At 53.6% G+C, this 57,671-nt stretch carries 53 protein-coding genes (2 of these 53 only partly in view); 28 read left to right on the plus strand and 25 right to left on the minus strand.

The genetic code is table 11. The features are described from left to right. The 3 genes from aroQ to msrP all read right to left on the minus strand — a co-directional run. Window positions 1-262 carry the 5' portion of a type II 3-dehydroquinate dehydratase gene (gene aroQ / locus AC1UKS_RS02405; RefSeq protein WP_013204090.1) on the minus strand. Its footprint begins 191 nt before the window's first position, so the window shows 262 of its 453 coding nt (coding positions 1-262); it begins with the start codon at window positions 260-262; its stop codon lies off the left edge, out of view. Between the two features lie 240 nt (window positions 263-502). Beyond that, window positions 503-1,102 carry a protein-methionine-sulfoxide reductase heme-binding subunit MsrQ gene (gene msrQ / locus AC1UKS_RS02410; RefSeq protein ID WP_482436869.1) on the minus strand — a complete coding sequence of 200 codons (600 nt, stop codon included), beginning with the start codon at window positions 1,100-1,102 and terminating at the stop codon, window positions 503-505. A 2-nt stretch (window positions 1,103-1,104) separates the two neighbouring features. After that, window positions 1,105-2,109 (minus strand): protein-methionine-sulfoxide reductase catalytic subunit MsrP, encoded by a 1,005-nt coding sequence (msrP, locus tag AC1UKS_RS02415; protein WP_482435600.1) that lies wholly within the window; start codon window positions 2,107-2,109, stop codon window positions 1,105-1,107. A 317-nt stretch (window positions 2,110-2,426) separates the two neighbouring features. Between msrP and csrD the strand changes: the two genes are divergently transcribed. The 8 genes from csrD to tldD all read left to right on the plus strand — a co-directional run bounded on the left by csrD (window position 2,427) and on the right by tldD (window position 14,776). Continuing rightward, entirely contained in the window at window positions 2,427-4,376 is a 1,950-nt protein-coding gene (gene csrD, locus AC1UKS_RS02420; protein WP_482435601.1) for an RNase E specificity factor CsrD, read from the plus strand. 315 nt (window positions 4,377-4,691) lie between these two features. Next, the gene (gene mreB / locus AC1UKS_RS02425; protein WP_003855260.1) at window positions 4,692-5,735 is read left to right on the plus strand and encodes a rod shape-determining protein MreB; all 1,044 of its coding nucleotides are present in this window, start codon (window positions 4,692-4,694) and stop codon (window positions 5,733-5,735) included. A 72-nt stretch (window positions 5,736-5,807) separates the two neighbouring features. Then, on the plus strand, window positions 5,808-6,857 hold the full coding sequence (gene mreC, locus AC1UKS_RS02430; protein WP_053145087.1) for a rod shape-determining protein MreC: 1,050 nt from the start codon (window positions 5,808-5,810) through the stop codon (window positions 6,855-6,857). After that, window positions 6,854-7,342, plus strand: a complete 489-nt coding sequence (gene mreD / locus AC1UKS_RS02435) for a rod shape-determining protein MreD (protein ID WP_053145085.1) — start codon at window positions 6,854-6,856, stop codon at window positions 7,340-7,342. Before mreC ends, mreD begins: the two co-directional genes overlap by 4 nt. Before the next feature lie 8 nt (window positions 7,343-7,350). After that, window positions 7,351-7,944, plus strand: a complete 594-nt coding sequence (locus tag AC1UKS_RS02440) for a Maf family protein (protein ID WP_265909774.1) — start codon at window positions 7,351-7,353, stop codon at window positions 7,942-7,944. Continuing rightward, complete coding sequence (gene rng / locus AC1UKS_RS02445) at window positions 7,934-9,403, plus strand: ribonuclease G (RefSeq protein WP_053145081.1); 1,470 nt, start codon at window positions 7,934-7,936, stop codon at window positions 9,401-9,403. Before AC1UKS_RS02440 ends, rng begins: the two co-directional genes overlap by 11 nt. Window positions 9,404-9,422: 19 nt before the next feature. Further along, a complete protein-coding gene (gene yhdP / locus AC1UKS_RS02450) occupies window positions 9,423-13,247 on the plus strand; it encodes an AsmA2 domain-containing protein YhdP (protein ID WP_482435603.1) in 3,825 nt (1,274 codons plus the stop codon). A gap of 83 nt (window positions 13,248-13,330) precedes the next feature. Next, window positions 13,331-14,776, plus strand: coding sequence for a metalloprotease TldD (tldD, locus tag AC1UKS_RS02455; protein WP_013204081.1), 1,446 nt, complete (start codon window positions 13,331-13,333; stop codon window positions 14,774-14,776). Window positions 14,777-14,846: 70 nt separating this feature from the next. Here the strand turns inward: tldD and aaeR are convergent, their stop codons facing one another. Further along, a complete protein-coding gene (aaeR, locus tag AC1UKS_RS02460) occupies window positions 14,847-15,764 on the minus strand; it encodes an HTH-type transcriptional activator AaeR (protein WP_013204080.1) in 918 nt (305 codons plus the stop codon). Between the two features lie 280 nt (window positions 15,765-16,044). On the opposite strand from aaeR, the gene aaeX reads away from it, so the two are divergent. The 5 genes from aaeX (at window position 16,045) to AC1UKS_RS02485 (ending at window position 21,058) form a co-directional block, all read left to right on the plus strand. Continuing rightward, window positions 16,045-16,248, plus strand: coding sequence for a p-hydroxybenzoic acid efflux pump operon protein AaeX (gene aaeX / locus AC1UKS_RS02465; protein WP_013204079.1), 204 nt, complete (start codon window positions 16,045-16,047; stop codon window positions 16,246-16,248). 7 nt (window positions 16,249-16,255) lie between these two features. Further along, window positions 16,256-17,188: a p-hydroxybenzoic acid efflux pump subunit AaeA gene (gene aaeA, locus AC1UKS_RS02470; protein ID WP_013204078.1), complete on the plus strand. Its 933-nt coding sequence runs from the start codon at window positions 16,256-16,258 to the stop codon at window positions 17,186-17,188. 13 nt (window positions 17,189-17,201) lie between these two features. Further along, on the plus strand, window positions 17,202-19,160 hold the full coding sequence (gene aaeB, locus AC1UKS_RS02475) for a p-hydroxybenzoic acid efflux pump subunit AaeB (protein ID WP_482435604.1): 1,959 nt from the start codon (window positions 17,202-17,204) through the stop codon (window positions 19,158-19,160). A 127-nt stretch (window positions 19,161-19,287) separates the two neighbouring features. Next, a complete protein-coding gene (locus tag AC1UKS_RS02480) occupies window positions 19,288-20,742 on the plus strand; it encodes an NAD-dependent succinate-semialdehyde dehydrogenase (protein ID WP_482435605.1) in 1,455 nt (484 codons plus the stop codon). A gap of 52 nt (window positions 20,743-20,794) precedes the next feature. Further along, a complete protein-coding gene (locus tag AC1UKS_RS02485) occupies window positions 20,795-21,058 on the plus strand; it encodes a barstar family protein (RefSeq protein ID WP_482435606.1) in 264 nt (87 codons plus the stop codon). 158 nt (window positions 21,059-21,216) lie between these two features. On the opposite strand, the gene yhcN (AC1UKS_RS02490) is transcribed toward AC1UKS_RS02485, so the two are convergent. The 3 genes from yhcN (AC1UKS_RS02490) to argR form a co-directional block, all read right to left on the minus strand. Then, window positions 21,217-21,486: a peroxide/acid stress response protein YhcN gene (yhcN, locus tag AC1UKS_RS02490; RefSeq protein WP_482435607.1), complete on the minus strand. Its 270-nt coding sequence runs from the start codon at window positions 21,484-21,486 to the stop codon at window positions 21,217-21,219. 115 nt (window positions 21,487-21,601) lie between these two features. Continuing rightward, window positions 21,602-21,865 carry a peroxide/acid stress response protein YhcN gene (gene yhcN / locus AC1UKS_RS02495; protein ID WP_013204073.1) on the minus strand — a complete coding sequence of 88 codons (264 nt, stop codon included), beginning with the start codon at window positions 21,863-21,865 and terminating at the stop codon, window positions 21,602-21,604. A 437-nt stretch (window positions 21,866-22,302) separates the two neighbouring features. After that, window positions 22,303-22,773, minus strand: a complete 471-nt coding sequence (gene argR, locus AC1UKS_RS02500) for a transcriptional regulator ArgR (RefSeq protein ID WP_013204072.1) — start codon at window positions 22,771-22,773, stop codon at window positions 22,303-22,305. 436 nt (window positions 22,774-23,209) lie between these two features. Here argR and mdh point away from each other — a divergent pair, with 436 nt between their 5' ends. Continuing rightward, the gene (gene mdh, locus AC1UKS_RS02505; RefSeq protein ID WP_482435608.1) at window positions 23,210-24,145 is read left to right on the plus strand and encodes a malate dehydrogenase; all 936 of its coding nucleotides are present in this window, start codon (window positions 23,210-23,212) and stop codon (window positions 24,143-24,145) included. A gap of 50 nt (window positions 24,146-24,195) precedes the next feature. Here mdh and degS read toward each other — a convergent pair whose 3' ends face one another. The 3 genes from degS to zapG all read right to left on the minus strand — a co-directional run bounded on the left by degS (window position 24,196) and on the right by zapG (window position 27,225). Further along, entirely contained in the window at window positions 24,196-25,254 is a 1,059-nt protein-coding gene (gene degS, locus AC1UKS_RS02510; RefSeq protein WP_482435609.1) for an outer membrane-stress sensor serine endopeptidase DegS, read from the minus strand. A gap of 77 nt (window positions 25,255-25,331) precedes the next feature. After that, complete coding sequence (gene degQ / locus AC1UKS_RS02515; protein WP_482435611.1) at window positions 25,332-26,705, minus strand: serine endoprotease DegQ; 1,374 nt, start codon at window positions 26,703-26,705, stop codon at window positions 25,332-25,334. 118 nt (window positions 26,706-26,823) lie between these two features. Continuing rightward, the gene (gene zapG, locus AC1UKS_RS02520; protein ID WP_013204068.1) at window positions 26,824-27,225 is read right to left on the minus strand and encodes a Z-ring associated protein ZapG; all 402 of its coding nucleotides are present in this window, start codon (window positions 27,223-27,225) and stop codon (window positions 26,824-26,826) included. Between the two features lie 187 nt (window positions 27,226-27,412). On the opposite strand from zapG, the gene zapE reads away from it, so the two are divergent. The 5 genes from zapE to sspB all read left to right on the plus strand — a co-directional run bounded on the left by zapE (window position 27,413) and on the right by sspB (window position 31,089). Next, the gene (zapE, locus tag AC1UKS_RS02525) at window positions 27,413-28,540 is read left to right on the plus strand and encodes a cell division protein ZapE (protein ID WP_482435612.1); all 1,128 of its coding nucleotides are present in this window, start codon (window positions 27,413-27,415) and stop codon (window positions 28,538-28,540) included. A gap of 245 nt (window positions 28,541-28,785) precedes the next feature. Continuing rightward, window positions 28,786-29,214 (plus strand): 50S ribosomal protein L13, encoded by a 429-nt coding sequence (gene rplM, locus AC1UKS_RS02530; RefSeq protein WP_013204066.1) that lies wholly within the window; start codon window positions 28,786-28,788, stop codon window positions 29,212-29,214. Between the two features lie 15 nt (window positions 29,215-29,229). Beyond that, the gene (rpsI, locus tag AC1UKS_RS02535) at window positions 29,230-29,622 is read left to right on the plus strand and encodes a 30S ribosomal protein S9 (protein WP_013204065.1); all 393 of its coding nucleotides are present in this window, start codon (window positions 29,230-29,232) and stop codon (window positions 29,620-29,622) included. 319 nt (window positions 29,623-29,941) lie between these two features. Then, window positions 29,942-30,583, plus strand: a complete 642-nt coding sequence (gene sspA, locus AC1UKS_RS02540) for a stringent starvation protein SspA (RefSeq protein ID WP_013204064.1) — start codon at window positions 29,942-29,944, stop codon at window positions 30,581-30,583. A gap of 5 nt (window positions 30,584-30,588) precedes the next feature. Then, window positions 30,589-31,089 carry a ClpXP protease specificity-enhancing factor gene (gene sspB / locus AC1UKS_RS02545; RefSeq protein WP_482435614.1) on the plus strand — a complete coding sequence of 167 codons (501 nt, stop codon included), beginning with the start codon at window positions 30,589-30,591 and terminating at the stop codon, window positions 31,087-31,089. Window positions 31,090-31,126: 37 nt separating this feature from the next. Here sspB and AC1UKS_RS02550 read toward each other — a convergent pair whose 3' ends face one another. Both AC1UKS_RS02550 and AC1UKS_RS02555 read right to left on the minus strand, forming a co-directional pair. Beyond that, the gene (locus tag AC1UKS_RS02550) at window positions 31,127-32,884 is read right to left on the minus strand and encodes a sulfite reductase subunit alpha (protein WP_013204062.1); all 1,758 of its coding nucleotides are present in this window, start codon (window positions 32,882-32,884) and stop codon (window positions 31,127-31,129) included. Between the two features lie 66 nt (window positions 32,885-32,950). Further along, the gene (locus tag AC1UKS_RS02555) at window positions 32,951-38,482 is read right to left on the minus strand and encodes a glutamate synthase-related protein (protein WP_482435615.1); all 5,532 of its coding nucleotides are present in this window, start codon (window positions 38,480-38,482) and stop codon (window positions 32,951-32,953) included. Window positions 38,483-39,634: 1,152 nt separating this feature from the next. Here AC1UKS_RS02555 and arcB point away from each other — a divergent pair. Beyond that, entirely contained in the window at window positions 39,635-41,965 is a 2,331-nt protein-coding gene (gene arcB / locus AC1UKS_RS02560) for an aerobic respiration two-component sensor histidine kinase ArcB (protein WP_265909763.1), read from the plus strand. A gap of 876 nt (window positions 41,966-42,841) precedes the next feature. Next, complete coding sequence (gene mtgA / locus AC1UKS_RS02565) at window positions 42,842-43,564, plus strand: monofunctional biosynthetic peptidoglycan transglycosylase (protein WP_265909762.1); 723 nt, start codon at window positions 42,842-42,844, stop codon at window positions 43,562-43,564. Window positions 43,565-43,612: 48 nt separating this feature from the next. Here mtgA and npr read toward each other — a convergent pair whose 3' ends face one another. The 11 genes from npr to AC1UKS_RS02620 form a co-directional block, all read right to left on the minus strand. After that, window positions 43,613-43,885, minus strand: coding sequence for a PTS phosphocarrier protein NPr (npr, locus tag AC1UKS_RS02570; RefSeq protein WP_013204056.1), 273 nt, complete (start codon window positions 43,883-43,885; stop codon window positions 43,613-43,615). Beyond that, on the minus strand, window positions 43,882-44,736 hold the full coding sequence (rapZ, locus tag AC1UKS_RS02575; protein WP_013204055.1) for an RNase adapter RapZ: 855 nt from the start codon (window positions 44,734-44,736) through the stop codon (window positions 43,882-43,884). The genes npr and rapZ overlap by 4 nt, the downstream gene beginning before the upstream one ends. 109 nt (window positions 44,737-44,845) lie before the next feature. Next, a complete protein-coding gene (ptsN, locus tag AC1UKS_RS02580; protein WP_173363019.1) occupies window positions 44,846-45,328 on the minus strand; it encodes a PTS IIA-like nitrogen regulatory protein PtsN in 483 nt (160 codons plus the stop codon). 213 nt (window positions 45,329-45,541) lie between these two features. Continuing rightward, window positions 45,542-45,829 carry a ribosome hibernation promoting factor gene (gene hpf / locus AC1UKS_RS02585; protein ID WP_013204053.1) on the minus strand — a complete coding sequence of 96 codons (288 nt, stop codon included), beginning with the start codon at window positions 45,827-45,829 and terminating at the stop codon, window positions 45,542-45,544. Between the two features lie 22 nt (window positions 45,830-45,851). Further along, complete coding sequence (rpoN, locus tag AC1UKS_RS02590; protein WP_482435616.1) at window positions 45,852-47,285, minus strand: RNA polymerase factor sigma-54; 1,434 nt, start codon at window positions 47,283-47,285, stop codon at window positions 45,852-45,854. Window positions 47,286-47,333: 48 nt separating this feature from the next. Continuing rightward, on the minus strand, window positions 47,334-48,059 hold the full coding sequence (gene lptB / locus AC1UKS_RS02595; RefSeq protein WP_265909760.1) for an LPS export ABC transporter ATP-binding protein: 726 nt from the start codon (window positions 48,057-48,059) through the stop codon (window positions 47,334-47,336). A gap of 6 nt (window positions 48,060-48,065) precedes the next feature. Next, entirely contained in the window at window positions 48,066-48,614 is a 549-nt protein-coding gene (gene lptA / locus AC1UKS_RS02600; protein WP_134822859.1) for a lipopolysaccharide ABC transporter substrate-binding protein LptA, read from the minus strand. Next, window positions 48,586-49,161, minus strand: a complete 576-nt coding sequence (lptC, locus tag AC1UKS_RS02605; protein ID WP_013204049.1) for an LPS export ABC transporter periplasmic protein LptC — start codon at window positions 49,159-49,161, stop codon at window positions 48,586-48,588. Before lptC ends, lptA begins: the two co-directional genes overlap by 29 nt. Continuing rightward, entirely contained in the window at window positions 49,158-49,724 is a 567-nt protein-coding gene (gene kdsC, locus AC1UKS_RS02610; protein ID WP_013204048.1) for a 3-deoxy-manno-octulosonate-8-phosphatase KdsC, read from the minus strand. Before kdsC ends, lptC begins: the two co-directional genes overlap by 4 nt. A 17-nt stretch (window positions 49,725-49,741) precedes the next feature. Continuing rightward, window positions 49,742-50,728 carry an arabinose-5-phosphate isomerase KdsD gene (kdsD, locus tag AC1UKS_RS02615; RefSeq protein ID WP_265909757.1) on the minus strand — a complete coding sequence of 329 codons (987 nt, stop codon included), beginning with the start codon at window positions 50,726-50,728 and terminating at the stop codon, window positions 49,742-49,744. 15 nt (window positions 50,729-50,743) lie between these two features. Beyond that, window positions 50,744-51,724 carry a calcium/sodium antiporter gene (locus tag AC1UKS_RS02620; RefSeq protein ID WP_482435618.1) on the minus strand — a complete coding sequence of 327 codons (981 nt, stop codon included), beginning with the start codon at window positions 51,722-51,724 and terminating at the stop codon, window positions 50,744-50,746. A gap of 223 nt (window positions 51,725-51,947) precedes the next feature. Between AC1UKS_RS02620 and mlaF the strand changes: the two genes are divergently transcribed. From mlaF to murA, 7 genes are all read left to right on the plus strand, one after another. Further along, window positions 51,948-52,760: a phospholipid ABC transporter ATP-binding protein MlaF gene (gene mlaF / locus AC1UKS_RS02625; RefSeq protein ID WP_013204045.1), complete on the plus strand. Its 813-nt coding sequence runs from the start codon at window positions 51,948-51,950 to the stop codon at window positions 52,758-52,760. Window positions 52,761-52,767: 7 nt separating this feature from the next. Further along, window positions 52,768-53,541, plus strand: coding sequence for a lipid asymmetry maintenance ABC transporter permease subunit MlaE (mlaE, locus tag AC1UKS_RS02630; RefSeq protein ID WP_013204044.1), 774 nt, complete (start codon window positions 52,768-52,770; stop codon window positions 53,539-53,541). Between the two features lie 4 nt (window positions 53,542-53,545). Continuing rightward, entirely contained in the window at window positions 53,546-54,094 is a 549-nt protein-coding gene (mlaD, locus tag AC1UKS_RS02635) for an outer membrane lipid asymmetry maintenance protein MlaD (protein WP_106381966.1), read from the plus strand. Window positions 54,095-54,105: 11 nt separating this feature from the next. After that, complete coding sequence (gene mlaC / locus AC1UKS_RS02640; protein WP_013204042.1) at window positions 54,106-54,741, plus strand: phospholipid-binding protein MlaC; 636 nt, start codon at window positions 54,106-54,108, stop codon at window positions 54,739-54,741. Beyond that, window positions 54,741-55,037 (plus strand): lipid asymmetry maintenance protein MlaB, encoded by a 297-nt coding sequence (gene mlaB, locus AC1UKS_RS02645; protein ID WP_013204041.1) that lies wholly within the window; start codon window positions 54,741-54,743, stop codon window positions 55,035-55,037. Before mlaC ends, mlaB begins: the two co-directional genes overlap by 1 nt. 124 nt (window positions 55,038-55,161) lie before the next feature. After that, window positions 55,162-55,416 carry a BolA family iron metabolism protein IbaG gene (gene ibaG / locus AC1UKS_RS02650; protein ID WP_013204040.1) on the plus strand — a complete coding sequence of 85 codons (255 nt, stop codon included), beginning with the start codon at window positions 55,162-55,164 and terminating at the stop codon, window positions 55,414-55,416. A 77-nt stretch (window positions 55,417-55,493) separates the two neighbouring features. Next, the gene (murA, locus tag AC1UKS_RS02655; protein WP_013204039.1) at window positions 55,494-56,756 is read left to right on the plus strand and encodes a UDP-N-acetylglucosamine 1-carboxyvinyltransferase; all 1,263 of its coding nucleotides are present in this window, start codon (window positions 55,494-55,496) and stop codon (window positions 56,754-56,756) included. Between the two features lie 51 nt (window positions 56,757-56,807). Here the strand turns inward: murA and AC1UKS_RS02660 are convergent, their stop codons facing one another. Together AC1UKS_RS02660 and ispB are read right to left on the minus strand one after the other, a co-directional pair. Continuing rightward, window positions 56,808-57,065 carry a helix-turn-helix domain-containing protein gene (locus tag AC1UKS_RS02660; RefSeq protein WP_106381969.1) on the minus strand — a complete coding sequence of 86 codons (258 nt, stop codon included), beginning with the start codon at window positions 57,063-57,065 and terminating at the stop codon, window positions 56,808-56,810. 318 nt (window positions 57,066-57,383) lie between these two features. Then, window positions 57,384-57,671, minus strand: partial view of an octaprenyl diphosphate synthase gene (gene ispB / locus AC1UKS_RS02665; protein WP_482435619.1) — the final stretch only. It continues 684 nt past the right edge of the window; 288 of the gene's 972 nt are visible here — the last part of the coding sequence; its start codon lies beyond the right edge, outside the window; the stop codon is at window positions 57,384-57,386.

Raw genomic sequence — 57,671 nt, forward strand, 5'->3', positions numbered from 1 at the left:
GCGCTACGCTGGTATGGGTGAATGCCGCCGGGTTAATGACGATATAATCGACATTGCCTTTCGCCTCATGAATGCGGTCAATTAACGCGTGTTCCGCATTGGACTGGAGATGGCTCATCTTCACGTTGAGCGCATCAGCTTGCGTGGTAAGGTCACTTACAATCTCTGCCAGGGTCGTTTTACCGTACTTCTCAGGCTCACGTGTGCCGAGAAGGTTCAGGTTGGGACCGTTTAAAAGCAGTATGTGAAACTTATCCGTCATCTTGCTGCTATCTCCTGCGATAATTGAGGCATCGCACAAAATACAACGCGAAACGCCATTTGTCACCTTTCCAGATGAAATTAGGTCGGTTCGCAAGTTTGAAGTCGGGCATTATAACGATTTCGTGGCAATTCGCAGCTAAATACTGGTCGTATCAGCGAAGATTATCAACCACCTGGCAAAAACGGCAGGTGGTTTAATGCCAGATATGCGGAGTGGCACACAGTCTTAAGCGGGTTTTTAACGAAACCACTGGCGAAACTTTTTGTAGCGCCATGCCAGCAAGATCGCTGCAATTAGCGCATAAATCCACGGTTGTGGACTGAAAGTCTTCACCGACCACAAGTAATGGATGGGGGCGAGGATCAGCACCAGGTAAACACCGTTATGCAGGGTTTGCCAGCGTCTGCCCAGCTTGCGCTGCGCTCTCTGAAACGACGTCAGGGCCAAAGATAAGAGGATTAACCAGCTGATAATGCCCAGGGTCAGGTAAGGTCGGGAGATCAGTTCAGAGCCCAGCAGGCCGAGATTGCTGATGCCCAGCTCCAGCACCGAATAGCTTACCAGGTGCAGTGTTGCCCAGGCAAAACACCACAGGCCCAGTAGGCGGCGCACACGGATCAACAGCGGTTGCTTACCGTAGCGCGCTAGCGGGGTGATCAGCAGCGAGCCCAGCAGGAACTTCAACGCCATTCTGCCGGTAAAATGTTGTATGTCTTTCGCCGGGTCGGCGCTGAACCAGCCCTGATCGATGGAGAGAAGCAACCAGATTAAAGGAAGAAAACCCGCAAGGTGCAGGATAACCTTTAAGCCGGTAATTTGCCTGGCGGTGATACGCATCACTAGAAATTCTCCCGCAGATCCAACCCACGGTATAAAGAAGCCACCTGATCCGCATAGCCGTTAAACAGCAAGGTAGGCTGGCGTTTGACATCAAGAATGCCACCTGAACCAATAAAACGCTCTGTCGCCTGCGACCAGCGAGGGTGATCCACATGCGGGTTCACATTGCCGTAAAAACCATACTCGTTTGAGGCGAGCTGATTCCAGGTGGTTGGCGGCATATCTTTGACCAGGGTGATTTTGACAATCGATTTGATGCCTTTAAAGCCGTATTTCCACGGCACGGTCAGTCGAACAGGTGCACCATTTTGCGGGGGCAGCGCTTTACCGTAAACGCCGGTGGTCAGCATCGTCAGAGGATGCATCGCCTCATCAAGGCGCAATCCTTCAACATAGGGATAGTCGATACCGCCGCCAATAAAACGATCTTTCTGGCCCGGCATTTCATCCGGGGCATAGATGGTCTGGAACGCCACATAACGCGCGTTGCTGGTGGGTTCGGCGGCTTTCAGCAGTTTGCCCAATTCAAAACCGATCCAGGGCACGACCATCGACCAGGCTTCAACACAACGCATCCGGTAAATACGCTGTTCAAGCGGGAAGCGTTTGAAAATATCGTCCATGGATAGCGTCAGGGGTTTCGCAACTTCGCCGCCGATTTCAATTTTCCAGTCGTCGGTTTTCAACGTTCCGGCGTTAGCCGCAGGATCGGCCTTATCGAGGCCAAACTCATAATAGTTGTTGTAGCCGGTGACTTTATCTTCCGGCGTCAGGGCTAAATCGGCCTGATACTGAACGGGTTTGCTGAAGTCGAGGGGTTTTCCAGAAGGCGCTTTAGGGCGGTCGTTGCCTTTAAACCAGGATAAGACGTCGGCGTGAGCCGCAGAGGGCAGCGATAACGCCGCCGCGCTAATACCCAGCGTTTTCAGCAACTCGCGGCGACGGGCGTTAAAAATGCTCTCGGGGGTAACATCGCGTTCGGTAAGTTTATCAAAGGGCTTCATCAGGCGGCCTCCACAGGCTCGTTCTTCTCTTCCTGTTAGCATGACCAAAGAGTCGGCTTTGCGCGAATAAACGACGTAAAATGTGAAATTTCCTGGAATGAGAATCACCTGAAAATGAACGGCGAAACGTCAGGCAAATGCGGAGACACGTATACTCGCACGGCGGGTCATTAATCTGACATCCGCCAGGTCAACGCCCGCCAGGATATGGTACTTTCAGTGGCGGTCTGATTTTGGGCAGCGGAGAGTCATACATTTATTCGGCACGGGTTCAGGACGCGAAACGCGTTACTTTATCCGCAGTGATGGGCACAGGGATGCGATTAACCACCAAACTTTCGACGATGATCACCTTACTGAGCGCACTGGCGATGTTACTGATGCTGGTGGGCTGCATTATGAGTTTTTTTTACCTCAGCACGCAAAGAAGCGAACACCGGCTTGAACTGATGGCTGGCGATGTGGATAGCGCGCTGCAAACCGAGTCACCCGAACAGGTTTCACAGTGGCTAAGCAAAGTGATGGGGCCACTGCAAATTGTTCGCACCGAGCTGATGCAAGGTGATCAAACCCGGTTAACCCTCGTGCATCATCAGGATCCGGTTCTGGATGATGAACAAAACCAGTATCGCGACACCGTCCTTCCGCTGCCAAAACATCCTGGTTACCGCCTCCATGTTCAGTGGGTCGATTCAACCGAAACCTGGCTGAAATCCTTTATCGGCGCCTTCATTCTTAGCGTGGTCATTGCGATAGTGGCGATCATGACCACGCTGCTGATCGTGACGCATCGCTGGCTTAACCGGCAGCTTCAGGGCATGGAGCGGCTTGAGGTCAGAGCCGGCAAGGTGATTAAAGGAGAGAGAGGCACGGTAAGGGCGGGGACGGTACATGAGTGGCCACCCAAGGCCAGCAGCGCTATCGATTTACTGCTGGCAGACCTGCAGGAAGCGGGCGAGCAGCGCACGCGCATTGATACCTTAATCCGGACGTTTGCCGCGCAGGACGCGACCACCGGGCTGAACAATCGCCTGTTCTTTGATAACCAACTGGCGACCATGCTGGAGGATACCGAAACCGGCGGCACGCACGGCATGGTAATGATGATCCGCCTGCCGGACTTTGACACACTGCGGGATAACTGGGGACACAACCAGACCAAAGACTATCTGTTTGCGCTGGTGAACCTGTTATCGACCTTTGTGATGCGTTATCCCGGCGCCTTGCTGGCGCGCTATTTCCGCAGTGATTTTGCCGTTCTCCTTCCTCACCGCAGCCTGAAGGATGCCGACAGCATTGCATCCCAGCTTATTCATGCCGTGGATGCGCTGCCGCCGACGCGAATGTTGGATCGCGAGGATATTATCCACATCGGTATCAGCGCCTGGCACAGCGGGCAGGAAACGCAGCAGGTAATGGAAAACGTTGAACTGGCTACCCGACATGCCGCTTTACTGGGTGGCAACAACTGGTCGGTGGGTGAAGCGCCGCAGCAAGAGTTCACCCGCGGCAGCGTTAAATGGCGCACGCTGCTGGAAAATACTCTGCATCGTGGCGGCCCAAGACTGTATCTGAAACCCGCAGTGACCCTTGATGGGACCGTTCATCATCGGGAAATGATGCCGCGTATCTATGATGGCGAGAAGGAGCTGCTCTCAGCCGAGTATCTGCCTTTCGTTCAGCAGTTAGGCATGGCCGAAGGATACGACCGTCAGTTAGTCACCCGGATCCTGTCGCTGTTGCCGATTTGGCCAGAGGAAACCTTCGCCATTCCGCTGACAGTTGATGCCCTTATGCAGCGCCCTTTTCAGATTTGGCTCAGGGATATGCTGCTGCAATGCACTAAATTGCAAAGAAACCACATTTTATTTGAACTTGCAGAAGCAGATGTGTGTCAACACATCAGCCGTTTGGGTTCTGCGTTTCGATTGTTGAAGGGTTTTGGCTGTCGAATTGCGATTAATCAGGCGGGCCTGACGGTGGTCAGTACGGCTTATATCAGGCAGTTTGAGGTGGAGCTGATCAAGCTGCATCCTGCCCTGGTAAGAAACATCGAACGTCGTACAGAGAATCAGCTGTTTGTCAGGAGTCTTCTGGAGAGCTGTACCAGAACTTCTACCCAGGTTTTCGCGGCGGGTGTCCGCACCAGAGGCGAGTGGCAAATCCTTGCGGAGCTAGGTGTGGCGGGTGGTCAGGGCGATTTCATCGCGCCGTCACAGCCGCTAAACACCAGCGTAAAAAAATATTCGCAAAGATATCAAGTTTAATCTGCCGTTGTGCTGGATTTCACGTAGAATACCCGCGCGGCTGTGGTGCCGGCATGGGGGATCTGGTCAGCCCAGTGACCCAAAGAATGTTAAATTTTATGTACGTTATGTCCGTCTGTCAGCCCTGAATTCTGAGCGCATTAGCCTGACATCAGGCTTGTGGTTCGCAACGCGACTTCAGGGTGTGGCCCTTGCGTGAGATAGCGTGATTTTTCACCGAAGTAGACTGTTTTTGCGCCTTGTCGCTGCTTCGTGTGGTTGGTAAAGTAAGCGGATTTTATTTTCCGCCCCCAGCTTGCAGGATTATCCTTTAGTATGTTTAAAAAATTCCGTGGCATGTTTTCCAACGACTTGTCCATCGACTTGGGTACAGCCAATACCCTGATCTACGTGAAAGGGCAGGGTATCGTTCTGAACGAACCTTCCGTCGTTGCCATCCGTCAGGATCGTGCCGGTTCCCCTAAAAGCGTTGCGGCAGTCGGTCATGATGCAAAACAGATGCTGGGTCGTACCCCCGGCAATATCGCTGCTATTCGGCCAATGAAAGACGGCGTCATCGCCGATTTCTTCGTTACCGAAAAAATGCTGCAACACTTTATCAAACAGGTTCACAGCAACAGCTTCATGCGCCCAAGTCCGCGCGTGTTGGTGTGTGTACCTGTCGGCGCGACGCAGGTTGAGCGTCGCGCAATCCGTGAATCCGCCCAGGGCGCAGGAGCACGTGAAGTGTTCCTGATTGAAGAGCCTATGGCTGCGGCAATCGGTGCTGGCCTGCCGGTGTCTGAAGCAACCGGTTCAATGGTTGTGGATATCGGTGGCGGTACAACAGAAGTGGCGGTTATCTCGCTGAACGGCGTGGTTTACTCTTCTTCCGTCCGTATCGGTGGCGATCGCTTTGATGAAGCGATCATTAATTATGTGCGCCGTAACTACGGTTCACTGATTGGTGAAGCGACCGCTGAACGTATCAAGCACGAAATCGGCTCTGCTTATCCGGGCGATGAAGTGCGTGAAATTGAAGTCCGTGGTCGTAACCTGGCAGAAGGTGTGCCGCGTGGCTTCACGCTGAACTCCAACGAAATCCTGGAAGCGCTTCAGGAGCCGCTGACCGGTATCGTTAGCGCGGTGATGGTTGCACTGGAACAGTGTCCGCCAGAACTGGCATCCGACATCTCTGAACGCGGTATGGTTCTGACCGGTGGTGGCGCATTGCTGCGTAACCTCGATCGTCTGCTGATGGAAGAAACCGGTATTCCGGTCGTGGTGGCAGAAGATCCGCTGACCTGCGTTGCTCGCGGTGGCGGTAAAGCGTTGGAAATGATCGACATGCACGGCGGCGATTTGTTCAGCGAAGAATAATTTGCTTTAAGGAGTGTAGGTACGCTCTGTCCTGCACTCCTTTTTTAAGATGTCGAGGAATACGCCGAGTTTATGAAGCCGATCTTCAGCAGGGGACCTTCCCTGCAGTTACGCTTATTTTTAGCGGTTATTGTGGCTATAGGCGTGATTGTCGCCGACAGTCGTATGGGCGCTTTCAGCCAGATACGCACCTATATGGATACGGCGGTCAGCCCATTCTATTTTCTGGCCAACGGGCCACGTCAAATTCTGGACAGTGTTTCTGAAACACTGGCCTCTCGCCAGCAGCTCGAACTGGAAAACAAAGGCTTACAGCGCGAACTGATGCTCAAGAACAGCGAATTGCTGATGCTGGGTCAGTTTAAGCAGGAAAATGCCCGTCTCCGCGAACTGTTGGGTTCCCCTCTGCGTCAGGACGAGCACAAGATGGTCACCCAGGTGATCTCCACCGGTACCGATCCCTACACCGACCAGGTGGTGATTGATAAAGGCAGCGTGAACGGCGTTTACGAAGGCCAGCCGGTGATCAGTGATAAAGGTGTGGTCGGGCAGGTGGTTGCCGTGGGCAAAATCACCAGCCGGGTGATGCTGATCTGTGACTCGTCCCATGCCTTGCCTATTCAGGTACTGCGTAACGATATTCGGGTGATCGCGGCGGGCAACGGCTGTACTGAAGACTTGCAGCTGGAACACCTGCCAGGTAACACCGACATTCGCGTTGGCGATGTGTTGGTGACCTCCGGACTGGGCGGCCGTTTCCCTGAAGGCTATCCTGTTGGCGTGGTCTCTTCCGTCAAGCTTGATACCCAGCGCGCTTACACCGTAATCCAGGCCCGACCTACCGCAGGTCTCCAGCGTCTGCGTTACCTGTTGCTGCTTTGGGGTGCCGATCGTAATGGCACGATGCCAATGGCGCCGAATGAAGTGCACCGGGTGGCCAACGAGCGACTGATGCAGATGATGCCGCAGGTTCTGCCTGCCGCGAATGAACTGATGGGACCGCCCGCACCGGGGCAACCTGCGGGATCCGTTCCTGCTGCTTCCGGTCAAACCGCTGTTCCTGCCGCGCCTTCTTCTGCGGGTCGCCAGGCCGCGCCTGCTGCCCGCGGAGGCCAGCCTTGAGCAGTTATCGCAGCCATGGGCGTTGGGTTATCTGGCTGTCGTTCCTGGTCGCACTGGTATTACAAATTATGCCGTGGCCTGAACAGTTCTTTATGTTCAGGCCGTCATGGCTTCTTCTGATCCTGATTTACTGGGTGTTGGCTCTGCCTCATCGCGTGAATGTCGGCACAGGCTTTGTGATGGGTTCTATACTGGATCTTATCTCTGGCTCGACGCTGGGCGTTCGTGCTCTGGCTTTCAGCATCGTGGCTTATCTGGTGGCGTTCAAATTCCAACTGTTCCGTAACCTCGCGCTCTGGCAGCAGGCGCTGATGGTCATGGTGCTGTCGTTGGCAATGGATGTCATTGTATTTTGGGCTGAATTTTTAGTGATAAACGTCTCATTCCGGCCGGAAATTTTCTGGAGTAGCGTAGTAGACGGTATCCTCTGGCCCTGGCTGTTCTTGTTGATGAGAAAAATACGCCGCCAGTTTGCCGTACAATAAGGACGATTATGGTATCCCTTTATCTGGCCTCTGGTTCTCCCCGTCGTCGCGAGTTGCTCACGCAGCTTGGCCTGCGCTTTGAACGCCTCTCTACTCAAGTCGAAGAACTTAAACGCCCGGACGAGCAGGCTGAAGCCTACGTTCGCCGTCTCGCCTGTGAAAAAGCTCAGGCCGGTGTTGCCGTGGCTGAACGGGATCTGCCGGTGCTTGGCGCTGACACCATTGTAGTGCTGAACGGTGAGGTGCTGGAAAAACCTGAAGATCAGGCTGACGCCGCCAAAATACTGACTAAACTGTCTGGTCAGACGCATCAGGTACTGACCGCCGTTGCGCTTGCAGATAAAGCGAGCATCCTGGACTGTCTGGTGGTCACCGACGTCACTTTTCGCACCTTAACCGCTGAGGATATTGCCGCCTACATTGCCAGCGGTGAACCGATGGATAAAGCCGGAGCCTATGGCATTCAGGGGTTAGGAGGCAATTTTGTTCGCAAAATTAATGGAAGCTATCACGCAGTGGTCGGGTTGCCGTTGGTTGAAACCGCTGAGTTGCTCAGTCACTTTCAGTCACTGCGTGAGGTAAGGGAACAACATGACCGCTGAACTGCTGGTAAATATCACCCCTTCGGAAACGCGTGTAGCCTATATTGATGGCGGCATCCTGCAGGAAATCCATATCGAGCGCGAAGCGCGCCGTGGGATTGTGGGCAATATTTATAAAGGGCGCGTCAGCCGTGTTTTGCCCGGCATGCAGGCCGCTTTTGTCGATATCGGTCTGGAAAAGGCCGCCTTCCTGCACGCCTCGGATATCATGCCGCACACGGAATGCGTCGCCGGAGATGAACAGAAAAACTTCTCAGTGCGCGATATCTCTGAGCTGGTCCGTCAGGGGCAGGACCTGGTGGTTCAGGTGGTGAAAGATCCCCTGGGCACCAAAGGCGCACGCCTGACCACAGACATTACTCTGCCATCACGCTATCTGGTGTTTATGCCTGGCGCCTCACACGTGGGGGTGTCTCAGCGCATTGAAAGTGAAGCCGAGCGCGACCGTCTTAAAAAGGTGGTGTCTGCTTACTGTGACGAGCTGGGCGGTTACATCATCCGCACGGCGGCTGAAGGTGTAGGTGAGGTTGAGCTGGCGTCTGACGCGGCATTTCTGAAACGCCTGTGGACCAAGGTGATTGAGCGCAGAAAACGCAACCAGACGCGCTGCCGCCTGTATGGCGAAGTGGCCTTATCCCAGCGCATCCTGCGTGATTTTGCCGGTGCAGCGCTCGACCGGATCCGCATTGACTCCCGTCTGACCTACGAGCACCTGGTGGAGTTTACCGGCGAATATATCCCGGAAATGACCGCCAAACTGGAACTGTATACCGGCAAGCAACCGATCTTCGATCTGTTTGACGTTGAGAATGAGATCCAACGTTCGCTGGATCGTAAAGTGGAGCTGAAGTCCGGTGGCTATCTGATCATCGACCAAACCGAAGCGATGACCACCATCGACATCAATACCGGTGCGTTCGTCGGCCATCGCAATCTTGATGAGACCATCTTCAATACCAACATTGAAGCGACGCACGCCATTGCCCGGCAGTTACGTCTGCGTAATCTCGGCGGCATTATCATCATCGACTTTATTGATATGACCAATGAAGATCACCGACGCCGGGTGCTGCATTCGCTTGAGCAGGGGCTAAGCAAAGACCGGGTGAAAAGCGGTATCCATGGCTTCTCACAGCTTGGGCTGGTGGAGATGACGCGTAAGCGCACCCGGGAAAGTATTGAACATGTGCTTTGCCAGGATTGCCCGGTCTGTAAGGGACGCGGCACGCTGAAAACGGTGGAGACGGTCTGTTATGAGATCATGCGTGAAATTGTTCGCGTACATCATGCTTATGACTCGGACCGCTTCCTGGTATACGTTTCACCTGCGGTGGGTGAAGCGCTGAAATCCGAAGAATCACACGCGCTGGCCGAAGTAGAAATCTTCGTTGGCAAGCAGGTCAAAGTCCAGGTTGAACCGCTCTATACCCAGGAGCAGTTTGACGTGATCATGATGTGACCAGCACAAGGAGAAGTGTGTGAGGCGATTACCAGGGATCCTGCTACTGACTGGCGCAACCATCGTGGTGATTGTTGCGCTGATGGTCAGTGGGCTGCGTCTGGTGATGCCGCATCTGAACAGCTGGCGCGAACCGCTGCTGGAAAAAATTTCGTCCGTGGCCGGCATGCCGGTGGAAGCCAGTGCGCTGAACGGCACCTGGGAAAACTTCGGCCCGGTGCTGGAAATCCGCGATCTGCACGTCAGCCTGAAAGAAGGTGATGACTTAAAAGCCCAACGCATCACGCTGGCGCTGGATATCTGGCAGTCAATGCTCCACCTGCGCTGGCAGTTCCGCAATCTGACCTTCTACCAATTGAATCTGGCAACCAGTCAGCCGTTAACCTCAGGCAACGGTGAGAAACTGCAGCTGGAGCCGGGTAAGTTCAGCGATCTGTTCCTTCGTCAGTTCGATCACTTCGATCTCCGCGACAGTCATATCAGCTTTGTCACCCTTTCCGGTCAGCGTGCGCGACTGGATGTTCCTCAGCTCACCTGGCTAAACGAGAAAAACCGTCACCGGGCGGAAGGCGTGGTCAGCCTGTCCAGTTTTAACGGTCAGCATGGTGAAATTCAGGTGCGGCTGGATCTGAGCGACAGCAACGGCTATCTGGATACCGGCCGGGTGTGGATGCAGGCGGATGATGTCGACATGAAACCCTGGCTAGGACAGTGGATGCGTGATAATACCAGCCTGGACAGTGCACGATTCAGTCTGGCGGCATGGATGAGCCTGAAAGAGGGTGAAATCTATGATGGCGATATCCAGCTGAAAAAAGGCGGCGCGCGCTGGAAGGGCGACCAACAGCAGCATCATCTGACCGTCGATAACGTTACCGCGCACATTGTCCGCTTCAACAGCGGCTGGAGCATTGAGGTCCCTCAGACCAATCTGGTGACCGACGGCCACCCGTGGCCGAAAGGCCAGCTGTCGGGTATGTGGCAGCCTGAGAATGGCGTATTGCCTGGCCCGGATCACAATGAAGAAGTTCGCGTGCGCGCCACGCAGCTGGATCTGGAACGGCTGGATCCGCTAATACCTCTGTTTGCCAAACTGACCCCAACACTGCTGCAAAACTGGCGTGCGTTGCAACCTAAAGGCCGCATTGAAGCGCTGGCGGTGGATATTCCAGTCCAACAACCGGAACAGAGCCGTTTCCAGGCCAAATGGCGGGATCTCAGCTGGCAACACTGGGAACTGCTGCCCGGTATGAAGCATTTCAGTGGGTCGGTGAGCGGTGCGGTGGCGAACGGGCAGGTCGATTTCAACGTCAACAACGCCACTTTACCTTACGGTTCGATGTTCCGGGCACCGCTTGAAATAGAACATGCCACAGGGGCATTGAGCTGGCAGTACGCCATCGACCACTTCACCCTTGCAGGCCATCAGTTAGATGTGAAGGCGCGTTCCCTGTGGGCGAAAGGCGACTTCACCTACGCCCAGCCGAAGGACAAAGCGCCACGACTGGATATTCTGGCCGGCATCAATGTGACCGATGCCGGCGATGCCTGGCGTTACTTCCCTGAACCGCTGATGGGCAAATCGCTGGTGGACTACCTCAGCGGCGCCATTAAGGGCGGGCATGTGCAGAATGCCTCACTGATTTTCGCCGGTAACCCCCAACTGTTCCCGTTCAAACATAATGACGGGCTGTTTGAGGTCTGGGTGCCGCTGAAACAATCAACTTTCCAGTTCCAGCCAGGCTGGCCGGATCTGCAAAATCTGGATATCAACCTCGACTTCGTTAATGACGGCCTGTTTATGAAAGCCGAACACACCAAACTGGGGCAGGTTGATGGCAGAAATATCTCGGCGGTGATCCCGGATTATCTGAAAGAGAAGCTGATCATTGATGCTGACATCAACGGTGCCGGCAAAGCGATTGGCGACTACTTTAATCAGACGCCATTGAAACCCTCACTGGGTGCCGCGCTTGATGAGCTGCAGATTGGCGGAGATGTGAGTGGTCGCTTACATTTGGATATTCCGCTGGATGGCGAGCTGGTCCGGGCCACCGGCGATGTAAATCTGAAGGACAACACGCTGTACATCAAGCCGCTCGATAGCACCATCAAGCAGCTGACTGGCCACTTTACCTATGATAATGGCGACCTGAAGAGCGACCCGATGACCGCCAACTGGTTCGGGCAGCCGATGGATGTGAGCTTCAACACCCATGAGGGCGACAAGAACTACCAGATTGGCGTTGATCTTAAAGGGGATTGGCAGCCAGGCAAGATGGATGTGGTTCCTGCACAGATCCGTGACAAGCTCACCGGCGATGCCAGCTGGAAGAGCAACGTGCTGATCAATCTGCCGCACGCTGGCAGCGCAAACTATCAAGTTGTTTTGGACGGTGACCTGAAAAATGTGAGTAGTCACTTACCTCCACCGCTTGATAAAGAGCGGAATGTGGCGATGCCGGTTAAAGTCAGCGCCAAAGGTGACCTCAACAGTTTCAACCTCAGCGGTTCCGTCGGCAGTAACCGCCACTTCAACAGTCAGTGGCTATTGGGCAAGCAGCTGAAGATCGATCGTGGAATCTGGGAGAACGACAGCAAAGGTCTGCCTGCCCTTCCCGAGGTGGACGGCATGGTTCTGAATCTGCCTCCGCTGGATGGCGAAGCCTGGCTGGGGCTGTTCAACAGCCAAAGCACGGGCAAAACGGCTGGTGGATCGTCTTCGCAGCAGGCCACTAAAAGCCGGGCGTTTATCCCGGGGAATATCACTCTACGCACGCCAGTGCTGACGCTGGGTGGCCAGCAGTGGCACGATCTTGAAGCCACGCTGAGTGAGACCGTATCGGGAGATACGCAAATTCAGGCTAAGGGCAAAGAGATTAACGGCACGCTGAAGATGAACCAACGTTCACCCTGGGCTGCTCATCTCAACTACCTTTATTACAATCCGGAATGGGCCTCCGCGGAGGGCAGTTCCCCTCTGCCGGGCGACAGCAGCAAGATTGATTTCAGTCGCTGGCCAGCGCTGGCACTGACCTGCGATGAATGCTGGCTACGCGGGCAGAAATTTGGCCGGATGGCGGCAGATGTCAGCCATTCCAGCGACACGCTGACCCTGAAAAATGGCCTGATTGATACCGGAAGCTCGCGGCTTAAAGTCGAGGGCGAGTGGGTTAATCGTCCTGGCGCCCAGCGTACGGCTTTAAAAGGCGTGCTGAGTGGCAAGAAAATCAATGATGCCACCAACTGGTTTGGGGTGAACACGCCACTGCGGAATTCGCCGTTCAATATCGATTACGATCTTCACTGGCAGTCCGCTCCGTGGCAGCCTTCAGAAGCGACCTTAAGCGGCGTGCTGAAGTCGCATTTCGGTGCCGGTGAAATTGCCGATGTGAATACTGGCAGAGCCGGACAGCTCTTGCGGCTGGTGAGTTTTGATGCGCTGCTGCGCAAAATGCGGCTGGATTTCAGTGATACCTTCAGTCAGGGCTTCTATTACGACTCGATCAGCGGAACGGCGTGGATTGAAAAGGGCGTGATGCACACCGACAATTTGCTGGTGGACGGGTTGGAAGCTGACATTGCGATGAAGGGCAAAATGGACCTGGTGAAACGCCAGATCGATATGGAAGCGGTTGTGGCGCCGGAGATCTCCGCGACCGTCGGTGTGGCAGCAGCGTTTGCGGTCAATCCGATTGTCGGTGCGGCGGTGTTTGCCGCCAGCAAAGTACTCGGTCCGCTGTGGAACAAAATTTCGGTGCTTCGCTACCATATTTCCGGCTCGATAGATAAGCCGCAGATTGACGAAGTGCTGCGTAAGCCCGTTGAAAAGAGCGCGAAGTGAATTTGACGTGACCTGCGAATTGCCTCAGGCTATAGATATGCGATGCCAGCGGTTACTGGCTCATCCAAACAGAGCGAGAATTCATGAGTCTGAATCTGGTAAGTGAGCAGTTACTAACTGCTAACAACATTAATCAACAGGATCTCTTTTCCCTTCTCGGTCAGCTGTCTGAACGTAAACTGGATTATGCCGACCTCTATTTCCAGTCCAGCTTTCACGAATCCTGGGTGCTGGAAGACCGCATCATTAAAGATGGTTCATGGAATATCGATCAGGGTGTCGGCGTCCGTGCCGTCAGCGGCGAAAAGACCGGTTTTGCCTATGCAGACCAGATCACGCTGAATGCCCTGACGCAGAGCGCCACCGCTGCGCGCAGCATTGTCCGTGAGCAGGGGAATGGAAAATCCCATACGCTTGGCGCGGTGATGCATCGTTCGTTGTACCCAACGGTGGATCCGCTGCAGAGCCTGACCCGTGAAGAAAAAATTGCGTTATTGCACCGCGTCGATAGCGCCGCACGCGCTGCGGACAAACGCGTTCAGGAAGTCAGCGCCAGCCTGAGCGGCGTGTATGAAATGATTCTGGTTGCCGCCACTGACGGCACGCTGGCCACCGATATACGCCCGCTGGTTCGCCTTTCTGTCAGCGTACAGGTGGAGGAGAACGGCAAGCGTGAGCGTGGTTCAAGCGGCGGCGGCGGGCGCTTCGGCTATGAATTCTTTCTGGCTGATGAGTCTGGCGAAATGCGCGCCGAAGCCTGGGCGCGTGAAGCGGTGCGAATGGCACTGGTTAATTTGAATGCGGTTGCTGCCCCGGCAGGCACCATTCCGGTTGTGCTGGGTGCCGGCTGGCCGGGCGTGCTGTTGCATGAAGCGGTCGGTCATGGTCTGGAAGGTGACTTTAACCGCCGTGGAACCTCGGTCTTTAGTGGCCAGATGGGCCAGCTGGTGGCTTCTGAGCTCTGTACCGTGGTCGACGATGGCACCATCGAAGGCCTGCGTGGTTCGCTGGCTGTCGATGATGAAGGCGTACCGGGTCAGTACAACGTGCTGATTGAAAACGGCATTCTGAAAGGTTACATGCAGGATAAGCTCAATGCGCGCCTGATGGGGGTTAACCCGACGGGCAATGGCCGCCGTGAGTCCTATGCTCATCTGCCAATGCCGCGTATGACCAATACCTATATGCTGGCCGGTAAATCCACGCCGCAGGACATCATCGAAAGCGTGGAGTACGGCCTGTATGCACCGAACTTCGGCGGCGGTCAGGTTGATATCACCTCAGGTAAGTTTGTGTTCTCGACTTCAGAGGCGTATCTGATTGAGAACGGCAAGGTCACCAAACCGGTAAAAGGCGCGACCTTGATTGGCTCGGGCATCGAAGCGATGCAGCAAATCTCGATGGTTGGAAACGACCTTGCGCTGGATAAAGGCGTGGGCGTTTGCGGTAAAGAAGGCCAGAGTCTGCCGGTCGGTGTGGGTCAGCCCACGCTGAAGCTTGATAAGCTGACGGTTGGCGGCACCGCGTAATCCGTTTAGCTGCAGGCTGAAAAGCGACACCCAAAGGGACGAGAAATCGTCCCTTTTGCTTTTCTGGCCTCTACTCCTGCCGCGATTCCTGATAAACGTCCGCCACCTTATCGAAATACTCGGTGAGATAGTTAATACACACCTGCACCTTCAACGGCAGCTTGTCCTTTTGCGTATAAACCGCATAAACCGGCCTTGGTGCGGATTGGTAATGGGCAAACAGGATCTCCACCTGTCCGGCGTTAATCTCATCGATCACCCACATTAACGGCACATGGGCGATGCCGGTTCCTGAAACCAGCCAGCGGATCAGGGTTTGTGAATCATTGGTGGCAAAACGCCCCTGAAGAGAAAGGCGGATAGAGACTCCTTCAGGCGACGTCAGCTCGAAATCGTTATCCGGGCGGACGCTGTACTCCAGCCACGAAAAGTTACCTAAATCTGACGGTTTCTCCGGTGTGCCATGTTGCGTCAGATAGCTTTTTGCAGCGCAAACCACCATCGGCATTGACCCCAACCGCCGTGAAAACAAGCTGGAGTCCTGCAGCGCGCCGACGCGGATCACTAAATCCAGCCCGTCAGCGATAAGATCGGGAGCCGGGCTGCCGGTGACCAGATTTACGGTCAGGCCGGGATATTCCCGCAGCATCTCTGCCGTCATGTTGGCCAGCACGTTTTGCGCCATGGTGGAAGAACTGCCAATGCGCAAGGTTCCCACTGGGGTATTGTTAAACGCGTACAGCTGTTCATGAACCTGCTGCGCTTCGGACATCATTCGTCGACAGCCCTGGAAGTAGATCTTCCCGGCTTCGGTCAGTCCCAGGCTGCGGGTACTGCGATTCAACAATTTGACCTGGAGTTCATCTTCCAGTTTGGCTACAGTCTGGCTGACGGCCGAGACGCTCATTTGCATCCGGTTAGCCGCTGCGGTAAAGGATCCCAGTTCTACCACCCGTGCAAACACGGACATGCCCTTAAGTCTTTCCATTGTTAACCCTGGCTTAAAAGTGATTTAGATCACATTAGGTAGAAAACACATAGTCAGGCGCGTTATTATAGCGGCGCCGGGTTACCTTTCCGTAACTCCACTCACCACAATGCTGGCTCCTGAATACGCTATTATTCATTGAGCGCCGGTTATGATTATCTGACAGCTTGTCTGTTACTCTATCATCATCAACCTGTAAAGCAGCAGCCCCCCTGAACCGGGAGGTGGCTTGAGTCTGCCAGAAGGCGTGTGCCCGGTGAGGTACTGACAAGGATAAAAGATGAGTATGCTTCCGGTTATTGTGATATTTGGGCTCTCTTTTCCGCCCATTTTCTTCGAAATTATTGTGTCATTGATGCTGTTCTGGCTGGTGCGTCGTTTGCTGACACCAACGGGGATCTATGACCTGGTCTGGCATCCTGCACTGTTTAATACAGCACTCTACTGCTGCCTGTTCTACCTGGTTTCCCGATTGTTTGTCTGAGGTCATAGTGAAAGCGCTAACAACAAAAATTGCCCGATACGCCATAACCCTGATTCTGGTCGTCATCGCCGTTATCCTGATTTTCCGCGCATGGGTGTTCTACACAGAATCCCCGTGGACACGTGATGCTAAATTTACTGCGGATGTCGTGGCGATTGCCCCGGACGTTAGCGGCCTGATAACGGATGTTAAGGTACGCGATAACCAGCTGGTGAAGAAAGACCAGGTGCTGTTCGTGGTCGATCAGCCGCGCTATCAACAGGCGCTGGATGAAGCTGAAGCCGATGTGGCTTACTACCAGGCGCTGGTGAACGAGAAACGTCGTGAAGCGGCCCGCCGTAATCAGTTGGGTGTTTCTGCCATGTCCCGAGAGGCCATTGAGCAATCCAATAACGATTATCAGACCTCCGAACACCAGTTGGCGAAATCCATCGCGACGCGCGATACCGCAAAACTGGATCTGACGCGTACCGTGGTGAAAGCGCCAGCAGATGGTTGGGTGACTAACCTGAACGTTTACCGCGGTGAATTCATTACCCGTGGCTCAACCGCCGTGGCGTTGGTGCAGCAGCATACTTTCTATGTGCTGGCCTATATGGAAGAAACCAAGCTGGAAGGCGTTCGTCCGGGTTACCGTGTCGAGATTACGCCGCTGGGCAGCAACCGCGTATTGCATGGTACGGTGGACAGCGTTGCGGCGGGTGTTACCAACAGCAGCAGCACCATCGACAGCAAAGGGATGGCGACCATTGACTCCAACCTTGAGTGGGTGCGTCTGGCGCAGCGTGTGCCGGTGCGTATTCACCTGGACGAGCAGCAGGGCAATCTTTATCCATCCGGCACTACAGCGACAGTGGTGGTAACGGGCGCAGCCGATCGCAAGCCGGAACAGATGTCACCGATGTCGAAGTTGATGCATCGCCTGCGTGAGTTCGGCTAAGCAGGAGAGCATTATGCAGTGGCACCGTTTGCGGTTCCCGATCAAGCTGACATTTGCCATTGTGCTGTCTTTGCTAATCGGTTTTCACTTCAATCTTGAGACGCCTCGCTGGGCGGTAATGACCGCCTGCATTGTGGCAGGTGGAACGGCGTTTGCTGCCGGTGGCGATCCGTTCTCCGGCGCGCTTCGCCACCGCGGTATGTTGCGTATTATCGGTACCTTCCTCGGGTGCATTGCGGCACTGACCATCATGATCGCCACCATCCGGGCACCGGCGCTAATGATGCTGCTTTGCTGCATGTGGGCCGGACTCTGCGTCTGGCTCTCTTCCCTGATCAAAATTGAAAACTCCTATGCGCTGGGCCTGGCGGGTTACACCGCGCTGATCATTGTGGTCAGTGTGGATGCGAACGGTTCAGTGCTGCTGGCTCCGCAGTTTGCGGTGGAACGCTGCAGCGAAATCATCATCGGGATTGTCTGCGCCATCCTCGCCGATATGCTGTTTTCGCCGCGCTCGGTGAAGCAGGACATTGACCGGGAAATTGATGCCCTGCTGGTGGATCAGTACAAGCTGATGCAGCTTTGTGTCGCGCACGGCGACAAGGAAGAAGTCGACAGGTTGTGGACCAACCTGGTTCGCCGCACCACGGCGCTGAACGGCATGCGGGGCAACCTGATGATGGAGTCCAGCCGCTGGCAGAAAATCGATGAGCGCATGCGTGCGCTGAATACTCTTTCGCTGACGCTGATTACTCAGGCCGCCGAAACCTATCTTATCCAGGACAGCCGAAAAGAGTATGTCCCGCCGCAGTTCCATATCTTCTTTGATAAATCGGTAGAAAACATCGGTGACATCCACAAGCGGATGAAAATTATGCGCCGGGTTATCACCACCAGTGGCAGCAAAAACACACCGGTTACGTTGCAGAACTGGGTGGTCGCCGCCACGCGCTACCTGTTGTTGTTAAAAGGGATCCATACCAATAGCAGCATCAGCCGTATTGAGCGGGAAGTGCTGAAGGATGAGCCGGTGGTGAAGATGCGTTCGGCCGAATCACGGCATGCGATGATCAACGGTATCAGGACGTTTGTCGCCACCGCGGTCGGCTCTCTTTTCTGGCTGTGGACCGGCTGGGCTTCCGGAAGCGGTGCGATGGTGATGCTGGCGGTGATCACCGCGCTGGCGATGCGGATGCCGAATCCCCTGATGATGGCCAAGGATTTCCTCTATGGCATGATCGTGGCGATCCCACTCGGATCGCTCTATTACATGGTGATCATGCCGTCAACCCAGCAAAGTATGCTGCTGTTGTGCATCTCGCTGGGGGTGATGGCATTTATCGGTGGAATACTGATCCAGCGGCGGCAGATTGGTACTTTGGGTGGCCTGGTTGGCACCATCAACATTATTACCCTGGATAACCCGATGACCTTTAACGTCACCGCGTTTCTGGATAACGCGTTGGGGCAGGCTATCGGCTGCTTCCTCGCGCTGCTGGTGATCCTGTTGATCCGGGACACGTCGAAAGCCCGCACCGGCCGCATCCTGCTGAATCGCTTTATGTATGCCGCGGTGGCCGCCATGAGCACCAATCAGGCTCGCCGTCGTGAGAATCATCTGCCGGCGCTGTATCATCAGCTCTTTATGTTGCTGAATATTTTCCCTGGTGATATCGATAAATTCCGCATTGCCCTGACGTTGATCATCGGACACCAGCGTTTGCGGGATGCAGATATCCCGGTTAATGAGGATTTATCGGCTTACCATAAACAGCTGCGGCATACCGCCGATCAGGTCATTGCCGCGAGAACCGATGCAAAACGTCATCGTTACTTCGAGCAGCTGCTGGCCGAGCTGGACACTTATCAGGGCAAGCTGGTGCATTATGACGCGCCGCTGAACGTAACCGAGCCGGTCAAAAGGCTGGCGAATACGCTGAAAAAGTACCAGAACACCCTCATCCAAATCTGACTTTACGCTGATACCGTTCGGTATCAGCGCTTTCCCATTCACGTTTCTCTCCGACGGGTTCATACAGGGATAAAGTGTGCCATCTATACTTATTCCATCAGGATGGCAAACCCCTCAGGAGAACACGATGAGCACCTCATTACTTCAGGATCACGAACTGTTCCAGACCGGCTATTTTTGTGATGGCAAATGGCTGCGTACCGCTGCCACCTTCGATGTACTGAATCCGGCAACCGGTGAAGTGGTCGCCCAGGTCGCCAAAGCCGGTAAAAGCGAAACAGAGCAGGCGATCGCCGCTGCAGAGAAGGCTTTCCCCGCCTGGCGTGCTAAAACGGCCAAAGAGCGCAGCGAAATCCTCAACCGCTGGTATCAGCTGATGATCGACAACAAAGCCTGGCTCGGGGCGTTAATGACCGCAGAACAGGGCAAACCGGTGAAGGAAGCAGAAGGCGAAGTGGAGTATGCCGCCAGCTTCATTCAATGGTTTGCTGAACAGGCCAAGCGCGCTAATGGCGAGATCATTCCTCCTGCCAAAGCCGGCTCGCGGATCCTGGCAACGCGGGAACCGATTGGTGTGGTGGCCGCGATCACGCCGTGGAATTTCCCAATGGCAATGTTGACCCGCAAACTTGGTCCGGCACTGGCCGCAGGCTGCACCGGAATTATCAAACCCGCCAACAACACCCCACTTTCAGCCTTTGCGCTGCTGGCACTGGCGAAGAAAGCCGGTGTACCCGATGGTGTCCTCAATGCTGTCGCGGGCGACACCCATGCAATCAGCGATGCCATTATGGCCAGCAAGGCGGTTCGGAAGATCTCGTTTACCGGCTCGACCGCCGTCGGCAAGCTGTTGATGCGAAATGCCGCAGAGACGATGAAAAAGGTCTCAATGGAGCTGGGCGGCAACGCACCCTATATCGTGTTTGATGATGCCGATATTGATGCCGCGGTGAAAGGCGCCATCGCCAATAAATTCCGTAATGCTGGCCAGGTTTGCGTCAGCGTGAACCGCTTCTATATCCACAACCGCGTTTATGACCGCTTCGTCAGCCAGCTGGCTGATGAGGTCAAGAAACTGAAGGTCGGAAATGGCATGGAAGAAGGGGTGATTGTCGGGCCGCTGATAGAGGCTTCAGCGCTGGAGAAAGTGGAAGAACACGTCAACGATGCGGTCGCTCACGGAGGCAAGATTGTTACTGGCGGTGCCCGCCATGAGCTGGGTGGCAATTTCTGGCAGCCCACGGTGATAGCCGAAGCCAACGAGAAGATGAAGCTGGCTAAAGAAGAGACCTTCGGCCCCGTCGCAGCCTGCTTCCGCTTTGATGAGGAAGACGAGGTTATTCGTCGGGCAAATGATACCGAATTCGGGCTGGCTGCGTATTTCTATACGCAAAACCTTCAGCGTGTATTCCGCGTGTCGGCGGCACTGGAAAGTGGCATGGTCGGCATTAACGAGTGTGCCGTCTCGACGGAACTGGCACCTTTCGGCGGCGTAAAAGAATCCGGCCTTGGACGTGAAGGTTCGGTACTGGGACTGGAAGAGTTTTTAGAAGTGAAAGCCCTGCATATTGGGGGACTTTAACTCACCGGGGGGCAGTATGCCGCCCAACCGTGTGCCTCGTGGAGCGGCTAGCATGAGAACAGAGATTTTTGATTTTGATGAAATTGTCGATCAGGCACACTTCTACCGCCAGTTCAGCGAACGATTTGCGCTGGCCGATCTGAATGTGAAGGATTTGGACAGCTTATGGGACGCGGTGACGCTGTTGCCATTACCCCTGGAAATTGAATTCATACATTTGGGGAGCGGACAGAAGCGGCGTTATGGCGCGTTAATCCTGCTGTTTGATGAAGCAGAAGAGGAGCTGGAAGGGCAGCTCCGTTTTAACGTTCGCTAGTTACCAGAGACAAAAAGGGCCCCGACAAGCGGGGCCAAAGGGTTCGTCATACTGACGAGGAATGTCTTACAGTAGCAGTGACAAGCCAGCTAGAGGGATTTGCGCGTTCGACAACACGCAGGTGCTGGCACCTTCTAATTTTTTGTACTTATCAAAATTTATTTATACAGCTCTGCGGTGGCGTGGTAGCTGCCATCGTTACGCGCTTCGATCACACGATAAGAGCTGGCACCTTGCTGATCCGCTTTCTGAGAAAGCTCATGACGGATATCGGTTGGCGCGCCATCAACACCACTGACACTAATGGTGCCCATTGACTGCAGATTCTGCTCGCTTGCCTGCTGGTCAGTTATCAGGTGAGCGGCGCTGGCGCCGAAAGAAAGAACTGAGGACAGGCCGAGTACTGCGATTGCTAATTTGGTTTTCATGATAGATGCTCCAGATAGGGTTGAGCGGTAACCGAAAGGGCTAAAAAGCGTTTATTATTCTTGGGGTTACCGTTTTTATTAAAGCGTTAATACCGTATTGCCGGGTAAACTTTGCTTATTTATACAGCTCTGCAGTCGCGTGGTAGTTGCCGTTGTTGTACGCCTCAATAACACGGTAAGCACTTGCGCCCTGAGCGTCAGCCTTCGCATTCAGCTGCTGGCGGATGTCCATCGGTGAACCGGCAACGCCGCTTACGGAGATGGTGCCAACTGATTGCAGATTTTGCGCCTGATCCGCGTTAACAGATTCAGCTGCAAAAGCACCAAAAGAGAGAGCAGAAAGAACGGTTACAGCCGCAACAGTAGTTTTAATGTTCATGATTATTTCCTCGTAGTATGTTTTTATCTTTTTGTTTAGTGTGATTGGCATCACGAAAACAAGTATAGATCTAATAACGTAAAAAATTAATAGCCTGCTAATAATGTTTTGTTGGGATACTTTAACCGAAAACTGCATTTTAATAACCAGACGTTATAAAAAACGCTTATAAGTTGCCCTGTTCATGTTAAATACATGTAAAAACATAGGGATATGTGACTTTAGCCATTCGTGCGCTTATTTGTGGTGGATCACACCATGAGACGAGAGTATCTGGTTTTTCTGCCTGACATGTCGCCCGCGAGGCAGTGCATCATGCTGATTAGCGGTGCGTGGAAGGGTAGAAAAGCAAAAGCCGGCAGGCGCCGGCTCTGAGATAAGATGATGATACGGGGGGGTTAGCCTTAGGTTAATAATCAGGCATTAATTGCTGCTGCTTATAATTCTTGCTCGAAGAGGATCAGGATCGCTTCAAACAGCTGCTTTACCGTAAAGGCACGGGCAGGGGTAATAAAGATGGTGTCATCGCCGGCAATGGTGCCAAGGATCCCTTCAGCTTTGCCGAGGGAATCCAGCAGGCGAGCGATAAGCTGCGCGGCACCCGGACTGGTATGGATTACCACCAACGCGTCATTGTAGTCGATATCTAACACGAGGTTTTTAAGCGGGCTGGTGGTGGTCGGCACGCCCAGTTCTGCAGGCAGGCAATAGACCATTTCCATTTTGGCGTTGCGTGTGCGCACGGCACCAAACTTGGTCAACATACGGGAGACTTTAGACTGATTGATATTGTCGAAGCCATCTTCCTGTAAAGCGGCGACGATCTCGCCCTGCGAGCTGAACTTCTCTTCCTTCAATAAAGCCTTAAAGGCTTTGATCAGGTCTTCCTGTTTTGATGGGTTACGCATAGGCTTCCGCTAAAGAGTCAGAAATAAAGGGGATTCCCTGACGGGACTGGCGGTGATTATGCAATTAAATGAATGATTATGCAATAAGGTAGGGTGTTTTATGCGGGGGGATCGCTGAAGGGGCGACAGTATGCCAAACTTTTGATGGAAAAAAAATGCCCGCTCAGTCAAGGATGTAGCGCAAAAAGTAAACGATTTGTTATTAAATTGATGTTGTTCTGCTTAGCGCTAAGGGTGTAATGTAAGGCCGAATCGTGCTGTCTGTCGCTGGTTATGAACGGCCTTGCAACATAAGCGGTTAATCACCTGCTTCAGCGGTTTTGGGCGTGAGCGCTCAGATCGCTATGAACGCAATCGCAAAGCGCTGAAGGCTCGACTATGTTGATAACCAGATGGATTCACCGCACTTTACGCTCACTATAATAAGGAGTTCAGGATGAAAGTTGCAGTTCTCGGCGCAGCTGGTGGTATTGGCCAGGCTCTCGCACTTCTGCTAAAAACCCAGCTTCCGGCGGGTTCAGACCTCTCTCTGTACGACATCGCTCCCGTTACGCCTGGCGTAGCTGTTGATTTGAGCCATATCCCTACCGCAGTCAATATCAAAGGTTTCTGTGGCGAAGACGCAACGCCGGCGCTGAAAGGCGCTGACGTGGTTCTGATCTCCGCTGGCGTGGCGCGTAAGCCCGGCATGGATCGCTCCGATCTGTTCAATGTTAACGCCGGTATTGTTCGTAATCTGATTGAACAGGTTGCCAGCACCTGCCCTAAAGCGTTGATTGGTATCATCACTAACCCGGTTAACACCACGGTCGCGATTGCCGCGGAAGTGCTGAAAAAAGCCGGCGTTTACGATAAGAACAAGCTTTTTGGCGTTACCACGCTGGATATCATCCGTTCCAACGCCTTCGTCGCTGAGCTGAAAGGCAAAAATCCTGCCGAGCTGAACATTCCGGTAGTGGGTGGACACTCAGGCGTGACTATCCTGCCTCTGCTCTCTCAGATCCCAGGCGTCAGCTTCTCAGAACAAGAAGTGGCCGATTTGACGAAACGTATCCAGAATGCGGGTACCGAAGTAGTTGAGGCGAAAGCAGGTGGCGGATCCGCGACGCTGTCGATGGGCCACGCTGCGGCCAAATTCGGTCTGTCGCTGGTACGCGCTCTGAACGGTGAAAGCAACGTTGTGGAATGTGCTTACGTTGAGGGTGATGGCACACATGCTCGCTTCTTCTCACAACCGCTGCTGCTGGGTAAAAACGGCATCGTTGAGCGCAAGCCAATCGGCACGCTGAGCGCTTTTGAGCAGAAGTCGTTAGACGGCATGTTGGATACGCTGAAGAAAGACATTACGTTGGGCGAAGAATTCGTTAAATAAGCCTGATGCAGGGCCAGCGTTGTCTGGCCCTACCTTCCATCACTTCCCGCTTAATTCCCCGGATATTCCAGCACGGTAATCGGCAGCGTCATTTTTTGATCGTTGCGAATAATATCCACGTCAATGACGGTTCCCGGTCGAATCTCTGCAACCTGATCCATTGTTTCCACCGCCGAAATAGCCGGTTTATGGTTCACGTTGGTGATCACATCATTGATTTGCAGACCCGCTTTCGCTGCCGGGCCGCCTTGAGAAACATTGGTCACCACAATGCCCTGAATATGATCCAGGCTGCTGTTTTGCCCGTGCATTTGCGGCACTTCACGACCACTGATGCCGATGAACCCACGGATCACGCGACCATCGCGGATAAGCTTATCCATGATTTTCGCGGCCAGTGCCGTAGGGATGGCAAAGCCAATGCCTTCCGGCGTTTCACCGTCGTTACTCTTATCAAACGACAGCGTATTGATTCCCATCAGTTCACCGAGAGAGTTAATCAAGGCGCCGCCCGAGTTCCCTTTGTTGATGGAAGCATCTGTCTGTAAGAAGTTCTGGTAGCGGGAAGGGCTGAGACCTACGCGGCCAGTGGCGCTGATAATCCCCTGGGTCACCGTCTGCCCAATATTGTACGGATTGCCAATAGCCATCACTAAATCGCCGATATGGGCAATGCGCGCGGGATTAATTGGGATAACGGGCAGGCTGGAAGCGGTGATCTTCAACACCGCAAGGTCGGTCAGGCTGTCCGAACCCACTAACATGGCCTCAAAGATGCGGCCATCTTGCAGCGCAACAATAATCTGCTCGGCATCGTTGATGACGTGTTTATTGGTGAGGATATAGCCACGCCCATCCATGATCACGCCGGATCCCAGCGTGCGGATTTCGAGGTTGTCAGCAGAGGCATTGGCACTGCGATTGTAGACATTCACTACCGCCGGGGCAGCCCGACGCACGGCAGAGTTGTAGCTGACAGGCGTTTCATTAGCGCTGTTATCTTTGTGCGAGAAAAAGTCACTGCCGATCCGCAATGCTGGCATGCCGGCCAGCAGCAAACCCGCAACTACAAGGCCAAGAAGCACTGAACGCAATAGTTTAGGAAACATGGCTTTAAATGGTGAGTGAATGAACGTTTGGCAGGATAGCATGAGTTAAGCGGACACGCAGGTGTCCGCTTCATGATTTAACGTAAAAGCAGATAGATACTCGCATCACCACGGATCACGTTCAGCGCCAGCAGCGGTGGCTTGGCTTCCAGCAGCTTGCGCAGCTCGGCCAGATTAGCCACCTTGGTGCGGTTGAGGCCAATAATCACATCGCCTTTTTTCAGGCCATATTGCTCAGCCGGTGAGGCTTTGGTCACGTCATCCACTACCACGCCTTTGGTCCCGTCTTTCGCGGCGCCATCGATGAAGGTAGCACCTTGCAGAGCCGGAGTGGTCTGATCGGCCGTGGTAGAGGTTTGCGTACTGGCATCCAGTTTAACGGTCACGTTAACCGGCTTACCTTCACGGATCAGGCCGACCTTGACGTCTTTACCCGGTGCGGTGGTCCCAATTTTCACCCGCAGGGCAGCGAAGCTGTCGATCGGCTTATCATCCAGACTGGTGATGATATCCCCGGCCTTGATGCCCGCTTTCGCCGCCGCAGATCCCGGCAGTACTTCATTGACGAACGCGCCACGCTGGGCATCCACATTGAAGGCTTTGGCCATATCCGCCGTCATCTCAGTGCCTTTAATACCCAACTGACCGCGGTTCACTTTGCCGAAATCAATCAGCTGCTGAGCCAGGTTCATCGCCATATTGCTTGGGATAGCAAAGCCAATGCCGATATTGCCCCCGGCGGAGGAGAGAATGGCGGTATTCAGGCCAATCAGTTCGCCATTCAGGTTCACCAGCGCGCCGCCGGAGTTGCCACGGTTGATGGCGGCATCCGTCTGAATAAAGTTTTCCAGGCCTTCAAGATTCAAGCCGCTACGCCCCAGCGCAGAGACAATCCCTGAAGTGGCGGTCTGGCCAAGGCCAAATGGATTACCAATGGCGACGGCAAAATCACCGACTTTCAGCCGATCGGAGTCCGCCACTTTAATCTGCGTCAGGCCTTTTGCGCCGCTGATCTGGATCAGCGCGATGTCGGTTTGTTCATCGTGACCAATCAGTTTGGCATCAAATTCACGACCATCACTCAGCTGGACGCTGATTTTACTGGCGCCATTGACCACATGATTGTTGGTGAGCACATAGCCCTTATCGGCGTTGATCACCACGCCTGAAGCCAGGCCTTCGAATGGCTGCGGCTGGGAATCACCGTCCTGGCCCTGACCAAAGAATTTTTTCAGCGGCTCAGGGATCTCCTGGGATTGTGCAGCCGTCTGGGTGCCTTCCACATGGACGCTGACAACCGCAGGGAGCACTTTTTCCAGCATGGGCGCCAGGCTTGGCAGCGGTTGCCCCTCAATTTGCGCAGGGAGCGTAGCCATCGCCTGGGGAGAGATGGTCAGATTCATGCCAATACTCAATGCCAATGCACTTAACAGTAAGGATTTGTTCTTCATCGCTAAGACGCTCTCGCTACAGAAGGTGGGGGGACTCAGGTATCAACCTAAAACTCAGCGTGCAGATGTTACTGCTGCAAAAGAAAAAAGGGCGCTGGGCGCCCTTCATTCATTCTGCTTATTTCTGTGCTGCACGGTCACCGCGAAGCAGGCCTGAAGCGCTGTCCGGGTAGTCACGTGGCATCTGAACCGGGACCTGATCGTTATCCGCTTCCGATTCAGTCAGCTGATAAGCAAACGGGTTTTTCTCACCCGGCAGGTTTGGCAGCAGGTCATTAGAGCCTTTCGCCATATGCTGATACAGCTGGCGGTAATCGCGGGCCATGTTATCCAGTAGTTCAGCACTTTGCGCAAAGTGGCTGGTCAACTCTTCACGATAGTCGGCCAGCTCTGCTTTCGTTTTTTCCAGTTCGTACTGCTGGCTCCGCTGCTCGCGAAGCTTTTTGTTGCCAAAACGCATGGCCGCCGCGCCGATGATTAATCCAACTACCAAGCCAATAAGCGCGTATTCCCAGGTCATAATAACTCCCGTGTTGTCTTCGTTGTTCCGTAAGGGCTACTGGCCAACGCCAGTTCACTACCTGCCACTATAACCGCTAATCTGATGGAAGTGGAATCCTGCGGCTGCATCGCTTAGTGTATAGCGGCCTTTTTTTCGACAATCAACCACCTGACGCACCTAATTTTTCAGGGAATGTGAATAAATTATGCAAACGATGTCTCCTCTGGCGCGATACCAGCAGGCGCTGGAAAAAGGCGAATTCCAGCCTGACGCAGTACAACTCGACGCCATGACGCGCCTTGACGGAATTTATCAGGCGCTGACTCGGGTTCAGCCGGTTTCTGCCCAGCCTGCGAAAGGACTTTTTGGCAAGTTAAACAAGCTGATGGGCAAAGGAAAAACCGAGGCGCCGGCGGCGGCCCGGGGCTTATATATGTGGGGCGGTGTCGGCCGGGGAAAAACCTGGCTGATGGATATGTTTTTTCAGGCAATTCCTGGAGAGCGTAAGCAGCGTCTGCACTTTCACCGTTTTATGTTACGCGTCCATCAGGAGCTGACTGAGCTTCAGGGACAAAGCGATCCGCTGCAAATTGTCGCCGATCGTTTCAAAAGCGAAACCGACCTGCTGTGCTTCGACGAATTCTTTGTGTCAGACATTACTGACGCGATGCTGTTGGGCACGCTGATGGAAGCGCTGTTCGCCAGAGGGATTACGCTGGTTGCGACCTCGAACATTCCGCCTGACGATCTCTATCGCAATGGCCTGCAGCGTGCGCGTTTTCTGCCCGCCATTGAAATGATTAAGCAGCATTGCGAAATCATGAACGTGGATGCCGGCATTGATTACCGCTTGCGCACGCTGACCTCTGCCCATCTGTGGATGACGCCATTAAATGACGACACCAGCAAAGAGATGGAGCGGATGTTCGTGGCGCTGGCTGGCGTCGCCCGCAGCGACAAACCTGTGCTGGAGATTAATCACCGTTCTCTGCCGACCCAGGGCACGGCGGAAGGCGTGGTGGCGATGGACTTTCAAACGCTGTGCGGTGAAGGGCGCAGTCAACACGACTACATCGAGCTGTCGCGCCGTTTTCACAGCGTACTGCTGTATAACGTGCCGGTGATGATCTACAAAACGGAAGACCAGGCGCGACGTTTTCTGGCATTGGTGGATGAGTTCTACGAGCGGCATGTTAAGCTAGTGGTCTCCGCCGAAGCCTCGCTATTTGAGATATACCAAGGCGCGCGGCTGAAGTTCGAATACCAACGCTGTGTCTCCCGCTTGCAGGAGATGCAAAGCGAAGAGTACCTCCGGCTGGCGCATTTGCCCTGAGGCAAGCCAGGGCGGGGCAACGGGGTGCAATTATTGTAAGAAAAGGGTCGCGCTTTGTGGTCGACTTCTCTATAATCTTGCGACCCCACGTTACAACAAAGGTTTTTTTCCCAAAACTCTTTGTGTTCCAGTAACTCTATCCGAAGGGGTGGGCTTGCTGGTCAAGATGGTCGTGTGAGCCTCAACCGTTTATTCAAGCGTTTGGGATTTCACCAACGTGTAACTTAATTTGGGTAAGCTTTTAAATGAAAACTTTTACAGCTAAGCCAGAATCGGTCCAACGTGACTGGTTTGTTGTTGACGCAACTGGCAAAACTTTAGGTCGTTTAGCGACCGAACTGGCTCGTCGCCTGCGCGGTAAGCATAAAGCGGAATATACTCCGCACGTTGATACCGGTGATTATATTATCGTTCTTAACGCTGAGAAAGTTGCCGTAACCGGTAACAAGCGTACCGATAAGATTTATTACCATCACACCGGCTTTGTCGGTGGTATCAAGCAAGCGACCTTCGAAGAGATGATTGCTCGCCGTCCTGAGCGTGTGATTGAAATCGCGGTTAAGGGCATGCTGCCAAAGGGCCCGCTGGGTCGTGCTATGTACCGTAAACTGAAAGTTTACGCGGGCAACGAGCACAACCATGCGGCACAGCAACCGCAAGTTCTTGACATTTAATCGGGATTACAGGCAATGGCTGAGAATCAAAACTACGGCACTGGTCGCCGCAAAAGCTCTTCCGCACGCGTCTTTATTAAGCCGGGTAGCGGTAACATCGTTATTAACCAGCGTTCATTAGAACAGTACTTCGGTCGCGAAACTGCCCGCATGGTAGTTCGTCAGCCGCTGGAACTGTTGGACATGGTTGGTAAATTCGATTTGTACATCACTGTTAAAGGTGGTGGTATCTCTGGTCAGGCTGGTGCGATCCGTCACGGTATCACACGCGCTCTGATGGAGTTTGACGAATCACTGCGTGGCGAACTGCGTAAAGCAGGTTTCGTGACTCGTGATGCTCGTCAGGTAGAACGTAAGAAAGTCGGCCTGCGTAAAGCACGTCGTCGTCCTCAGTTCTCCAAGCGTTAATTTATTCTGCTTCGGCAGAGTCGATTATCGAAAAACCCGGTGCTTGCACCGGGTTTTTTCTTTTCCGCCATCGGCATAATGATGGAAATCGCGACGGGGTTTACCCTTTTCCCGTCAAATCCGCGTTCCCGCCCCCACAAGCTGTCTAAAATCTGGTAAACTGTGTGTCACTTTGCGCGCATTAGCAGAGCATTGATGCATGAAATCCTCAGTGGATGCTGGTTCGGCTTCACATCATGCTAATGGCACTCTATTAAGCAGGTTAGTCGCCACCTGGCGGGCTTGCGCAGTAATTTTCTGGATAAACTTGGAGGTTTACATGGCTGTCGCTGCCAACAAACGTTCGGTAATGACGCTGTTTTCTGGTCCTACTGACATTTTTAGCCACCAGGTTCGTATCGTGCTGGCGGAGAAGGGTGTTAGCGTAGAGATCGAGCAGGTAGAAATGGATAGCCTGCCCCAGGATCTGATTGACCTCAATCCGTACCGTACCGTTCCAACGCTGGTTGATCGTGAACTGACGTTGTACGAATCCCGTATCATCATGGAATACCTTGATGAGCGCTTCCCGCATCCACCATTGATGCCGGTTTACCCGGTTGCCCGTGGTGAAAGCCGTCTGATGATGCACCGCGTGGAGCAGGACTGGTACAGCCTGATGCGTAAGGTCGAGAGCGGCACGGCGCAGGAAGCAGAAGCCGCGCGTAAGCAGCTGCGTGAAGAGCTGCTGGCTATCGCCCCTCTGTTTGCCCGTACCCCGTTCTTTATGAGCGAAGAGTTCAGCCTGGTTGATTGCTACCTGGCACCGCTGCTGTGGCGTTTGCCGCAGATGGGCATTGAGCTGGTCGGCGCAGGTTCTAAAGAGCTGAAAGGCTATATGACGCGTGTCTTCGAGCGTGATTCCTTCCTGGCTTCCCTGACGGAAGCGGAACGTGAAATGCGCCTGCAAACACGGGGCTGATTACGATGGAAATGTCGCAACTTACCGCTCGTCGCCCGTATCTTCTGCGGGCGTTCTATGACTGGCTGCTGGACAACCAGCTAACCCCGCACCTGGTCGTGGATATCAATCTGCCAGGTGTGATGGTGCCTCTTGAGTATGCGCGTGATGGTCAGATCGTTCTGAACATTGCTCCGCGTGCGGTCGGCAACCTGGAGCTGGGTAATGATGAGGTGACTTTCAACGCCCGCTTTGGCGGCGTGCCTCGTCAGGTTACGGTTCCTCTGGCGGCAGTGATGGCTATTTATGCACGTGAAAACGGTGCAGGTACGATGTTTGAGCCTGAGCCGGTTTACGAAGAAGCCGGGGAATATAACCCGGATTCAGAGCAGAACGACACGCCAGAAACGGTGATGTCTGTTATCGACGGCGATCGCCCGGATGACAGCATCCAGAACGATGATGACAATCCGGACAATGACCCGCCACCGCGCGGTGGTCGACCGGCGTTACGCGTCGTGAAATAAAAAAACGGGCCTGTCGGCCCGTTTTTTATTGCTGAGATCAGTAAACATCTCGCAGGTAACGTTTTTCTTTTTTGAGCTGGTCAACATAGTCGGCCGCGCGCTCTACAGACATCCCACCGAACTGAGTAATCACCTCATACAAGGCTTTATCCACGTCCTTCGCCATGCGTGATGCATCACCACAGACGTAGAAGTAGGCGCCTTGTTCCAGCCAGGCAAACAGCTCTGCACCTTGCTCAAGCATGCGACTCTGTACGTAGATTTTCTTCGACTGGTCGCGGGAGAATGCCAAATCCAGACGCGTCAGTAAGCCGCTTTCCTGCCAGCCCAGCAATTCGTCTTTATAGATAAAATCGTGTTCCTGATGCTGGTCACCAAAGAACAGCCAGTTTTTGCCTTTCGCGCTGGCAGCCTGACGTTCCTGCAGGAAGGCGCGGAATGGCGCAATACCGGTCCCCGGGCCAATCATAATCAATGGCGCATCGTTATTCGCCGGCACGCGGAACGCTTTGTTCGGCGAGATAAAGATGGCTGGTTTCTCACCACGGCCGACACGCTCCGCCAGGTAAGCAGAGCATACACCGCTACGTGGACGGCCAGTGCTGTGGTAACGCAGCGTGGCGATAGTCAGGTGAACCTGATTTGGGTACGCCTTCGAGCTCGATGAGATGGAGTAAGCACGGTGCTGTAATGGACGCAGCAGCGCAACGAACTCTGGAATGCTCAGTGAGCGGGTCAGCTCAAGTTGCAGCAGGTCCAGCGTGTCTTTACCCCACAGCCAGACGCCAAGCGCGTCCTTGTCGTCATGCTGCAGAACGTGGCGCAGTTCCTGGTTAGTGGTGTTCTGGCCTACCCATTCAATCAGCTTACGCGAAGGTTCAGAGATCTCGAACTGATAGGTCAGCAGATCGCCCAGCGTTCTGTCGAAGCCTGAAACCGGCGTATCGTAATCCGAGTTCAGCTGAGTCAGCAGCAGTTTCACCAGCGAAGGGTCGTTGACCGGGATCACGCCCAGCGCATCGCCGGCTTCGTACTTCAGCCCGCTGTCGGTCAAATCGAATTCGAAGTGACGGATATCTTTGCCTGATTCATCACCAGAAAGACGCTTGTTGGTGATCAGTGCCGCGGCATAAGGATTCTGCTTGTTGCTGCCTGGGATCACCGGGGCTTCCGGTAGATTCTCCAGCGCGGTACCGCTACTGCCGGCACTGGCAGCAAACTGTGGCATAGAGGTAGAGATCCACTGATTAGAAGGCTCTTCGTAATCAATGTCGCAATCAATACGGTCGCTGACGCGTTTCGCGCCGAGCTGCTCAAGGCGCATATCGATGAATTTACCGGCCTGGCAGAAGCCATCATAGCCCGTATCACCGATAGCCAGTACGGCAAAGTGCATCTGCTCCAGACGCGGGGCGGTGCTGGCAGAGATGGCCTGCCAGAACAGCTGGGCGTTGTCAGGCATTTCGCCTTCGCCGTAGGTTGAGGTGATCACCAGCACGTGACGCATGGTCGCGAACACGTCGATATCCACTTCACCCAGGCCCTGCACCACAGGCACCAGACCCTGAGCACGGGCAGCTTTCGCTGCGCTCTGTGCCAGCGCTTCGGCATTACCGGTCTGCGAGCCAAACAGGATATGCAACTGCGTGGTTGCCGCAGAACTGGTTCCGCTGGCAACCTGCTTGCTGTCTTCCAGTACCAGCAGGCGTGAGTGTAGCCCGGCGAGAAAGCCCGCCAGCCAGTATTTCTGGTCGCCATTGAATGGCGCGTCTTCAGGAATGTAAGGAATTTTCATGGGTTATCTGTACTCAATCCCGTTTCGTCGTGTTCAATAGATAGTCACATTCAGTCCGGTAAACCGTCAGGATAATTTCCCGACGGCTGCAGCGATTTCAGGCAGTGCGGCGCGAGCAAACAGCTCTTCGAAGTCAGGCAGTCCGCCCAGCACTTCTCTGTTACGCGCATCCTGATAAATGATCCAACCATAAGTCGCCAGGCTGTCCATCGAGCGGATGTTACGTTGCGTCAGGGCAGCCTTGTAGTCCGCCATACGTTTGGCTGCAATCAGGCAGGCCAGTTCATCATCACTGTAATTCTCAATCGCTGAACGTGCGTGACGCTGCAGCTTACTGATCAGTGAGAAGTCCTCTGTCATTAACAGGTTACGTACGGCTTTTTCTACCGCGGCATCTTCTACCGGTGTACCTTTCGGCAGGCGGGACAGCGCCAGCTGCTGCGCGAAGCTGAGCACGGTATAGTTGTTCAGCAGCACAAACATATCTTGCGTGTCAGTTGCACCGTATTCAGGTACCACCCCATTGGCAATGGTTTTCTTGCTGCGCCAGGCCGCTTTGAACTTGGCGACCTGATGGCTCGCCAGCGCGGTTGAAAGCTCTTCCAGCAGGTCCTTACGGGTCTTGGCCTTCAGGATCTCGGTGCTTTCCTGGTACAACAGCAGGGAGCGCGGCATCACAAAGACAAAGTGCTGGCACTCGGTTTCCCAGTGCTCAAGCAGCCAGGCCGCACGAGGTGAATGGGTCGCTTCCAGATGCCAGTTCAGCATCGTCAGCACCGCGTCCTTGTGTACGCGCGCCATTTCATTGTCGTCAGCGATGCAGCCAAACAGCACGGAGTCTCCGGCTGCTGAACCTGCCAGCGTGCCGTACGGGTCGTACTGGTAAGCAAAGCCACCGCTCATGCCGTTACCGAAACCGGTGCCGTAAGTGCCCAGGTTCAGGATCGCGCCATTGGTCATATATTCACAGCAAAAATCGCCAACGCCTTCAACCACGGCCGTTGCACCGGAGTTACGGACTGCGAAGCGGTCACCCGCCTGGCCCTGCACAAACAGGCGTCCACCGGTAGCGCCAAACAGCGCGAAGTTACCGATCAACACGTTGCCTTCAGCATCCTGCGAGCCGCCGCCAGGCGACATCACCACAATTTCGCCACCGCACTGGCCTTTACCCACGCCATCGTTACAGGTGCCGTAATGCTTCAGCTGCATACCGTCGTTGCAGAACACGCCGAAGGACTGACCGGCCGATCCTGAGGTAGAGATATTGACGGTATTGGGTGCCAGATAACGGCGCCCGCGATCGTCCAGCAATGCTGCAGGGATTTTGCTCAGCTGAGCGGCATCCAGCGTGTGGTTCAGCAGGCGCTCGATATCGATGGCCAGCTGTCCGCCAACGCTCTTGTTGCGGTTGTTCAGCGTGATGCCATTGCCGAACTGAATATCGGTTTGGCCCTGATCGACCAGCTCCAGTTTCAGCTGTTCGACCCAGCCGTTGTCCAGCTCGAAATCTTTTTCCAGATAGACCGGACGGGCGATTTTCAGTTCGGGTACCACGGTCAGCATGGCACGGAAGTCCAGCTTGCCGACTTCCAGCGGATGATCCATCAGGTGCAGCAGGTCAGAGCGACCGCGCGCTTCACGCAGCGAACGCAGGCCAAGGCGCGCCAGAATCTCACGCACTTCATGCGCGACATTCATAAAGTACTGCGCCAGCTGACGGGGATCGCCATCAAAGGCTTCGGCATTAGTGGTCAGGCCAGCCGGGCATTTCACGTTACAGTTCTTTGCCATCACGCATTTCAGCATCATCAGCGCGGTGGTGCCGAATTCGAAGCTGTCGCCACCCAACAGGGCTGATTTCACCACGTCGCTGCCCGTTTGCTGCGCGCCGGAGCAGCGAAGCAGAACTTTTTCGCGCAGACCGTTAGCGCACAGCGCCTGATGCACTTCGGCAATGCCGATTTCCGCCACGCGTCCGGTGTATTTCAGGCTGGTAACCGAAGCCGCACCGGTACCACCGGTGTTGCCCGCAACGTTGATAACGTCCGCACCGGCTTTTGCCACGCCGACGGCGATGGTGCCAATGCCTTCTGAGGAAACCAGTTTAACAATGACGCGCACGCGAGCGGCTTTGCAGTCGTGGATCAACTGCGCCAAATCCTCAATCGAATAGGTGTCGTGGTGAGGAGGAGGGGAAACCAGCTCCACGCCAGGCGTGCCGCCACGGGCCGCAGCAATTTCAACCGTGACTTTCGCCGCAGGCAGCTGACCGCCCTCGCCAGGTTTCGCGCCCTGACCGATTTTAATCTCCAGCTCTTCCAGCATGGGGTCCGCAAGGTACGCAGCCCATACGCCAAAGCGACCGGAAGCCAGCTGCTTAATGCGTGATGCACGGATAGTGCCATGACGGGAATAGTGCTCGCCACCTTCACCACAGTTGCTCATGCCGCCAACCATGTTGGTGCCGTGTGCCACCGCTTCGTGAGCCGGCGCAACCAGCGCACCGTGGCTCATCGCGCCGGAAGCAAAGGTACGGGTGATTTCGCTGGCAGGCTGAATTTCGTTCAGCGGCAGAGAAGGGGCCGAGGTGAAGATGCGTGACAGGTACTCAGCCGCTTTGCCGGTTGCGGCAAGCTGCAGGCCACCGGCCACAATCTCACTTTCGCCGATCTCATCGGTGAAACGGGTTTTCAGTGCGCTGAACAGTGCCGCAAGGCGCTCGTTTTCTGGCTTCAGACCAACGATGCTGTCGGTCAGGCGCAGCGTGAAGTGACCTTCACGACCTTCGGTGGCTTCACATGCCAGACCACGGGTAGCAAAACCATTGTTGGTTAGCGAGTAGCGACCCAGTTTACGGGCAAACTCTGCCTGGCTGTCGACGTGGGTCAGATCCGCCGGGAAGGTCAGAATGTCACGCAGCGCCGCCGGGCGACGTTTACGTTCCTGCAGCATCAGGCTGGAGAATTCGCGATAGTCCGGCGTGATGGTGAAGTTATCAATGACGTCATTTGGGATGCGCTCAAAGCTGGTATCCGCAAAAGCGCTGGGTTTGATATTGAAGGCATTATCCAGTTTCGCCAGCGTCAGCAAACGGATGAACTGATCTTCATCGCGTGGCTTGTCAGCAAAACGGATCGGCTGCTCTGTCATATCAATAAAGGTACGCACAGCAATGGTGCCGTAGGAGTGACCGGCACCTTCCGCACGCTCTTTAAACAGACCTAACAGCGGCACTTCTGACTCACCCTGAATTTTCAGGGCGCTCTGGTGCCAGTCTACGGCCATCTGCGCGATAGTGGCAAAGCCAGCGCCGCCAACCGGGGTTTTAATATTCGGGAAGTACTTTCTCAGTACCGGATCGTCGGTATTAAGGAAGTTTGGCTCGAAGAACTCACCGCAGCTGTAGCTTTCAACGGTACAAAGGCCGACTTTACCCATGGTTTTCATCAGAGCTTTTTCAGCGGCTTTGGCATAACGTTTGAATGCCTTATTGCCTTCTTCGCCTTCGCCGTACTTCTCTTCTGCGCGCATCTGCACGCCGAGAGGGTAAACGGCCGACGCGCCGAAACCGAGGGTTGCCGCAATATGGTGCGAGGAGATGCTCTGGCCGCTTTCAACTACCAGAGAAACGTCCAGACGTAAGCCTTCCTGAACCAGGCGCTGGTTAATGGCAGACACCATTAACAGCATCGGGATACCGGCACGGGTAGAAGAGATATGACGGTCAGTCAGAACCGCGATACCGCCTTGCTCACGGGCAAAATCGACAACCTGCTGAGCAAGGTCATCAATGGCTTTTTCCAGGGCGTTGGCATTGTCGATACGGTTCTGTGGCTCAGTGCCCACCACCGGAATGTAAAGCATATCGAAACGCGCATACGGGGCGACATTCTGCTCACGCAGCTGCAGCATATCCAGATGCGTCAGGATCGGGGTCGGCACGATAATCTGACGACCTTTGCTGCGGCCCAGATGCGGCTTAGCACCCAGCGCAACGCGCAGGGTCATGCCGTCAACTTCACGGATGGAGTCTAACGGTGGGTTAGTTACCTGAGCAAAACGCTGAGAGAAGTAGTGCGCCATCCCGCCTTCATGATCGGACAAACCGTTGATCGCGTTGCCGTAACCCATGGCAGAAATTTTCTCTGCGCCGGTGTTCAGCATTGGGTCCATCATGAATTTGAAGCTTTCCTGGTTGTAGTAGTAGGCCACAAACCGTTGATAGGTTTTCAGGTCACCACTGTAGCGCAGCGGTGAACCTTGCTCTTCAGCAGGAACCACAGGCAATTCTTCCAGCATGACACGGGCCTGTTCAACCAGTGCCGGGTAATCTTTTTCAGCAGCCAGTTTTTCCAGCGCTTCCAGCGTGGTGTAGCTGCGCTTTTCGCTGTGATCGTAATACAGCATGCCGCCCGCTTCGATACGGCCACGGCGTAATACGCTTTCCGGTGGGAAGGCGATCTGACCGGCTTCTGACATCGCACCGATATACTCGGCGGTTTCCACCGAGCGCAGTGGGCGCAGGCCCAGACGGTCCAGACGCGCGCCAATCACTTCACCGTTACCAAAAATCAGCGCGGCCGGCCCATCGTTTTTCTCTTCATATAAAGAGAAGTACTCCAGCATCGCGCGGACTTCGGTCGACAGGGTGAGATCGTTTTCCCACGCCGGCGGCATCATCGACACCACGGCATTGATCAGGTCGAGGTTATCTTCCATCAGGCGGCTCTGGATGCTCTGATCCAGACGCGAGCTGTCAGACTGTCCTTTCGGGCGAACAATTTTCTTGCCGCGAGCCAGCGCCAGCGCAGACTCAGCAATACGGTTTTTACGGTCGGTGTTCAGCTCGCCATTGTGGGCCATCAGCCGGAAAGGCTGCGCCATCGTGGTGTGCGGATCGGTGTTGGTGGAGAAGCGGGTATGGAAGAACAACCCACGCACCTGATGATCCGGATCGGTCAGATCCTTGAAGTAAGGGATCACTTCATTGGAGTTCAGACGGGCCTTCAGAACTTGAGTGCGCGAAGAAAGCGACAGCGGATAGAGCCCGCCAAACTGGCTTTCGGTAAAGGCGCGCGCCTCAATGTCCAGCAGGGCACGGTAGATGCATTTTTCGAATTCGTTTTGCGTCTCGACATCCTGCGGGGCAGTGAACACCCACTGGACGATAGGCAACTGGAAAGAGAGCGCAGCAGGACGCAGCACGCTACCATCGAGTGGCAGGTCGCGTTTCAGCAGGACAGGCAGGCCATAGGCTGCAAGCGTATCTTCAACCAGACGTTCCGCATTCGCGCGCAGTTCAACGTCTTTAGGCACGAAAAAGTTGCCGACGCCAAAGCGACCCGCTTCAAGCTGTTGGCCGGTAATTTTGCGGAAGAAGTGCAAAGAGATGTCCACGTTGACGCCAGCACCGTCACCGACGCCTTCCGCCGACATACCCCCGCGATGAGGTACCGTGCACAAGGCGCTATGGGCCATCTGCAGGATCTCATGAGTTTGCTCGCCGTCCTTACGCGTCAGAAAACCTACGCCACAGCTATCGCTGTCTCTTGAAGGATCGTACAAGCCATAGGGAAAAGGTTTTGTGTTGGACATCGGAGGCCTCCTCAACTTCTTTGTGACATTACCTATAGTGTTTCAAGCACAGAGTGCATCTGAGGAGTCTCTCTCAGGCTCTGTCTCATTTTTCCTGACCGCTTAATGCGGACGCCGTTACCCCGAGCGTTACCTCTCCAGACTTTTTTCCTGACGTCCTTGAAGGGGGCTGCTCTCAAATTTCCGAATCTCTTAAAGGGAGACAACTTGCATCACGAGGGAGTCTTCTTGCTGCATAGATATGCCGAGACACTGGCCCGTCGGGAAAGCTTCCAGCGGATTTCCAACTTATCGGGAAAGCGTACTCAGGTCAAATAGCGTTCTTACTGAGGCTTTTGCGACCTTATGACAACTCAGGATATTGATGTGTAAGGATTTGTCGGCGTTTTTTCTACTAAACCCGGCAAGGCAAAGACCGCAATAAGTGTGAGCTGTCTCACTGTAGTGCAGGCGCCATATCTCTGCACCATGCTGGTGCTGGGGTTATTGGTAGGAGAATGTTCTGACAATTATACGCTATTTACTGAAAAATACTGTTTTTATCCCGCACGCTTATTTGAATTAAACAGCCGCCCATCATTAGTAAAATTAATCATCATCGCAATGAGTAAGTTCTCACTTAATGTGAATTGTTATTCTGTAGGGCAAAGGGTTAAGAGTGCAAAGATCCCCCTATCACTATGAATTAGGCAGTTCAGTGAGGAAAAGCAGTAGAAGGACCGACCAGCAGATTATGCAGTTCAATAAAGCGTCCAACATCTAAGTGACAGAAAGATGACAAAAGATTCGGGCGACGACATGTTCATTTTCAGGATGGCGGTTTTTATGCTGTGGATCCAGCACAGACGCTGCTTGCAGGCAGATAAGCGATCGCTATTCTATGCCAGACGTGACGGTGAAAGTCCTCCTCAACAATTCGCCACAACCGCTCTCAACCAGGGCGAAGTAAGGCGATCGTGCCGGGCATGTTCAACCGCGTGGCTTAGTAAAAATCCGTCACGGGTCGTTTCTTTCTTTGAATAAGTGAGTGCGTAAGCAGTCATTCAGCGCGGGTGCTGCACCAGACTGGTGCGCTGATGCTTTGTACAGGTTACGTGGGTCTTTTAAGCTTTTACGGTATGATTGGGGCTATTGGCACGGAAGGAATCTTTTATGAAACAAATTCGTCTCTTAGCACAATATTATGTCGACCTGATGGTCAAGCTGGGACTGGTCCGCTTCTCATTGTTGCTGGCTTCAGCGCTGGTGGTCCTGGCGATGATCGTCCAGATGGCGGTCACCATGGTATTGCGCGGTCATGTCGAAAGTATCGATATGGTTCGATCGGTGTTTTTTGGCCTGTTGATTACGCCGTGGGCGGTCTATTTTCTCTCAGTCGTCGTTGAGCAGCTTGAAGAGTCGAGGCAGCGCCTGTCGCGGCTGGTCGATAAGCTGGAAGAGATGCGTCACCGCGATCTTGAGCTGAATCAGCAGATGAAAGAAAACATCACCCAGCTTAATCACGAAATTGCTGACCGTATCAAAGCTGAAGAGGCGCGTTTGCAGGTGATGGCCAAGCTGAAGGAAGAGATGGCCAGGCGCGAGGAAGCGCAGATCGAACTTGAGCAACAATCCTCCTTCCTGCGCTCATTTCTGGATGCATCACCCGACCTGGTCTTCTATCGCAACATTGATCAGCAGTTCTCCGGCTGTAACCGCGCGATGGAATTGCTGACGGGAAAAAGCGAAAAGCAACTGATTGGGCTGACGCCGCGCGATGTTTACGACGAAGATGCCGCCACTAAGGTCCTGGAAACGGATGATAAAGTCTTCCGTCACAACGTGTCGTTAACTTACGAGCAGTGGTTGCAGTATCCGGATGGGCGCAAAGCCTGCTTCGAAATTCGTAAAGTGCCTTATTACGACCGCATTGGTAAACGCAGTGGGCTGATGGGCTTCGGACGCGATATAACGGAACGTAAGCGCTACCAGGACGCTTTAGAGAATGCCAGCAGGGAAAAGACCACATTTATCTCCACAATCAGCCACGAGCTTCGTACGCCGCTTAATGGCATCGTCGGCCTGAGCCGTATTTTGCTGGATACCGATTTAAATCAGGAGCAGCTCAAATACCTGAAAACCATCCACGTCTCGGCAATCACCCTCGGCAATATCTTTAACGACGTGATCGAGATGGACAAAATCGAGCGACGTAAGGTCCAGCTGGATATTCAGCCGATGGATTTTACCGGCTTCCTAGCCGATCTTGAAAACCTCTCCGGGCTGCTGGCCCAGCCAAAAGAACTGAAGTTTGTGCTCGACCCGCAACTGCCGCTGCCTCACAAAATCATGACCGATGGCACGCGCCTGCGGCAGATCCTGTGGAACCTGATCGGCAATGCGGTGAAGTTCACCCAGAAGGGCAGCATTATTGTTCGCGTGGCGTATCTGGGCGAAGACTGCCTGCGCTTCGAAGTTGAAGACTCCGGTATGGGGATCCCGCAGGACGAGCAGGACAAGATTTTTGCCATGTATTACCAGGTGAAAGATCAGCATGGGGGCAAGCCTGCCACCGGGACCGGGATTGGTCTGGCCGTTTCGCGTCGGCTGGCACAAAGCATGGGCGGTGATATTACGGTTCACAGCGCGCCTGGCACAGGTTCCTGCTTTACCCTGACCGTGAATGCCCCCCGTATCGCTGAACAGCCGGAAGATCAGCAGCCAGCGGATGATATGCCGCTTCCTGCGCTTCACGTGCTGCTGGTTGAAGACATCGAGCTTAACGTGGTGGTTGCCCGCTCGGTGCTGGAAAAGCTCGGTAACAGCGTTGAGGTAGCGATGACGGGTGAAGAAGCACTCGCCATGTTCGACCCTGAAGAGTTTGATTTAGTGTTGCTCGATATTCAGCTGCCGGATATGACGGGCCTGGATGTCGCCCGTGAGATCCATCAGCGTCATGGCAAGCAACATTTGCCGCCGCTGGTCGCGTTGACCGCCAACGTGCTCAAGGACAAAAAAGAGTATCTGGATGCCGGGATGGATGATGTGCTGAGCAAACCGCTGGCCGTGCCGGCGCTGACCGCCATCATCAAAAAATACTGGGACTTTCAGCAAGACGAAGCCGAGGAACGCAAAGTGGACGAAAAGAAACTGGGATTACTGGACGTCACCATGCTTGAGCAATATATCGAGCTGGTGGGCCCGCAGTTGATTTACCAGAGCATGGAGATGTTCGAGCAGATGATGCCGGGCTATCTGGACGTGCTGGACTCAAACATGATGGCGCGCGATCAGAAAGGGATAGCGGAAGAGGGACACAAGATTAAAGGCGCGGCAGGTTCTGTAGGGTTGGTGCATTTACAGCAGTTGGCGAAACAAATTCAAAGTCCGGAGTTGCCAGCCTGGTGGGACAACGTTCAGGAATGGATTGACGAGTTGAAGCAAGAGTGGCGGAACGACGTGGACGTGTTACGGGAATGGGTTTCGGACGCTGGAAAAAAATGACCCCGACCGAGGCCGGGGTGCGCGAATACTGCGCCAACACCAGGGAAATGGGTAACCTGCGCTATTCTTAAAAGAAGAGTTTAAAAGCACAGGCGCGGTATTGGGTAAAACGCTCAGGAACTACCTTAGCAAATCTTACATCACATGTTACCAGATTCATTAAAATGTGTGATGTTGAGCAGCGATTTAAGACAGAAAACATTAATTTGATAACACAGTCAAGCTGGAAATGATTTTTTGCTCTGAATTGGTGGTTTTTTGAACGAATGTGGCTATTTTTTCGGGAATCCGATTGACGTGGTAGTGTAGCCAATACGTCGGCGCGCTAGCAACGCTGCTAATCAAAAATGGTCAGACTGCTTAAAAGTTTAACTCTCTGTATAACATATTCTTTTTGTGAGATTACGGTCTCGGTAATGAAACCGTTTACAGGGCGAATGATAAAAGCGCAATTGGAAGTTTTTACCGATTAATGAAGGCGTATCTAATAACTTTTGCGATCTGGATGAAGCGCTTATCTCGTTAGCCCAGTAAAAGCCCCTATTCAGAATCTTCTCAGGGTTTTGGGGTGCTTCCGACCTATTTTGCAAATGCTTAGGTAAGAAATTTATAAGCTATGCGAATCTTTTTTTATCAACTGATTCGGACCGCTTAACTGATGTTCCTGAGGATATTTTACGTTCGTTTGTTCAATGGAACCGATTCCTGAAGTGCGGAAGTGGTTGAAGCGGCTAGGACATTTTAATTATGGCCGGGCTTTATCCCTTAAAAGCGCCTTTTATTGGCAATGTTAGCGTCAGGTTCTTGTTTAAGATGAAAAGTGTCGTACAGCTATCCTCTTACAGGAATTGATAAGATAGTCATGGATATTATGGTATGAAAAAACGAAACAAAAAGGGTTTTCAACTGCTCAAAACGTGGGTTTTACGCGCGTTTTTGACCGTGATTGGCGCGTGGGTTGCGGGAATTTTACTGTTTTCATTTCTGCCGGTACCTTTCTCCGCTGTTATGGTAGAACGACAGCTAGGTGCCTGGTTTAGCGGCAATTTTAGTTATGTCGCGCACTCTGACTGGACCAGCATGGATGACATTTCCCCCTGGATGCCGCTGGCGGTAATGGCCTCTGAAGATCAGAAATTCCCGACGCATTGGGGTTTTGATGTGCAGGCCATTCAATCAGTGCTGGATAACGAAGAGGGAGGGCGGATCCGCGGCGCGTCGACCCTGTCTCAGCAGACCGCCAAGAACGTCTTTTTATGGGATGGCAGAAGCTGGGTACGCAAAGGCTTAGAAGCGGGACTGACGGTGGGAATTGAAACCGTCTGGACCAAAAGACGTATTCTGACTGTTTACCTGAATGTGGCCGAGTTTGGTGACGGCGTTTTCGGCGTTGAGGAAGCCTCTCAGCGCTACTTCCATAAGCCAGCGAGTCGTCTGACAATGTCTGAAGCCGCACTGCTAGCGGCCGTATTACCGAATCCAATTCGTTTTAAAGCCGATGCACCGTCAGGCTATATCCGGCAGCGTCAGCAGTGGATTTTGCGTCAGATGAGGCAGCTTGGGGGAGAGGGATTTTTACGCGAACATAAGCTGATGTGAGAACGTTTTCCCAGGCATAATCGGTGATTATACCTGGGATAAAAACGGTTAATCTTCGTCGAAACCGGCGTTAAAAAGCTCAATTACCGCACTCAGCGCCTTCTCTTCTTCCGGGCCTGATGCCTCAATTTCAATATGACCGCCCTTGGCTGAATCCAGCATCAACAGGGCTATCACGCTGCTGGCCTCCGCTTCAGTGCCACTCTCATTACGCAGTAATACTTCCGCATCAAAACTCTGCACCAGTTCGAAAAGTTTCATGGCCGGGCGCGCGTGCATTCCCAGCTTATTTTTGATCTCAACGGTTTGCCTGACAGTCATGATTTACGTTTTTCCAGCGTGCGATGACGGGACTGGACATTTTTACCGCGTGAGCGGAAATAGTCAGCCAGCTGTTCAGCGATATAGACGGAACGGTGTTTACCCCCGGTGCAACCGATGGCAACAGTAAGATAGCTACGGTTGTTAGTTTCCAGCATCGGCAACCACAATTCCAGATAGCTTCGGGTCTGATAAATGAAGTTATGCACTTCCGTATGGCGGTCGAGAAACGCCGCTACCGGGCGATCCAGGCCGGTCATCGGACGCAGTTTTGGATCCCAATGGGGATTCGGCAAAAAGCGCACATCGAAGACGTAGTCTGCATCGATGGGAATACCGTGCTTGTAGCCGAAGGATTCGAAAACCATCGTCAGCTCGCGCTCGCGTTTACCCAGTAAGCGCGTCCGCAGCATCTCGGCCAACTCGTGCACCGACATCTCGGAGGTATCAACAATCAGGTCAGCGCGAGAGCGCAGCGGTTCCAGCAGCTCATTCTCTTCGTCAATGGCGCTCTCCAGCGATAAATTCTTGCTGGAAAGAGGGTGCAGGCGGCGAGTATCGCTATAGCGACGGATCAGCGTGTTGCGATCGGCATCGAGAAACAGCAGTTGAGGTGAAAAGCTGTCCGGCAGGCTGGTCAGGGCTTTTTCGAACACTTCTGGTGACTCAGGCATATTGCGCACGTCGATGCTGACCGCAGCAGACATGTTGCGGTCGGCCAGAGAATTAGCCAATTCAGGCAGTAAAACCACGGGTAAGTTATCCACGCAGTAAAAGCCCATATCCTCCAGTGCTCTCAAGGCGACAGACTTACCCGATCCCGATCGACCGCTGACAATCATCAGCACCATGACTTCTTCTCCTGAATTTGCCTGTTTGAGGGTATTCAGCCCTGGTTGCTAAGGCCGCCAGAATAACCCACATGCTTAAAATGAGCCGGGGCTTCCACGCCCGGTATGATCAGTGGCTCTCCTCAGGAGTCTCAGCCATGATCTCGTATAGCTCTTCATCAGTCTGCGCAGCGCGCAGGCGGCGACACACGGTTTTATCCGCCAGACGTTTGGCAACCAGCGATAGCGTATGCAAATGCGTTTTGCACTGATCGGCAGGCACCAGTAAGGCGAAAAGCAGATCTACCGGTTGATTATCAATGGCATCAAAAGCGATCGGCTGATCGAGGCGGATAAAAACGCCCACCGCACGCAGGGTATCTTCTACCAGTTTGCCATGCGGGATCGCGATACCATTACCAATTCCGGTACTGCCCATACGTTCACGGGTCAGAATCGCTTCGAAGATGGTCTGGTGCGGAAGGTTAAGCTGTTTAGCCGCCAGCTCGCTGATGATTTCCAGCGCCCGCTTCTTACTCTGGCAATGGACGCCGCTGCGGGTGCAGGACACATTCAGTACCGAGCTCAGTTCCAGTGTTAATTCATTGTTCATCATAGTTTCACTTACGTGTTCACTTCTGCCTGGCAAAATTACGGGACACATCTTCACCTGAAAAGAGGGGAGAGGGTCATCGGTCGACTGCTCAGCCTGCCTGATTGATTAACGGCCCGGCTCCCCGATTAAAGGGAGCCGAGCCGGTTATCTTACGTCATGCCTGATCCTAAGATTAGGGTGGCGAAGAAATAATCAATGCTTGAGTGAAATTTAGTGCTGCTTCAGCTTGTCTTTATGTTTATTGAGCTGGCGCGTCAGCTTGTCTATCAAGCCGTCAACCGCCGCGTACATATCTTTCCCTTCCGAGGTGGCATGCAACTCACCGCCATTCACATGCAAAGTCGCATCCGCTACCTGAGTGACCTTTTCGACCTTCAGTACAATATAGACCTGATTAATTCGATCAAAGTACTGTTCCAGTTTGGCAAATTTGGTCGTCACGAAATCACGCAATGGTTCAGTGATTTCCACGTTCTGCCCGGTAATGTTGAGTTGCATACATTCTTCCTTATCTGTTCGATCAGACCAGCTGTTTACGCTGGTTTGAGGGCGGGATGGATAAAGACTCTCGGTACTTTGCAACAGTGCGCCGCGCTACCATGATCCCTTGATTAGAGAGCAAAGTCGTGAGCTTGCTGTCGCTCAGTGGTTTGGCGGGATTCTCCGCCGAGATTAATTTTTTCACCAGTGCGCGTATCGCCGTGGAGGAAGCTTCGCCACCACTCTCGGTGTTGACGTGACTGGAGAAAAAATACTTCAATTCAAAAATTCCGCGCGGACTGTGCAGATACTTCTGCGTGGTCACGCGGGAAATGGTGGATTCATGCATATCCACGGCACTGGCGATATCCGCCAACACCATGGGGCGCATAAATTCTTCGCCCTGTTCGAAAAACGCCTGCTGCTGATCGACGATGCAGCGCGTCACTTTCAGCAGCGTGTCATTACGGCTTTCCAGACTTTTTATCAGCCACTTCGCTTCCTGCAAATTGCTGCGGATAAACTGGCTGTCACTGTCGTTACGCGTCGAACCGCCGAGTGAAGCATAATGCTGATTAATCTTCAGCCTGGGTACGCTGTCTGAATTCAGTTCCACCGTCCAGCGATTGCTGGCTTTGCGTACCAGCACATCCGGGATGACATATTCCGGCTCGGTAGTATTAATCGACTGACCCGGACGCGGATCGAGCGACTGAATTACCTGCATGGCGTTTTTAAGCACGTCTTCCTTCAGCCGCGTCACGCGCATCAGGCTACGGAAGTCATGATTAGCCAGTAAGTCCAGATGTTCGCTGACAATCAGCCTTGCTTCTTTCAGGCACAATGCGTCAGGCGGGAACTGGGAAAGCTGGACCAGCAGGCAATCCCGTAGATCGCGGGCACAGACGCCAACGGGATCGAAGCGCTGAACGCGTTTCAATACCGCTTCCACTTCATCCATGGTCAATTCATCGTTGCCAATGCTGTCGAGGATCTCATCCAGCGAGGCGGTCAGATAACCGGTGTCGTCCACGGCATCGACAATCGAGGTCGCGATCGCCCGGTCAGTTTCGGTAAACGGGGTTAACTCCACCTGCCACATCAGGTAATCCTGAAGGGTCTGCGTGGTTTCACCTTGATAGACCGGCAGCTCGTCGTCGTGATAATCGGTTCCGGTGCCTGACGGCGTTCCGGCGGTATAAATTTCGTCCCAGGTCGCATCCAGAGGCAGCTCTTCGGGCATGTCCTTCTGTTCCAGCGCTTCCCTGGTATCCAGAGCCTCTTTCTCCTGATATTCGCGTACGTCCACTTCCTCATGAATGTCGGTTTGTTCAAGCAACGGATTACTTTCCAGCGCCAGCTGAATTTCCTGCTGTAGTTCAAGCGTAGAGAGCTGCAGCAAACGGATCGCCTGTTGCAGTTGTGGCGTCATGGCAAGCTGTTGGCTAAGCCTGAGTTGCAAACCTTGCTTCATATTCAGGATACTAATTCCTCGAAAATCTTACCTGGTTTTAACACCTTATCAGAGTCTGAACTCTTCGCCCAAATAGACTCTTTTAACTTGTTCATCCTCCAGAATTTCTGCCGGAGTTCCATGAGCAATTAAGTGCCCCTGGCTGACGATGTAAGCGCGCTCACATACCGCCAGCGTTTCACGCACGTTATGGTCGGTGATCAGCACGCCAAGGCCGCTGTCACGCAGGTGTTCGATAATCTTTTTGATATCAATAACTGAAATCGGGTCAACACCGGCAAAGGGCTCATCAAGCAAGATGAACTTTGGATTGGCGGCCAGCGCGCGGGCAATCTCAACACGACGACGTTCGCCACCGGATAATGCCTGACCCATGCTGTTGCGCAGATGCTCGATGTGGAATTCGCTCATCAGTTCATTGGCGCGGTCTTCGCGTTGTTCTGTGGTCAGATCGTCGCGGATCTGCAGTACGGCCATCAGGTTGTCATAGACGCTCAGGCGGCGGAAGATCGACGCTTCCTGCGGCAGATAGCCAATCCCACGGCGAGCGCGGGCGTGCAACGGTAAGATACTGATGTCTTCATCATCAATGACGATACGACCCGCATCACGCGGCACAATGCCAACCACCATGTAAAAGGTGGTGGTTTTGCCGGCGCCATTTGGACCTAACAGGCCAACAATCTCACCGGATTTGACCTGCAAACTGACATCTTCGACCACGCGACGGCCTTTGTAAGCCTTCGCCAGGTTTTCCGCAATTAACGTAGCCATAGCTGATTAGTTACTCTTTTTTGGGCCGGTAGACTGGGTGCCTTTGTCCTGCAACTGGGAAGGAACCAGGATGGTCGTCACGCGTTTGCCGCTGCTGCCATAAGCCTGCATTTTCTGCTCTTTCACCAGATAGGTAATCCGGTCACCCTTCACGTTGCTGTCGAGCTGCTCCAGATAAGCATTACCGGTCAACTCGACAAAATCTTTCGCCAGCTCATAATGCATTTTTTGCGCATGGCCTTTCACCGGCTTACCGTTGTCCTGCATCTGGTAGAAGGTGGCAGGATTACCATAAGCATCGACGATGGTTTTCTTGCTGTCGCCATCCGGGCGAGTGACCACGACTTTATCCGCGGTGATTTTGATCGAGCCCTGGGTCACGATGACGTTGCCGGTAAAGGTGGCAACGTTACCCTGCATATCAAGGGCCTGATTTTCGGAATCGACGTTCACCGGTTTATCGGAGTCGCCGGTCAGCGCCAGAGCCGGCAGGCTGGTAGCCAGCAGCAAGCTGAGCGCCAGGAACTTAAGGTTGTTTTGCATTTTGGATTTCATAAGAGGTTTTGACCTTTTCAATCAGCTCGGCTGTTTTCTTCCGTAAATTTCCACGCATCTTCATCCCGGTAGAGTTGAAGCTACTGCCATAAAGCGTGACCTGATCATCCGACGTTACATCCTGGGTGACGAGGTTCACTATGGCATTATCGGTCTTAATCCGCTCAAGTTGAGCATCCTGAGTCAGGCTGTTGACCTCTACGTGGCCGTAAAGATACAGCATACGGTCATTGGTCAGCTTGGCTTTGTCTGCCCGGATAGACCAGGTCGGAATTTTGTTTTCGTCGTACGTGGTCATCACCGGGTTTTCGAACCAGCTGACGGCCTCAGTGGAAAAATAGGTCACTTTGTCCGACACCAGCTTGTAGTTCAGACCACCCTGAGGGTTGTAGACCACAGTATTTGAGCTCTGGCTGGTGTAGGTGGGATTCTGGTCGCTGTTGGCAACAGGTTGTGCGCTGTCATCCGGACCGGCCAGATTCCAGCCAATCAGCACAATGGCCACCAAAGCCAGTAACAGCGTGATCCAACGTCTGGTTTTACTCATACAGACTGCCCTTTGGCCTCATCAAACTTATCCTGTGCTATCAAAATCAGATCGCAAATTTCACGCACCGCTCCCCGACCACCGGCAATACGGGTTACGTAGTTTGCGCGAGGAAGCAGGACCGGGTGGGCATCAGCCACGGTAACGCTGAGACCGACTTCGGCCATCACCGGCCAGTCAATCAGGTCGTCACCGATGTAAGCCACCTGCTCGGGGCGAAGTGCTAGTGTATCCAGAAGTTCACGGAAGGCCAAAAGCTTATCAGATTGTCCCTGGTAAAGATGCGTAATCCCGAGCGTGGCACAGCGATCTTCCAGCAATTTTGCCTTCCGGCCGGTAATAATGGCCACTTCCACGTCGGATGTCAGCAGGCAACGAATACCATAGCCGTCGCGGACGTTGAAAGCTTTCAGCTCTTCTCCGCTGTTGCCCTGATAGATCACGCCATCGGACATGACGCCATCAACATCACAAATTAACAGTCTGACCTCGCGCGCGCGGGTCATGACATCAAGGCTGACCTCGCCATAGCAAGTTTCAACCCACTCTGCAGCAGTACTCATTTGTCTTCTGTTCCTTGTTAAACCACGCCAGCGCGCAGCATGTCATGCATATGCACCACGCCCAGCAGCGTGTCACCGTCAGCCACCATCACGACGGTAATATTCCTGCTTTGCATCAGGTTGAGCGCATCCACCGCCAGCAGATTTGGGCGGACCCGAATGCCGCCTGAGGTCATCACGCTGGCAATGTCGGCCGTCTGGAAATCAATGCCCATATCAAACACCCTGCGCAGGTCACCATCGGTAAAGATGCCTTCGATCTTCATCAGATCGTTGCAAATTACCGTCATGCCCATGTTTTTGCGGGTAATTTCAAGCAGCGCATCCCGCAAAGAAGCCTCGCGGCTGACATGCGGGATCTCATCACCGGTGTGCATAATATCATTGACGGTTAACAACAGCTTACGGCCAAGTGCGCCGCCCGGATGGGACAGGGCAAAGTCTTCGGCAGTGAAGCCACGCGCTTTCAACAGCGCAACCGCCAAGGCATCACCCATCACCAGTGTCGCGGTGGTGCTGGTGGTCGGCGCCAGGCCCAGAGGGCAGGCTTCATGCGGTACTTTAACACACAGATGAATATCAGCGGCACGACCCATTGCGCTCTCGGGTTTGCTGGTCATGCAAATCAGTGAGACGTGCAGCCGCTTTAACACCGGGATAAGGGCCAGAATTTCAGAGGATTCGCCGGAATTGGAGATGGCGATGACAATATCGCCCGCGCTTACCATGCCTAAATCGCCGTGGCTGGCTTCAGCAGGATGAACAAAGAAAGCGGGTGTACCGGTGCTGGCAAAGGTCGCGGCCATCTTTTTGCCGATGTGACCCGACTTGCCCATGCCCATTACCACGACTTTCCCTGAACAGCTGAAGATGCGCTGACATGCCTGGGTGAAATCGTCGTTGATGTATTGATCAAGCTGCTCCAGACCCTGACGTTCGATATTCAGGACATCTTTCCCGGCTTGCTGAAAGTCAAAGCCGGGTTCGAGGTTGCCAGGTGCCATAATTTCCATTCCTTTTTACCAGAGGGTAGCCGAAGGCAGCCAGTAGAGCAGTGCAACCCAGGCAACAAAGCCAGAGAGCAGTAGCGCACCGGCCACGCGGCCGATACAGCGGCTGCGCTGTAAACAGATTAAGGTAAATAGCGCGCTGACGCCCAGCATGACCCAATAGTCACGAGCGAACGCGTGCATATCCATATCCCCTGGGTGAATCAGTGCCGGAACGCCCAGGACAATCGCAATATTGTAGATGTTGGAACCAATAAGGTTGCCAATAGCGATATCATCTTCGCCTTTGAGTGCGCCCGCGATCACCGTCGCCAGTTCAGGCAGGCTGGTGCCAACGGAAATCACCGTCAGGCCAATAATCAGTTCGCTGATGCCGAAGAAGTCCGCAATCACCGTGGCGTTATCGATGACCATCCGCGTAGACATCGGCAGTATAATCAACGCCACCGCCAGCCATAAAAAGGCGACGGTATTACCGGTATCGTCGCGCGGCAGCTCAGCCAGCTGCTCCCGTGTCAGCGAGTCGTTGTTTTCGCGTTCGGCTTTACGGGCAATTTTGATAATAAAGAGTAAATAAGCCGCCGCAATGGCGATCAAGGCCACGCCATCATTGCGGCTGAGGTTATTATCAAACAGCATTACGCCACATAATAATGTGACCAGCAGCATCAGTGGCAGTTCACGACGAACCAGATTTGAATGCACCGTAAGGGGATGAAGCAGGGCAGCGCCACCGAGGATCAGCAAAATATTGGTAATGTTCGATCCCATGGCCGTGCCCACGGCGATATCCATCTGTCCATGGGTTGCTGCGGAGAAAGAGACAATCAGCTCAGGTAGCGAGGTGCCTATTCCGACCACCGTCATACCAATAATCAGCGGGGGAATACCCAGCGCGCGGCTCAGAATAGCGGCACTGAAGACCAGACGATCGGCACCATATACCAGCAGAACTAAACCGATAACCAACAGTGCTATAGCTACGAGCATGAAATGTCCTTTGATCGGGTATAATCGTCGGCTGGCCTTGCGCGACGAGTAAAGCAAGGGTGTTAAGTTATTGTGCTGATTTTGACGGTCTGGGAGCGAAAAGTAAAACTTATGCCAACTTTAGCCACGTCTTCGAGGTAAGTTTCTGTAAAAGTGTCCTGTCCGATGGGTTATACGTTACCATCGGAGATAAATTTAATGCCTGAAATGTGGAGAGGTAACTATGAGCCAGACGGAGACGAATTTGGTGGATGTCCGGGGCGTGAGCTTTGCCCGTGGAGATCGCCCAGTATTCGATAACATCTCGCTGACTGTGCCAAAAGGGAAAGTGACCGCTATTATGGGGCCATCAGGCATTGGTAAAACCACCTTATTACGTCTGATTGGTGGCCAGTTACGCCCTGACAGCGGAGAAATCTGGTTTAACGGCGAAAATATTCCCAGCCTGACTCGCTCTCGCTTATATGAAGCCAGAAAAAAAATGAGCATGCTGTTCCAGTCCGGTGCGCTATTCACGGATCTTACCGTCTTTGATAATGTCGCCTGGCCGCTGCGTGAACACACTCAGCTTCCCCCGCAGTTGCTGCACAGCACGGTGATGATGAAACTGGAAGCGGTAGGATTACGCGGAGCGGCACAGCTGAAACCTTCCGAACTTTCAGGCGGCATGGCACGACGTGCGGCGCTGGCCCGTGCGATTGCCTTAGAGCCTGACCTGATCATGTTCGATGAGCCTTTCGTCGGCCAGGATCCCATTACCATGGGCGTGCTGGTCAAACTGATTGATGAACTCAACCATTCGCTGGGGATGACCTGCATTGTGGTTTCTCACGATGTTCCGGAAGTGCTCAGTATCGCTGACTACGCTTATATTATTGCCGGGCAGAAGGTGATTGCTCAGGGAACGGCTAAATCCCTGCATGAAAATGAAGATGCGCGTGTCCGCCAGTTTATTGATGGTATCGCCGATGGTCCGGTACCGTTTCGTTTTCCTGCAGGCGATTATCTGCAAGACTTAACCGGTTCAGGGAGTTAACTAACTGATGTTTTTACGTGCGCTTGGACGACAGGGGATCAATACCTGTGCTTCCTTTGGTCGTGCCGGATTAATGCTCTTTCACGCGCTGGTGGGTATTCCCCGCTTTCGCAAGCACGCGCCACTGCTGATAAAACAGCTTTACAGTATTGGTGTACTGTCACTGCTGATCGTGGTGGTATCGGGCTTATTTATTGGCATGGTACTGGGATTGCAGGGCTATCTGGTTTTAAACACCTACGGTGCCGACAGCAGTCTTGGCATGTTAGTGGCGCTTTCGCTGCTGCGCGAGCTGGGGCCGGTTGTGACTGCGCTGCTGTTTGCGGGCCGGGCAGGCTCTGCCTTAACGGCGGAAATTGGCCTGATGAAAGCCACTGAACAGCTCTCCAGTATGGAGATGATGGCGGTCGATCCCCTGCGTCGGATTATTTCACCCCGGTTTTGGGCGGGCTTTATCAGCATGCCCTTGCTGACGCTGATTTTTGTGGCGGTTGGTATCATGGGCGGCGCCATTGTTGGCGTCAGCTGGAAAGGCATCGACAGTGGGTTCTTCTGGTCGGCGATGCAAAATGCTGTTGATGTGCGCACGGACATTCTTAACTGCGTAATCAAAAGTGCGGTCTTCGCCTTCACGGTGACCTGGATTGCTCTGTTCAATGGCTATGATGCTATCCCGACTTCGGAAGGGATCAGCCGGGCAACCACTCGCACTGTGGTACATGCTTCTCTGGCGGTACTCGGTTTAGATTTTGTGCTGACTGCACTGATGTTTGGGAACTGATTCAATGCAAACGAAAAAAAGCGAAATTTGGGTAGGTGTGTTTTTATTACTGGCGCTGTTTGCGGCACTGTTTCTTTGCCTGCGCGTGGCAGATTTGCAATCGCTGGGCAGCACGCCAACCTGGAAACTCTATGCGACTTTCGACAATATTGGCGGTCTGAAAAGCGGGTCACCGGTCAAAGTGGGCGGTGTGGTGATTGGTCGGGTATCCGACATTGAACTTGATCCAAAAACTTACTCGCCGCGCGTTACGATGGATATCGAAGACCAATATAATCAACTGCCTGACACCAGCTCGCTGGCGATCAGAACCTCCGGTCTGTTGGGGGAGCAATTCCTGGCGCTGAATGTCGGTTTTGACGATCCCGATATGGGAACCGCTATGCTTAAAGATGGCAGCACCATTCAGGACACCAAATCGGCGATGGTGCTGGAAGACCTGATTGGCCAGTTCTTGTATAAGAGCGGCAATGGTAATGACAAGAAAGATGATTCGTCGGCGGCACCGGAAGCTAACGGGCAACCCGCGCCGGCGGCTACGACTACACCATAAGAGGACAAGCCATGTTTAAACGTTTCCTGATGATGGCAATGCTGGTTATTGCCCCGGTTGCAGCCAATGCGGCAGCAGATCAAACCAATCCTTATCAGCTGATGAACGAAGCAGCAGGGAAAACCTTCACCCGGCTGAAGACCGAACAGCCTAAAATCAAACAGGATCCTGACTATCTGCGTCAGATCGTGCGTGAAGAGCTGTTGCCGTATGTGCAAATCAAATACGCCGGCGCGTTGGTGTTAGGTCGTTATTACAAAGATGCGACGCCTGCGCAGCGCGATGCGTACTTCAAAGCCTTTGGTGATTATCTGGCACAGGCCTATGGTCAGGCGCTGGCGCTGTATAACGGGCAGACTTACCAGATTGCTCCTGAGCAATCCTATGCAGACAAAACCATTATCGCAATTCGCGTCACCATTGTTGATCCGAACGGTCGTCCCCCTGTGCGTCTGGACTTCCAGTGGCGCAAAAACAGCCGCAGCGGCGACTGGCAGGCGTATGACATGATTGCTGAAGGGGTAAGCATGATTACCACTAAGCAAAATGAGTGGAGCGACACGCTGCGTCAGAAGGGCATCGATGGCCTGACCGAGCAGCTGAAGTCTTACGCTAAGCAGCCCATCACGTTGGATAAACAGCAGTAATGAGCGATCAACTGAGCTGGCGTCTTGAGGCGAACCAGTTACATTTGTCCGGCGAACTGCAGCGCGAAACCCTGTTAGCGCTCTGGAAGCAGCGCGAGACGGTAATGAAACAGATCGATACAATCGACGTTTCTGAACTGGATCGGGTTGATTCGGCTGGGCTGGCGCTGCTGGTTCATCTGCGGCAGATAGCATTACAACAGGGCAAAGCGCCCCAATTTACGGGCATCAACGATAAACTTCATTCGTTGATTACCCTGTATAACTTGCAGCAGATCATTGTTTCCCGCGGATAAAATGCCTGGCGGAAACTGAACAGAAAGAGCCCCTGCACCGTCAGGGGCTTTTTGCTTGTTTAAGATAGCGGCACTTTCCACTAATATGTGTGCCTGTTTATCATCTATTAAATTTAGAAGCCTCATGGAAACTAGTGAAATTCAATCCGTGCTGATGGGCGCGTTACCGTTGCAGGAAGTCCACGTTACTGGCGATGGCAGCCATTTTCAGGTTATCGCGGTAGGCGAACTGTTTGCCGATCTCAGCCGGGTCAAAAAACAGCAGACTGTCTATGCACCGCTGATGGCGTATATCGCTGACAACCGCATGCATGCCGTTTCAATCAAAACATTTACCCCTGAAGAGTGGGCGCGCGACCGTAAGTTAAACGGTTTTTAAGCTGCTTCGCTGTGGTCACCGCGCAAGATCGTGGTGAGGCGAACAGACCTTTATTTTTTTAAAAGAGAGCTGGTGCAATGGATAAATTTCGTGTGCAGGGTCCGACCCGTTTAAGCGGGGAAGTCACTATTTCCGGCGCAAAAAACGCTGCGCTGCCGATCCTGTTCGCCGCTCTGCTGGCGGAAGAGCCTGTAGAGATTCAGAATGTCCCGAAACTGAAGGACATCGATACCACCATGAAGCTGTTAAGCCAGCTGGGTGTTAAGGCTGAGCGTAACGGTTCTGTGCATCTGGATGCCAGTGACGTCAATATCTACTGCGCACCTTATGATCTGGTGAAAACCATGCGCGCTTCCATCTGGGCGCTTGGCCCGCTGGTGGCCCGTTTTGGTCAGGGGCAGGTTTCTCTGCCTGGTGGTTGCGCCATCGGTGCCCGCCCTGTTGACCTGCACATTACCGGTCTGGAACAGCTGGGCGCTGAGATCAAACTTGAAGAAGGCTATGTGAAAGCGTCCGTCGATGGCCGTCTGAAAGGCGCGCATATCGTGATGGATAAGGTCAGCGTTGGCGCGACCGTAACCATCATGAGCGCAGCCACACTGGCTACCGGTACGACGGTCATCGAGAATGCTGCGCGCGAGCCAGAAATTGTGGACACCGCGAACTTCCTGAACACCTTAGGTGCGAAAATCACCGGTGCCGGCAGCGACCGTATTACCATTGAAGGCGTTGAGCGTCTGGGCGGCGGAGTTTACCGCGTCCTGCCCGACCGTATTGAAACGGGAACCTTCCTGATTGCTGCGGCGATTTCTGGCGGAAAAGTCCTTTGTCATGCCACTCAGCCGGACACTCTGGATGCCGTACTGGCTAAGCTGCGTGAAGCCGGTGCAGAAATTCAAACCGGTCCGGACTGGATCAGTCTGGATATGCATGGCAAACGGCCTAAAGCAGTCAACTTCCGCACTGCGCCGCATCCGGGCTTCCCAACGGATATGCAGGCTCAGTTCAGCTTGCTGAATCTGGTGGCAGAAGGCACCGGTGTGATTACCGAGACCATCTTCGAAAACCGCTTTATGCACATCCCAGAGCTGATCCGTATGGGCGCGCATGCGGAGATAGAGAGCAACACCGCGATTTGTCATGGTGTTGAGAAGCTCTCCGGAGCTCAGGTGATGGCGACCGATCTGCGTGCGTCGGCCAGCCTGGTTCTGGCAGGTTGTATCGCAGAAGGCACCACAATTGTTGATCGTATTTATCATATCGACCGTGGCTATGAGCACATCGAAGATAAACTGAAGGCGCTGGGCGCGAACATTGAGCGCGTGAGCGGCGAAGAGTAATTTTTTCGTCCTCAGCAATGAAAGGCGGTAGGAAACTACCGCCTTTTTTTATTACCTCATCAGTCCTTTGCGGTCGATAAGCTTTTTCGTGATGGGATGGTAATAGCGGCTTGGCCATATCTCGGCGGGATGAACTTGCAGCGCATCCGCAATCAGCCACTCACCTTTTGGCCAGGGACGAAATAGCGCATTGGCGAGTGTCGATGAGCAGAGTCCAGCATCTCGTGAAACCCCTGCCAGACTGGTTCCCTTTTTGCGCAGGCTCGCAATAATGTCTGCGTTGTGCCAGTCATCTTTAAATTTGACCATTTGTGCCTCCTCCATGTACACCTGACTTCTTATGACATTCCTTTATTAACGGCTGAGCTGCATAGCTATGTTTGGAAACAGTGCCTGCTTTGACTGCTCGTAGCCGCAATACACCGCGAAGCATTTATAACAACTTCAGGAACTTTATTTCCAGTATTTTCTAAATGTTGAGGTGACTTTTTGCGAGGGAACGCATAAGTTGCAGGCGTTTTGACCGGTTAACTGCGAAAGGTATCAAGCAAACAGGGATGGAGGATGAATGCAGACGTAAAGGGCTGAAAAAAGGGGGCAGAGCGCGGTTTCCCGCGCTTATAAAGACTAGTATTCGCGCTGGACTGACATGTGAGCCAGTGCTTCAAGCGCACTGCGCCAGGGTGATTCAGGCAGTACTTTAAGCGCCGAAATGGCTTTATCCGCTTCATGCTCAGCGGCCTGACGCGTCCATTCCAGAGAGCCACATTGGCGCATGGTTTCCAGAACAGGTTCCAATAAATGGCGGCCGTTACCCTGTTCAATCGCTTCGCGGATCATCTGGGATTGTTCAGGGGTACCATTGTGCATCGCATGCAGCAGCGGCAGGGTAGGCTTGCCTTCACTCAGGTCATC

The sequence above is a fragment of the Erwinia sp. AK-PDG3-5 genome, assembly GCF_056821705.1.

Excerpts from the sequence above, each read along its gene's own strand:
- mlaC (WP_013204042.1), top strand. The coding sequence starts at position 54,106 with ATGTTTAAACGTTTCCTGATGATGGCAATGCTGGTTATTGCCCCGGTT.
- rapZ (WP_013204055.1), bottom strand. The coding sequence starts at position 44,736 with ATGGTGCTGATGATTGTCAGCGGTCGATCGGGATCGGGTAAGTCTGTC.
- msrP (WP_482435600.1), bottom strand. The coding sequence starts at position 2,109 with ATGAAGCCCTTTGATAAACTTACCGAACGCGATGTTACCCCCGAGAGC.
- mlaF (WP_013204045.1), top strand. The coding sequence starts at position 51,948 with ATGAGCCAGACGGAGACGAATTTGGTGGATGTCCGGGGCGTGAGCTTT.
- aaeX (WP_013204079.1), top strand. The coding sequence starts at position 16,045 with ATGAGTATGCTTCCGGTTATTGTGATATTTGGGCTCTCTTTTCCGCCC.
- rng (WP_053145081.1), top strand. The coding sequence starts at position 7,934 with ATGACCGCTGAACTGCTGGTAAATATCACCCCTTCGGAAACGCGTGTA.
- kdsC (WP_013204048.1), bottom strand. The coding sequence starts at position 49,724 with ATGAGTACTGCTGCAGAGTGGGTTGAAACTTGCTATGGCGAGGTCAGC.
- argR (WP_013204072.1), bottom strand. The coding sequence starts at position 22,773 with ATGCGTAACCCATCAAAACAGGAAGACCTGATCAAAGCCTTTAAGGCT.
- lptA (WP_134822859.1), bottom strand. The coding sequence starts at position 48,614 with ATGAAATCCAAAATGCAAAACAACCTTAAGTTCCTGGCGCTCAGCTTG.
- npr (WP_013204056.1), bottom strand. The coding sequence starts at position 43,885 with ATGACTGTCAGGCAAACCGTTGAGATCAAAAATAAGCTGGGAATGCAC.
- AC1UKS_RS02485 (WP_482435606.1), top strand. The coding sequence starts at position 20,795 with ATGAGAACAGAGATTTTTGATTTTGATGAAATTGTCGATCAGGCACAC.
- aaeB (WP_482435604.1), top strand. The coding sequence starts at position 17,202 with ATGCAGTGGCACCGTTTGCGGTTCCCGATCAAGCTGACATTTGCCATT.
- AC1UKS_RS02555 (WP_482435615.1), bottom strand. The coding sequence starts at position 38,482 with ATGTCCAACACAAAACCTTTTCCCTATGGCTTGTACGATCCTTCAAGA.
- mlaB (WP_013204041.1), top strand. The coding sequence starts at position 54,741 with ATGAGCGATCAACTGAGCTGGCGTCTTGAGGCGAACCAGTTACATTTG.
- AC1UKS_RS02480 (WP_482435605.1), top strand. The coding sequence starts at position 19,288 with ATGAGCACCTCATTACTTCAGGATCACGAACTGTTCCAGACCGGCTAT.
- hpf (WP_013204053.1), bottom strand. The coding sequence starts at position 45,829 with ATGCAACTCAACATTACCGGGCAGAACGTGGAAATCACTGAACCATTG.
- ptsN (WP_173363019.1), bottom strand. The coding sequence starts at position 45,328 with ATGAACAATGAATTAACACTGGAACTGAGCTCGGTACTGAATGTGTCC.
- zapG (WP_013204068.1), bottom strand. The coding sequence starts at position 27,225 with ATGACCTGGGAATACGCGCTTATTGGCTTGGTAGTTGGATTAATCATC.
- csrD (WP_482435601.1), top strand. The coding sequence starts at position 2,427 with ATGCGATTAACCACCAAACTTTCGACGATGATCACCTTACTGAGCGCA.
- AC1UKS_RS02550 (WP_013204062.1), bottom strand. The coding sequence starts at position 32,884 with ATGAAAATTCCTTACATTCCTGAAGACGCGCCATTCAATGGCGACCAG.
- yhcN (WP_013204073.1), bottom strand. The coding sequence starts at position 21,865 with ATGAACATTAAAACTACTGTTGCGGCTGTAACCGTTCTTTCTGCTCTC.
- rplM (WP_013204066.1), top strand. The coding sequence starts at position 28,786 with ATGAAAACTTTTACAGCTAAGCCAGAATCGGTCCAACGTGACTGGTTT.
- sspA (WP_013204064.1), top strand. The coding sequence starts at position 29,942 with ATGGCTGTCGCTGCCAACAAACGTTCGGTAATGACGCTGTTTTCTGGT.
- degS (WP_482435609.1), bottom strand. The coding sequence starts at position 25,254 with ATGTTTCCTAAACTATTGCGTTCAGTGCTTCTTGGCCTTGTAGTTGCG.
- mreB (WP_003855260.1), top strand. The coding sequence starts at position 4,692 with ATGTTTAAAAAATTCCGTGGCATGTTTTCCAACGACTTGTCCATCGAC.
- mdh (WP_482435608.1), top strand. The coding sequence starts at position 23,210 with ATGAAAGTTGCAGTTCTCGGCGCAGCTGGTGGTATTGGCCAGGCTCTC.
- mreC (WP_053145087.1), top strand. The coding sequence starts at position 5,808 with ATGAAGCCGATCTTCAGCAGGGGACCTTCCCTGCAGTTACGCTTATTT.
- AC1UKS_RS02660 (WP_106381969.1), bottom strand. The coding sequence starts at position 57,065 with ATGGTCAAATTTAAAGATGACTGGCACAACGCAGACATTATTGCGAGC.
- rpoN (WP_482435616.1), bottom strand. The coding sequence starts at position 47,285 with ATGAAGCAAGGTTTGCAACTCAGGCTTAGCCAACAGCTTGCCATGACG.
- kdsD (WP_265909757.1), bottom strand. The coding sequence starts at position 50,728 with ATGGCACCTGGCAACCTCGAACCCGGCTTTGACTTTCAGCAAGCCGGG.
- lptB (WP_265909760.1), bottom strand. The coding sequence starts at position 48,059 with ATGGCTACGTTAATTGCGGAAAACCTGGCGAAGGCTTACAAAGGCCGT.
- mlaE (WP_013204044.1), top strand. The coding sequence starts at position 52,768 with ATGTTTTTACGTGCGCTTGGACGACAGGGGATCAATACCTGTGCTTCC.
- AC1UKS_RS02440 (WP_265909774.1), top strand. The coding sequence starts at position 7,351 with ATGGTATCCCTTTATCTGGCCTCTGGTTCTCCCCGTCGTCGCGAGTTG.
- AC1UKS_RS02620 (WP_482435618.1), bottom strand. The coding sequence starts at position 51,724 with ATGCTCGTAGCTATAGCACTGTTGGTTATCGGTTTAGTTCTGCTGGTA.
- mtgA (WP_265909762.1), top strand. The coding sequence starts at position 42,842 with ATGAAAAAACGAAACAAAAAGGGTTTTCAACTGCTCAAAACGTGGGTT.
- aaeR (WP_013204080.1), bottom strand. The coding sequence starts at position 15,764 with ATGGAAAGACTTAAGGGCATGTCCGTGTTTGCACGGGTGGTAGAACTG.
- sspB (WP_482435614.1), top strand. The coding sequence starts at position 30,589 with ATGGAAATGTCGCAACTTACCGCTCGTCGCCCGTATCTTCTGCGGGCG.
- tldD (WP_013204081.1), top strand. The coding sequence starts at position 13,331 with ATGAGTCTGAATCTGGTAAGTGAGCAGTTACTAACTGCTAACAACATT.
- msrQ (WP_482436869.1), bottom strand. The coding sequence starts at position 1,102 with ATGCGTATCACCGCCAGGCAAATTACCGGCTTAAAGGTTATCCTGCAC.
- murA (WP_013204039.1), top strand. The coding sequence starts at position 55,494 with ATGGATAAATTTCGTGTGCAGGGTCCGACCCGTTTAAGCGGGGAAGTC.
- mlaD (WP_106381966.1), top strand. The coding sequence starts at position 53,546 with ATGCAAACGAAAAAAAGCGAAATTTGGGTAGGTGTGTTTTTATTACTG.
- zapE (WP_482435612.1), top strand. The coding sequence starts at position 27,413 with ATGCAAACGATGTCTCCTCTGGCGCGATACCAGCAGGCGCTGGAAAAA.
- rpsI (WP_013204065.1), top strand. The coding sequence starts at position 29,230 with ATGGCTGAGAATCAAAACTACGGCACTGGTCGCCGCAAAAGCTCTTCC.
- arcB (WP_265909763.1), top strand. The coding sequence starts at position 39,635 with ATGAAACAAATTCGTCTCTTAGCACAATATTATGTCGACCTGATGGTC.
- degQ (WP_482435611.1), bottom strand. The coding sequence starts at position 26,705 with ATGAAGAACAAATCCTTACTGTTAAGTGCATTGGCATTGAGTATTGGC.
- lptC (WP_013204049.1), bottom strand. The coding sequence starts at position 49,161 with ATGAGTAAAACCAGACGTTGGATCACGCTGTTACTGGCTTTGGTGGCC.
- ibaG (WP_013204040.1), top strand. The coding sequence starts at position 55,162 with ATGGAAACTAGTGAAATTCAATCCGTGCTGATGGGCGCGTTACCGTTG.
- yhcN (WP_482435607.1), bottom strand. The coding sequence starts at position 21,486 with ATGAAAACCAAATTAGCAATCGCAGTACTCGGCCTGTCCTCAGTTCTT.